Annotated in this window: 51 protein-coding genes (1 of these 51 only partly in view); 33 read left to right on the top strand and 18 right to left on the bottom strand. The window is 69.5% G+C overall.

Going from position 1 to position 55,695, the window contains the following annotated elements; translation table 11 throughout:
* Positions 1-1,113 carry the 3' portion of a hypothetical protein gene (locus tag ACJ8AN_RS24280; RefSeq protein WP_407757828.1) on the top strand. The gene continues 63 nt to the left of window position 1, outside the view, so the window shows 1,113 of its 1,176 coding nt (coding positions 64-1,176); its start codon lies beyond the left edge, outside the window; its stop codon occupies positions 1,111-1,113.
* A 14-nt stretch (positions 1,114-1,127) separates the two neighbouring features.
* Positions 1,128-1,406, top strand: a complete 279-nt coding sequence (locus tag ACJ8AN_RS24275) for a hypothetical protein (RefSeq protein WP_407757827.1) — start codon at positions 1,128-1,130, stop codon at positions 1,404-1,406.
* 10 nt (positions 1,407-1,416) lie between these two features.
* Here the strand turns inward: ACJ8AN_RS24275 and ACJ8AN_RS24270 are convergent, their stop codons facing one another.
* From ACJ8AN_RS24270 to ACJ8AN_RS24240, 7 genes are all read right to left on the bottom strand, one after another.
* Positions 1,417-1,908 (bottom strand): hypothetical protein, encoded by a 492-nt coding sequence (locus tag ACJ8AN_RS24270; RefSeq protein WP_407757826.1) that lies wholly within the window; start codon positions 1,906-1,908, stop codon positions 1,417-1,419.
* A gap of 326 nt (positions 1,909-2,234) precedes the next feature.
* Entirely contained in the window at positions 2,235-4,244 is a 2,010-nt protein-coding gene (locus tag ACJ8AN_RS24265; protein WP_407757825.1) for a hypothetical protein, read from the bottom strand.
* A gap of 78 nt (positions 4,245-4,322) precedes the next feature.
* Positions 4,323-5,171, bottom strand: a complete 849-nt coding sequence (locus ACJ8AN_RS24260) for a hypothetical protein (protein ID WP_407757824.1) — start codon at positions 5,169-5,171, stop codon at positions 4,323-4,325.
* Positions 5,172-5,210: 39 nt separating this feature from the next.
* On the bottom strand, positions 5,211-6,953 hold the full coding sequence (locus ACJ8AN_RS24255) for a serine/threonine-protein kinase (protein WP_407757823.1): 1,743 nt from the start codon (positions 6,951-6,953) through the stop codon (positions 5,211-5,213).
* 181 nt (positions 6,954-7,134) lie between these two features.
* Entirely contained in the window at positions 7,135-9,138 is a 2,004-nt protein-coding gene (locus ACJ8AN_RS24250; protein ID WP_407757822.1) for a WD40/YVTN/BNR-like repeat-containing protein, read from the bottom strand.
* A 123-nt stretch (positions 9,139-9,261) separates the two neighbouring features.
* Positions 9,262-10,272 carry an LLM class flavin-dependent oxidoreductase gene (locus ACJ8AN_RS24245; protein WP_407757821.1) on the bottom strand — a complete coding sequence of 337 codons (1,011 nt, stop codon included), beginning with the start codon at positions 10,270-10,272 and terminating at the stop codon, positions 9,262-9,264.
* Between the two features lie 117 nt (positions 10,273-10,389).
* A complete protein-coding gene (locus ACJ8AN_RS24240) occupies positions 10,390-11,673 on the bottom strand; it encodes a porin (protein ID WP_407757820.1) in 1,284 nt (427 codons plus the stop codon).
* Between the two features lie 290 nt (positions 11,674-11,963).
* Here ACJ8AN_RS24240 and ACJ8AN_RS24235 point away from each other — a divergent pair, with 290 nt between their 5' ends.
* The 3 genes from ACJ8AN_RS24235 to ACJ8AN_RS24225 all read left to right on the top strand — a co-directional run bounded on the left by ACJ8AN_RS24235 (position 11,964) and on the right by ACJ8AN_RS24225 (position 14,025).
* On the top strand, positions 11,964-12,698 hold the full coding sequence (locus ACJ8AN_RS24235; RefSeq protein WP_407757819.1) for a DUF3108 domain-containing protein: 735 nt from the start codon (positions 11,964-11,966) through the stop codon (positions 12,696-12,698).
* Entirely contained in the window at positions 12,695-13,288 is a 594-nt protein-coding gene (locus ACJ8AN_RS24230; RefSeq protein WP_407757818.1) for a YceI family protein, read from the top strand. The genes ACJ8AN_RS24235 and ACJ8AN_RS24230 overlap by 4 nt, the downstream gene beginning before the upstream one ends.
* 152 nt (positions 13,289-13,440) lie before the next feature.
* Entirely contained in the window at positions 13,441-14,025 is a 585-nt protein-coding gene (locus ACJ8AN_RS24225; RefSeq protein WP_407757817.1) for a hypothetical protein, read from the top strand.
* A 29-nt stretch (positions 14,026-14,054) separates the two neighbouring features.
* On the opposite strand, the gene ACJ8AN_RS24220 is transcribed toward ACJ8AN_RS24225, so the two are convergent.
* Positions 14,055-16,046 (bottom strand): TIM44-like domain-containing protein, encoded by a 1,992-nt coding sequence (locus ACJ8AN_RS24220; RefSeq protein ID WP_407757816.1) that lies wholly within the window; start codon positions 16,044-16,046, stop codon positions 14,055-14,057.
* A gap of 102 nt (positions 16,047-16,148) precedes the next feature.
* On the opposite strand from ACJ8AN_RS24220, the gene ACJ8AN_RS24215 reads away from it, so the two are divergent.
* Positions 16,149-16,925 (top strand): enoyl-CoA hydratase-related protein, encoded by a 777-nt coding sequence (locus ACJ8AN_RS24215; protein WP_407757815.1) that lies wholly within the window; start codon positions 16,149-16,151, stop codon positions 16,923-16,925.
* A gap of 102 nt (positions 16,926-17,027) precedes the next feature.
* Positions 17,028-18,698: a hypothetical protein gene (locus ACJ8AN_RS24210; protein WP_407757814.1), complete on the top strand. Its 1,671-nt coding sequence runs from the start codon at positions 17,028-17,030 to the stop codon at positions 18,696-18,698.
* On the opposite strand, the gene ACJ8AN_RS24205 is transcribed toward ACJ8AN_RS24210, so the two are convergent.
* The gene (locus ACJ8AN_RS24205) at positions 18,683-19,519 is read right to left on the bottom strand and encodes an SDR family oxidoreductase (protein WP_407757813.1); all 837 of its coding nucleotides are present in this window, start codon (positions 19,517-19,519) and stop codon (positions 18,683-18,685) included. The genes ACJ8AN_RS24210 and ACJ8AN_RS24205 overlap by 16 nt on opposite strands.
* Before the next feature lie 201 nt (positions 19,520-19,720).
* Here ACJ8AN_RS24205 and ACJ8AN_RS24200 point away from each other — a divergent pair, with 201 nt between their 5' ends.
* A complete protein-coding gene (locus ACJ8AN_RS24200; RefSeq protein WP_407757812.1) occupies positions 19,721-20,626 on the top strand; it encodes a LysR family transcriptional regulator in 906 nt (301 codons plus the stop codon).
* Positions 20,627-20,851: 225 nt separating this feature from the next.
* Positions 20,852-21,625 (top strand): DUF4328 domain-containing protein, encoded by a 774-nt coding sequence (locus ACJ8AN_RS24195; protein WP_407757811.1) that lies wholly within the window; start codon positions 20,852-20,854, stop codon positions 21,623-21,625.
* Between the two features lie 96 nt (positions 21,626-21,721).
* Here ACJ8AN_RS24195 and ACJ8AN_RS24190 read toward each other — a convergent pair whose 3' ends face one another.
* Positions 21,722-22,369: a GDSL-type esterase/lipase family protein gene (locus ACJ8AN_RS24190; protein WP_407757810.1), complete on the bottom strand. Its 648-nt coding sequence runs from the start codon at positions 22,367-22,369 to the stop codon at positions 21,722-21,724.
* Positions 22,370-22,522: 153 nt separating this feature from the next.
* On the opposite strand from ACJ8AN_RS24190, the gene ACJ8AN_RS24185 reads away from it, so the two are divergent.
* The 6 genes from ACJ8AN_RS24185 (at position 22,523) to ACJ8AN_RS24160 (ending at position 27,504) form a co-directional block, all read left to right on the top strand.
* Complete coding sequence (locus tag ACJ8AN_RS24185; protein ID WP_407757809.1) at positions 22,523-22,999, top strand: hemerythrin domain-containing protein; 477 nt, start codon at positions 22,523-22,525, stop codon at positions 22,997-22,999.
* A gap of 60 nt (positions 23,000-23,059) precedes the next feature.
* Positions 23,060-23,836, top strand: a complete 777-nt coding sequence (locus ACJ8AN_RS24180; protein WP_407757808.1) for an ABC transporter ATP-binding protein — start codon at positions 23,060-23,062, stop codon at positions 23,834-23,836.
* A gap of 5 nt (positions 23,837-23,841) precedes the next feature.
* On the top strand, positions 23,842-24,645 hold the full coding sequence (locus ACJ8AN_RS24175; protein WP_407757807.1) for an ABC transporter permease: 804 nt from the start codon (positions 23,842-23,844) through the stop codon (positions 24,643-24,645).
* Positions 24,646-24,951: 306 nt separating this feature from the next.
* On the top strand, positions 24,952-25,545 hold the full coding sequence (locus ACJ8AN_RS24170) for a TetR/AcrR family transcriptional regulator (RefSeq protein WP_407757806.1): 594 nt from the start codon (positions 24,952-24,954) through the stop codon (positions 25,543-25,545).
* 13 nt (positions 25,546-25,558) lie between these two features.
* Positions 25,559-25,996 (top strand): hypothetical protein, encoded by a 438-nt coding sequence (locus ACJ8AN_RS24165; protein WP_407757805.1) that lies wholly within the window; start codon positions 25,559-25,561, stop codon positions 25,994-25,996.
* Entirely contained in the window at positions 25,993-27,504 is a 1,512-nt protein-coding gene (locus tag ACJ8AN_RS24160; RefSeq protein ID WP_407757804.1) for a DUF3943 domain-containing protein, read from the top strand. The genes ACJ8AN_RS24165 and ACJ8AN_RS24160 overlap by 4 nt, the downstream gene beginning before the upstream one ends.
* 27 nt (positions 27,505-27,531) lie before the next feature.
* Here the strand turns inward: ACJ8AN_RS24160 and ACJ8AN_RS24155 are convergent, their stop codons facing one another.
* From ACJ8AN_RS24155 to ACJ8AN_RS24140, 4 genes are all read right to left on the bottom strand, one after another.
* Positions 27,532-29,898, bottom strand: coding sequence for a hypothetical protein (locus ACJ8AN_RS24155; protein WP_407757803.1), 2,367 nt, complete (start codon positions 29,896-29,898; stop codon positions 27,532-27,534).
* A 13-nt stretch (positions 29,899-29,911) separates the two neighbouring features.
* On the bottom strand, positions 29,912-30,574 hold the full coding sequence (locus tag ACJ8AN_RS24150; protein ID WP_407757802.1) for a hypothetical protein: 663 nt from the start codon (positions 30,572-30,574) through the stop codon (positions 29,912-29,914).
* Positions 30,571-31,347 carry a hypothetical protein gene (locus ACJ8AN_RS24145; RefSeq protein WP_407757801.1) on the bottom strand — a complete coding sequence of 259 codons (777 nt, stop codon included), beginning with the start codon at positions 31,345-31,347 and terminating at the stop codon, positions 30,571-30,573. Before ACJ8AN_RS24145 ends, ACJ8AN_RS24150 begins: the two co-directional genes overlap by 4 nt.
* A 92-nt stretch (positions 31,348-31,439) precedes the next feature.
* Positions 31,440-31,742 (bottom strand): mersacidin/lichenicidin family type 2 lantibiotic, encoded by a 303-nt coding sequence (locus ACJ8AN_RS24140; RefSeq protein WP_407757800.1) that lies wholly within the window; start codon positions 31,740-31,742, stop codon positions 31,440-31,442.
* A 142-nt stretch (positions 31,743-31,884) separates the two neighbouring features.
* Between ACJ8AN_RS24140 and ACJ8AN_RS24135 the strand changes: the two genes are divergently transcribed.
* Both ACJ8AN_RS24135 and ACJ8AN_RS24130 read left to right on the top strand, forming a co-directional pair.
* Entirely contained in the window at positions 31,885-32,685 is an 801-nt protein-coding gene (locus ACJ8AN_RS24135) for a hypothetical protein (protein ID WP_407757799.1), read from the top strand.
* A 106-nt stretch (positions 32,686-32,791) separates the two neighbouring features.
* Positions 32,792-34,066, top strand: coding sequence for a hypothetical protein (locus ACJ8AN_RS24130; protein ID WP_407757798.1), 1,275 nt, complete (start codon positions 32,792-32,794; stop codon positions 34,064-34,066).
* A gap of 70 nt (positions 34,067-34,136) precedes the next feature.
* Here the strand turns inward: ACJ8AN_RS24130 and ACJ8AN_RS24125 are convergent, their stop codons facing one another.
* Positions 34,137-34,484 (bottom strand): YtxH domain-containing protein, encoded by a 348-nt coding sequence (locus tag ACJ8AN_RS24125; protein WP_407757797.1) that lies wholly within the window; start codon positions 34,482-34,484, stop codon positions 34,137-34,139.
* 244 nt (positions 34,485-34,728) lie between these two features.
* On the opposite strand from ACJ8AN_RS24125, the gene ACJ8AN_RS24120 reads away from it, so the two are divergent.
* From ACJ8AN_RS24120 to ACJ8AN_RS24060, 13 genes are all read left to right on the top strand, one after another.
* The gene (locus ACJ8AN_RS24120) at positions 34,729-36,258 is read left to right on the top strand and encodes an acyl-CoA carboxylase subunit beta (RefSeq protein ID WP_407757796.1); all 1,530 of its coding nucleotides are present in this window, start codon (positions 34,729-34,731) and stop codon (positions 36,256-36,258) included.
* A gap of 35 nt (positions 36,259-36,293) precedes the next feature.
* Positions 36,294-37,439, top strand: coding sequence for an acyl-CoA dehydrogenase family protein (locus ACJ8AN_RS24115; protein ID WP_407757795.1), 1,146 nt, complete (start codon positions 36,294-36,296; stop codon positions 37,437-37,439).
* Complete coding sequence (locus ACJ8AN_RS24110) at positions 37,439-38,314, top strand: hypothetical protein (RefSeq protein WP_407757794.1); 876 nt, start codon at positions 37,439-37,441, stop codon at positions 38,312-38,314. Before ACJ8AN_RS24115 ends, ACJ8AN_RS24110 begins: the two co-directional genes overlap by 1 nt.
* Before the next feature lie 5 nt (positions 38,315-38,319).
* Entirely contained in the window at positions 38,320-39,357 is a 1,038-nt protein-coding gene (meaB, locus tag ACJ8AN_RS24105; protein ID WP_407757793.1) for a methylmalonyl Co-A mutase-associated GTPase MeaB, read from the top strand.
* A 3-nt stretch (positions 39,358-39,360) separates the two neighbouring features.
* Positions 39,361-40,137 (top strand): ribonuclease III, encoded by a 777-nt coding sequence (gene rnc / locus ACJ8AN_RS24100; RefSeq protein WP_407757792.1) that lies wholly within the window; start codon positions 39,361-39,363, stop codon positions 40,135-40,137.
* Between the two features lie 72 nt (positions 40,138-40,209).
* Positions 40,210-40,767, top strand: coding sequence for a peptidylprolyl isomerase (locus ACJ8AN_RS24095; RefSeq protein WP_407757791.1), 558 nt, complete (start codon positions 40,210-40,212; stop codon positions 40,765-40,767).
* A 159-nt stretch (positions 40,768-40,926) separates the two neighbouring features.
* Positions 40,927-41,871 (top strand): GTPase Era, encoded by a 945-nt coding sequence (era, locus tag ACJ8AN_RS24090; protein ID WP_407757790.1) that lies wholly within the window; start codon positions 40,927-40,929, stop codon positions 41,869-41,871.
* 11 nt (positions 41,872-41,882) lie between these two features.
* Complete coding sequence (gene der / locus ACJ8AN_RS24085; RefSeq protein ID WP_407757789.1) at positions 41,883-43,346, top strand: ribosome biogenesis GTPase Der; 1,464 nt, start codon at positions 41,883-41,885, stop codon at positions 43,344-43,346.
* An 85-nt stretch (positions 43,347-43,431) separates the two neighbouring features.
* Positions 43,432-44,259 carry a tetratricopeptide repeat protein gene (locus tag ACJ8AN_RS24080; RefSeq protein ID WP_407757788.1) on the top strand — a complete coding sequence of 276 codons (828 nt, stop codon included), beginning with the start codon at positions 43,432-43,434 and terminating at the stop codon, positions 44,257-44,259.
* A gap of 18 nt (positions 44,260-44,277) precedes the next feature.
* Positions 44,278-45,444: a PQQ-binding-like beta-propeller repeat protein gene (locus tag ACJ8AN_RS24075; protein ID WP_407757787.1), complete on the top strand. Its 1,167-nt coding sequence runs from the start codon at positions 44,278-44,280 to the stop codon at positions 45,442-45,444.
* Between the two features lie 29 nt (positions 45,445-45,473).
* Entirely contained in the window at positions 45,474-45,872 is a 399-nt protein-coding gene (locus ACJ8AN_RS24070; RefSeq protein ID WP_407757786.1) for a (deoxy)nucleoside triphosphate pyrophosphohydrolase, read from the top strand.
* A complete protein-coding gene (locus ACJ8AN_RS24065) occupies positions 45,872-46,756 on the top strand; it encodes a ribonuclease H-like domain-containing protein (protein WP_407757785.1) in 885 nt (294 codons plus the stop codon). Before ACJ8AN_RS24070 ends, ACJ8AN_RS24065 begins: the two co-directional genes overlap by 1 nt.
* A gap of 140 nt (positions 46,757-46,896) precedes the next feature.
* A complete protein-coding gene (locus ACJ8AN_RS24060) occupies positions 46,897-48,018 on the top strand; it encodes a serine/threonine-protein kinase (protein ID WP_407757784.1) in 1,122 nt (373 codons plus the stop codon).
* A 101-nt stretch (positions 48,019-48,119) separates the two neighbouring features.
* Here ACJ8AN_RS24060 and ACJ8AN_RS24055 read toward each other — a convergent pair whose 3' ends face one another.
* A complete protein-coding gene (locus ACJ8AN_RS24055; RefSeq protein ID WP_407757783.1) occupies positions 48,120-48,665 on the bottom strand; it encodes a hypothetical protein in 546 nt (181 codons plus the stop codon).
* A gap of 439 nt (positions 48,666-49,104) precedes the next feature.
* Between ACJ8AN_RS24055 and ACJ8AN_RS24050 the strand changes: the two genes are divergently transcribed.
* Complete coding sequence (locus tag ACJ8AN_RS24050; protein WP_407757782.1) at positions 49,105-51,186, top strand: S46 family peptidase; 2,082 nt, start codon at positions 49,105-49,107, stop codon at positions 51,184-51,186.
* A gap of 146 nt (positions 51,187-51,332) precedes the next feature.
* Here ACJ8AN_RS24050 and guaA read toward each other — a convergent pair whose 3' ends face one another.
* Positions 51,333-52,898, bottom strand: coding sequence for a glutamine-hydrolyzing GMP synthase (gene guaA, locus ACJ8AN_RS24045; protein WP_407757781.1), 1,566 nt, complete (start codon positions 52,896-52,898; stop codon positions 51,333-51,335).
* 85 nt (positions 52,899-52,983) lie between these two features.
* Between guaA and ACJ8AN_RS24040 the strand changes: the two genes are divergently transcribed.
* Entirely contained in the window at positions 52,984-53,613 is a 630-nt protein-coding gene (locus ACJ8AN_RS24040) for a hypothetical protein (RefSeq protein WP_407757780.1), read from the top strand.
* 25 nt (positions 53,614-53,638) lie between these two features.
* Here the strand turns inward: ACJ8AN_RS24040 and guaB are convergent, their stop codons facing one another.
* Positions 53,639-55,096, bottom strand: a complete 1,458-nt coding sequence (gene guaB, locus ACJ8AN_RS24035; RefSeq protein ID WP_407757779.1) for an IMP dehydrogenase — start codon at positions 55,094-55,096, stop codon at positions 53,639-53,641.
* A gap of 174 nt (positions 55,097-55,270) precedes the next feature.
* Between guaB and ACJ8AN_RS24030 the strand changes: the two genes are divergently transcribed.
* A partial coding sequence (locus ACJ8AN_RS24030) for a TIGR02266 family protein (protein WP_407757778.1) occupies positions 55,271-55,695 on the top strand: 425 nt, incomplete at its 3' end.

Genomic DNA, 55,695 nt, shown 5'->3' with positions numbered 1-55,695 from the left:
GCCCCCGCGCCGGTGATGAAGGACAACCTGGGAGTCGACTTCTCGAGCGTCCGCGGTCTCGCGATTGGCACGTCCTCCGCCTCGCAGGAGCGGCAGCTCCTCACGCTCGATTCGAGCAACCAGCTCCAGCCCGTGGATCTCACCACCGTTGGCTCGGGCAACCCCCGGGAGCTCTACGATACCCCCCGATTCGTTCTCCTCGTCGTCTCCGACGTGACGTACAAGGACCAGACCTGCGCGTCCGTCCTGGTTCGCAAATCCGACTCGGCCCAGTTCTGTGTGCCCGTCGCTCCCGCCAGTTACCGCCTGAACAACTCGGCCCGGGTTCAATGGGGTGACTCGGGAAACCTCCTGACCCTCGATGGCGGGAACAGTGTGTATCGCATCGACGCGAGCACCGAGCCCCTCCAGCTCACGACGCTCGGGTTCGACGGCGCCGAGCTCGTCAACTTCGCCGTGAACGCCGTCGATGACGTGATGGTGACCCTGCGCCAGGACAATGGCACCGTCATCCGCGTCTATCCCCGGAGTGGTGCGCCCCAGTTCATCACGGCCCGGAACGAGACCTGCGTGCTCCCGGGGCTGGCCGGCAGCCGGGACTACTACCTCGCCCTGGGCTGGTCGGATAAATCGACCGTCGACCACGTAATGGGACTCGCGGATGGGACGTATTCGGCGCCCACGAACGTCTGGACGAGTGGGCCCTCGGTCTGGAACGACTGCGGCGTCGTCTATCGCGATCAGTCCCGGCTCATCGTCCTGGCCTCGACCACCCTGCTCGAGCTGGTGAACCCGTCCGGCACTCCCCGGGTGCTCTCCGTGCCGATGAAGGTGGCTCGGGGTGGCTCCTTCTTCAACTGGGGGCAGGACTCGGACGGGTTCGCTTTCGTGACCCGGTATGATCTCCCGGATCTGGCGCCCGTGGAGCTGCTGAAGGCGGCGCCCTACAGGCTCGGCAAGGTGGATGTCAGCCCCAGTGGCGAGGTGACCTTCGTCGCGACACGGCTCTCCGATGGCCTCCGCGTGGTGGGCACCCTCCGCGGCGGTACGCTCTCGGTCTCCGAGCTGACTCAGTCCCAGCCGGAGATCCTCACCTTGGTGCGAATCAACTGACAGGCGAGCTGCGGATGGCGGATCTGCTCGCCCTCCAGCCCAACCTCAACATCCGGCTGTTCCTGGTGGCCCCCGACGAGCGCCGGAGCAAGGTGGAGCAGGAGATCCGCCGCCCCACGTTTTCCTTGAGGGAGCGCCCGCTCAACGCGCTTTGCGGATTCATTCCGTTCAACCGGCTGGCCGAGCGCATCGCGGTCATCCGCGAGAACAACCTGGCCTCCTCGCTCAATCCCGACTTCCTGTCGAAGTCCGTCGCCGAGTATTTCAAGCGAGAGGACACGACGACGCCCTGAGTCATCCGGCTCAGTGAAGGGGCTGGCCGAGCGAATCCAGGACGGGCCTGCGGGTGGGGAGGGTGTGGTGCTCGTGGTCGTAGAAGCACTCGGGGCCGAGCAGGGAGATGAGCTCGCGCTCGTGCGCCATGCCCGCCTCGGTGCCCGCCTCGGTGGGCAGCTCGTACGGCTGGACGAGGACGAGATCCTCTCCAAGCGTCTGGCGGCACTCGGGGGGGAGCGCGTCGAGCCGCTCGCCGAACATTCGCACGAAGGGCGGGCCGTAGAAGTTGCGCCAGACGAGTCCCGCCAGTCCCTGGCTGTAGTCGGGCACGGTGGCCACCTGTTCCGAGTAGGTGAACTCCGTTCCATCATCCTGGGGGATGCTCTTGCGGACGTCCCGCCAGTGTTTGGCATGAAGATCCGTCTCCAACCCTGCCATCGCCAGCGGGACTTGAAACAGGAGCATGACCTCGAGCACCTGCCGGGTATGTGCCGCGCGCCGGGAGGCTTTCGCGGCCATGCTCGCGGACGTCGTCCAGGAAATAGCACCCGTGTAGGGCGGAGCGCCGGTGGAAGTAGGATGAATAAAGATGAAGTCCCGATCCGTGCGAGCTGCCACGAACAAGGTTCCATGCTCTTCGTAATGCGCCACGATCGCCCCCAGATCGATGCGGCGCGGATCGATGGGTTTGTCCAAGGCCACGGACCCATAGCGTCTGGGTTCGAACCAACGGAACTCGCGAAGCACAAGGTCGAGAAACCTCCCCACCACTGCGCAAGATGGCCGTCCGGGAGGAAGATCGAAAACCGTATCGATGTATTTGATGGGCATGTTGTGAATGGGAATCATGGATAACGCCGGATGGCTGCCTTGCCCTCACTTGATAAGCGGTTCAGTTCTTTCAGGAGAGGTCTGGACAGCTGCGTAGCCCCATCGGGATGTTGAGCGGAGCGGACCCACAGCTCGAGGTGTCCACCGTATTTGTCCACGTAGGCAATCATCTCCTTGAGGTTGCCGGAGAGGGAGAGTTCCTTGCGGGCCTTGGACTCGACGAAGTTGTAGGGCTGACCCCATATCAGTTCCATCGGGTTGCTCTTCACCGCGTCGGGGATGAAACCCTGGGCGCCGCCGCCCGGTGGCGGCATCATCATCGCGGCGTTGCGCTCGTACTTGTTGGCCTGGAGGATGGCGTCCTCGAAGGCGTTGCCCGCTGGCCGGTTCTTCAGAATGGTCTCGTACATCCGCTCCCAGTCCGCGTCCGGCTGGAAGGAGAAGCGGCGGTACTTCTCCGGGTGGCGGAACTGGTAGTCCACCCAGCGCTGGGCCTTGTGGGCCCGGGTCCCGGGCAGCAATCGGCTGCCGTCCGGCAACGTGCGAACTCCCAGCAGCGGCACCTTCTGGCCCGCCCGCAGCGCCCCGGCCGCCTCCCGCAACGGCGCCTCCAGCCCATGCGCCACCCGCTCGAGAAAGCGCAACTCCTCCTCGGTGAAGGTGTGGCCTCGCGAGGCCGCCGCCAGCAGGCGCTCCACTTCCTTCGCATCCCCCGGTGACAGGTGCGAGGCCACGCGCGAGAGCACCTCCACCTCGTTCAGGCCCCGGCCGGTGAGCAAAGCCAGCCGCTCGGCGTCCTCTCCGGCCTTCATCAGCACGGTTCCGGTCACGAAGGGCAGCAGCACCCCGAGGGCACACAGCACGCGCTCGTTGCGTGTGAGGACATGGCCCGTGAGGCTGTAGCCGGTGACGACCGCCCGCGCGTCCGTCACCTCGCCCGCCCCCGGCGTCAGGCCCACCAGCAGCTCCAGCACCAGCTCCTCGGCGGGCCAGGCCTCCGGGTCGAAGGCTTCGTTGTAGTCCAGTTGCACCGGCGCCAATCGGCCCAGCTGCACCGCGCTGGCCAGGGCCGAGCGGCTCGCCAGCAGGTAGAGGGCCACTTCCTCGGGGGTGCGCCGGAGGAAGTCCGGGTCCTCCGTGTGCGCGTAGGCCCAGGCCAGCGTGGCGTTGCCCAGGGCTCGCAGTGATTGCTCGCGCAAGGGTGACTCGCTCAGGGAATAGCCCGGTGCCAGGCGGCGAGGGGGCGGGGCATAGGTGTCCAGCAGCCTTCTTCCCCAGGCCTCGTACTCGGCCAGCTTGCGCTGCACCGCCCGCCAGCGCTCCTCACGCTGCCGCTCCTCCCGCAGCAGGGCCACGTACCGCGCCAGGGGGGAGGGCGCTTTCTCCAGCACCTCCTCCGCTTGCAACAGCACCTCGCCCTCCAGTTTCTTCAGCGCAGCCTGGCCCTCGCGGCGCGCCGGCTCGGAGAGTGCCTGCAGCGCCTCGCCCTGGTGGCGCAGGAAGGCCTCGTAGGGCGCCTGGAGCCGCGTGGCCGAGAGCACCGGGCCCGTGGACTCCACCTCCTCCCGCCACGCGCCTTCACCGCGGCGCAGCGTCAGCACCACCTCGCCCCGCTGGCCTTGCACGTACCGGTACAGCGCCCACTCCACCAGGCCGCGGAAGCTCGCCGCCTCCACCGCTCCCATCTCGAGGCCCGTTCCTTCGTGCGCGCGAACGCCGAGCAGCCGGACACGCTCACCCTCCACCCGCAACCCCAGGGCCAGCCACGCCCCCGCGCGCTTCAGTCCGCGCGCCGCCGCCCACGCCTGGGCACGCACGTCCTCCGTTCCCTCCAGCATCCCGTCGCCGGTATCCGCCGGGGCCCTCATGTCCCGGTCTCCACCAGCTCCGGCCTGGGAGGCCAGCGCCAGCTCCGGTGACTCCAGGGTGAGCGCCAGGCGCGCGCCAGGGCCGCTGTCCAGGGGGCTCTGGCACGCGGCCACCGCCAGCAACACGAGGGGGAGAAGAGCCGGGGGCGTTCTCATGGACGTGTCGAGGGGGCGCGCAGTCTACCCCGGCCTCCCGGAAGGAGGCGCTCCACGGTCGGGAGATTGTCCCCAACCCTACTTCGCCGGGGAGGGCTCCGACGGCAGCAGGAAGCTCGTGACGAGCAGCGTGCCCGAAATCCCGGCGAAGAGGCCCGAGAGCGCGAAGCGCGTATTGGCGCTGCTCTGGAGCCGCTGCGCCTCCTCGTAGGTCCAGGCGGAGACTCCCGGGGAGCGCTCCTGCTGGAGCTTCGAGGACTGGGCCAACCCCAGCACCAGGAAGGTGACGGCCGTCACGGCGGCCGCTCCGGCGCCAATCCGGGTCACGGTCACGGGCAGCGGCGCGGACGGGGTGAACGCGGCGTTCTCAGCGGCGGGCATCGAGGGCGACAGGTTCGTCGCCCGGGGCGCATCCGAGGGCCGGAGCGCGTCCCCGACGGCGGGGTCCTCGCTCTCCGTGAGCGTCCTCGCGAGCTCCTGGCTGGCGCGCTGGAAGGCCGCGTCCAGCTCCGTGGGCCGCAGGGCGGACGCGGTGTAGCTGCGCTTGAAGAGGGCCCGGCCCTCGCGTGTCTCGAGCAGGGTGATTCGCATGGGCAGGTCGTCGAAGACCTTGCTCGAGTCGATCGTCACCACCGCCGCCACCCCCAGGTCACGCCCCAGCTTCGCGAAGCACTCGGGCTTGCCCTGGCAGGACTCCGGGGGGCGCTGCCCACTCAGCCGTGAGAGTGCCTCGCCCGGCTCCATCGCCACCGGCAGGTTCGCCTCCCGCAGGGCCCGCGAGAGCCGATCCGCCAGCGCGACGGACTCGATGGGCGTGAGGCCCTCGCTGCGCGAGACCATCACCACCATCCCCTTCGCATCGGTCCTGTCCGCGGGGGCGGGGGTGGGGGACTGCGCGACGAGCAACGTCAACACCAGGGAGAACATGGGCGCGCAATGTACACGCCGGGCCCCGGGGCGAGAACGTCAATTGCCCAGGTATTGCCTCTCCCAGATGTCCAGGTTGCGCTTCACCTGCTTGCGCTCGTCCGCCGTCGACGCGCTCGCCGCCCGGGCCCGCACCTTCTGCAGCAGCTTGCGCGCGCCTTCCTTCTCGTCCGGGGACATCGAGCTCGCACGCAGCTTGCGCTCCAGGCGCTCGATGCGCGTGAGCAGGGGCGGCTTGCGCTCGGTGTTCGCCTTGGGGGACGGCTCGCGCGGCCCCACGTTCTGGGTAAGCGCCGGGGCGGGCGCGGGGTCCGCGGCCACCGGTTCGGGGGCGGGCTGGGGGGCGGGCTCGGTGAGCGGAGCGGCCACGGCGGGCTGCACCGGAGTCTCGGCCACGGGAACCGCGACGGGGGGGGCCACTGGCGCCGGAGCCGGATCGGGCGCGCGCAGCCACAGCACCACCGCCACACCCGCGGCGAGCAGGAGCGCTCCGGCGCCCACGCCCACCTTCACGAGGACGCGGGACCTCGCCGGCGGCGTGCCACGCGGGCCGGCATTCACCACGGGCGGCGGCGCGGCTTCCCGGACGGGGAGCGCTTCCCGCCCGGCGGTGGGCACCGCCTCCATGTCGAGCATCGACATGCGCACCTCGCGCGAGGCGCGTGCGCCACTGGGCAGCGGGAGCGTGTCCGCGATGTCCTGGAGCACGGTCCGCACCTCATCCACGGGGGGGCGTGCCTCCGGGGCCTTCGCCAGCAGCCTCAGCACGAGCTTCGCGAGCGTGGGGGGCAGGTCCGGCCGCAGCTCGAGCGGATCGGGCGGCGAGTGCTCCAGGTGGTGGACGAGGTACTCCGCCGGGACGCGGGCCGAGAAGGGCAGCTGCCCGGTCAGCAGCTGGAAGAGGATGATGCCGAACGAGTAGAGATCCGTCCGGGCGCTCACGGGATCTCCGCGCACCTGCTCGGGCGCCATGTACTCCGGCGTGCCGATGATGAGCCCGTTGAGGGTCTGCTGCGCCGGGCCGCTCGAAATCTGCTTGGCCAGTCCGAAGTCCAGCACCTTCACGTACGAGCCGCCGCCGGGCTGGCGCACCAGGAAGATGTTGCTGGGCTTGAGATCGCGATGGATGACGCCCGCCCGGTGCGCGGCGGCGAGCGCGTCCAGCAGCTCGTCGGCGAGCCGGATGGCGTCCTGGGCGGAGAGGGCGCCCTTGCCACCGAGCCAGACGTCGAGCGGCGTGCCCTCCAGGTACTCCATGACGAAGTACTGCCGGCCATCCGGCATCTGGTCGAAGCTGAAGATGTCGATGATGCCCCGGTGGCGGATGGCATTGACCGCGCGGGCCTCGGCCAGCAGCCGCTCCACGTACACGGACTGATCTCCCACCTCGGGCCGCAGGACCTTGATGGCCACCTGCTTGCCGATCAGCGGCTGCTCGCCCCGGTAGACGATGCCCATGCCGCCGATGCCGATCTGCTCCTGGATGACGTACTCGCCCAGCTGCATCCCGATGAGGGGATCCGTCTTGGGAGGGCCCTTGGGCGCCGCGGCCGCCCGGGCCGCGGCGTTGGCGAGGCCCGGCATGGTGGGCGCATGGCTCGGCACGGGGCCCGGGCCCCCGGGCGCGGCGGCGGGTGCGGCAACGGGAGCGGCGGCGGAAGCGGGATCGAGGTCCGGCCGCGTGGGCGACTGGCTCGGCACCGGACCCCCGGGCGAGGTGCCCTCGGGGCCCGGCTGGGGCTTGAGCTGCGGGCGCCTGGAGGCGGCGTCATCACCGAGCACCGTGCCGTCGTGAGGGCACTTTTCGGTACCCTGGGCAACGCGCAGGCCGCAGGTGGGACACTCTAGGGAGAGGGGCGGGGCCATCGAAACAGGGCGGGACCTTATCAGAGAACCCACCCTCAGGCGGCGGAGACATGGGCCCCCCCTGCCTGCCCGGCGGCCGGCCTGGGGCCGGCACCTCCTACGGTTGGAGCCGGAGGACCGTCCCGTTGGCGCCGCCCACCCAGACATTGCCCGGGGTGACCCACACCGTCCGGAGGTTGTCGCTCACCCCGCTCACCTGCGCCGTCCAGTTCTGCCCGTTCCAGAAGGTGAGGCTGCCATTGTCGCCCACGGCCCACACGGCGTTGGAGGCCTGCCCGGCGATGGCTCGTAGGGTCTGGGCCACCCCCGTGGAGAACGAGGTCCAGGACGTCCCATCATAGTGGTAGGCGACACCCCCCACGCCCACCACCCACACGTCGCGCGGTCCCGAGTTCCATACCCCGAGGAGATCGGCCGACGCGGACGGCGGCTTCTGGCTGGTCCAGTTCCCGGTGATGTCCCGGTGGAAGACCGTGCCGCCGTTGCCCACCGCCCAGACATCGGTAGCGGAAGAGCCCCAGACGGCGTTCAGCTGCGTGCTCCCCATGGGAGTCAGGGTGCCCCCCTCGTTGACCCAGGAGCCGGTGTCATCGCGGCGCCGGAGGAAGCCGCTGTTGCCCACCGCCCACACCGGGGCCGCCCCCGTTCCCCAGAGGCCGTTCACGACGCTGGTGAACGTGGAGCTCGGGGTCACCCACTGGCCATTCTGGAGCACGTGGATCTTCGAGCCGCTGCCGCCCGTCGCCACGTTGTTCTCCGCCACGAGCAGCAGCGCTCCACTGCCCCAGAGGGCGGTGAAGGAGCCCGCCTCCGGAGGTGCCACGGGCGACCAGCCGAGGTTCTGGCGGCCCATGATCAGGTCGTTGTCCCCGGCCGCCCAGAGGTTGAGCGCATCGGTGCCCCAGAGGGCGTTGACGTTGCGCGTCACGCCGCCGGGGACCTCGGCCCACTGGGTGGCCCCGCGCCGCACGATGGTGCCCGAGGCCCCGACGGCCCAGAGCGCCGCGTCACTGTTGCCCCAAATGGAGTTGAGCCCCTGGGGTGTTCCACTGGCCTCGGCCGTCTTGCCCAGGACGTAGAGGGTCGAGCCGGGCCCGACGATGCGCGTGGTGCCGGCGGTGGTCCACACGCCATTGAGCGGCGTGGAGGTCGTCGCCCCCGCCGGCAAGGAGGACACCGTCCATGCCGAGTTGGCATAGGTGAACAGCGTGCCCTTGCCCACGGCGTAGGCGGTGCCGGCATCCGCTCCGGCGGCGACGGCCACCAGGTCCACGGAGCCCGACTTGTTGACGGTGACCCAGCCCCCATCCACGCCATGCACGAGGGTGGCGTTGCGGCCCACCGCCCAGGCCTCGGTGTTCGACACGGGCCACACGGCCAGGAGATCCGGCGCGGGGTTGGTGCCGGCGTCCCAGGACGGCGGGCTCCACTGCGTGCCATTGAAGGCGTAGAGGGCGCCCGTCTGGCCCACGGCAACAGCCGACGTGCCCGAGGCCCCCTCGATGTCGTAGAGCGTCGACGACTCGGCGAGCGTCTGGGACATCCAGGCCGAGCCGTCCCAGCGGTGCAGCATCCCGCCCCCGCCGCCGAACCACCACGTCCTGCCGGCGGCGGGCCAGGCGGCGCGCAGCGGCTGGGTGCTCGAGGGCGGATTGCGGGCCCAGCAGGTGCCATCCCAGTGCAGCGCGACGCCCCGCTCGCCCACGGCCCAGACGTCCGTCTCGGAGCGGCCGCGGACGGTGAACAGCGCGAGGCCCTCGGAGAGCGGGTTGTCCCAGCACCAGTTGGAGGTGGAGCAGGTGGGCGCCACCGAGGGCTGCGTGCAGCCGCCGTCCGAGCCCGTGTTGCTCCCCCCGTCCGTGCCCGCATCGGTGCCCGCATCTTGCGAGTCCCCGCCGTCGGAGGACCCGGGCACCTCACAAAAGCCCTCGCTCACGCAGACGTACGGCTCGCCTCCGGGGCCCCGCAGCTCCGAGCAGTCCTCGTCCGTCGAGCAGGAGAAGGACTTCTTGGGCAGGTCGATGCAGTGCAGGGACGACAGGGCCCCCACGGTCAAGGCCAGCAAGGGCCCCCAGCGCCACGTACGCGAGTTCGTCGTCACTCCGAGTTCCTGTTGAAGAGGCGGGGCGGACCATAGCGCGAGGCGCCCGCTTCGACACGAGGCGCGAGCCCCCTGCTCGGGATTTCTTCAATTCACCCGACACATTTCCGCGCTGGCGAGGAGCTACGGCGAGCCGGGGCCCCCCGCGAGCGCGGCGCGGGCCTCGGCCACGAGCTCGAACGAGCGCAGGCGCGCCGCGTGGTCGTAGATCTGCCCCGTCACCATCAGCTCGTCGGGGGCGGTCTGCTCGAGGATGGCCGCCAGGCCGCGGCGCACGGTCTCGGGCGAGCCGAGGACCGAATAGCTCAGCGCGTGCTCGACGCCCGCCTTCTCCATCGGGGACCAGCGCCCCTCCAGGCTGTCCACCGGCGGCTGGAGGGGACCGGGTTGGCCCCGGCGCAGGTTGATGAACTGCTGCTGCAGCGAGGTCACCAGCCGCTGGGCTTCCGCATCCGTGTCCGCCGCGAAGGCGTTGACGCAGACCATGGCGTAGGGCCGCTCGAGCGCCTCCGAGGGTTTGAACTGGGCGCGGTAGATGCGCAGGGCGGCCATGAGGTGGTCGGGCGCGAAGTGCGAGGCGAAGGCGAACGGCAGGCCGAGCACCGCCGCGAGCTGGGCGCTGAACAGGCTCGAGCCGAGCAGCCAGAGGGGCACGTTCAACCCCGCGCCCGGCACGGCGCGGATCGTCTGGTGGGGCGCCGCGGGCCGGAAGTAGGACTGAAGCTCGAGCACGTCCTGCGGGAACGAGTCGGCGTTGCTGTCCAGGTCGCGGCGCAGGGCGCGAGCGGTGGCCTGATCGGTGCCCGGTGCGCGTCCGAGCCCCAGATCGATGCGGCCGGGGAAGAGGGCCTCGAGCGTGCCGAACTGCTCGGCGATGACCAGCGGCGCGTGGTTGGGGAGCATGACGCCGCCCGAGCCGACGCGAATGGTCGAGGTGCCTCCCGCGACGTGGCCGATGACCACCGAGGTCGCCGCGCTGGCGATGCCGGGCATGTTGTGGTGCTCGGCGAGCCAGTAGCGCTTGTAGCCCCAGCGCTCGGCGTGCCGCGCCAGGTCCAGGGTGTTGCGGAAGGCCTGGGTGGCGTCGCTTCCCTGGAGGATGGGGGAGAGATCGAGAACGGAGAACGGAATCATGGTCTGGAGGAGAACCTGACGGGCGCGTCCGCCGCTTACAACGTCCACCGGCCAGGCGCTAGCTCGAGCGCCTGGCCGGAGTGTCGAAGCCCCCTCGAACTGGAGAGGGCAGGGTGCTCAGAAGCTCGCCTGCACCATCAGCCGCGCTTCCACCACGGTCTGCCGTGTAATGGGCGCGCTCTTCTTCAGCAGGGCCGTCTGGTCCGGCTGCTCCGTGAGGAGGTACGAGCCCACCGTGTCCTCGAAGATGACCGGCGTGCCGAGCTGGATGGGCAGGTCCGCGACGATCTTCGCGGGGAAGTGGGGGAACGAGTACGTCAGCGCGGGCGTGAGCTCCTGGATGGCGCCCGTGCCGGTGATCTGCGCGTCGCCCACCGCGAAGTTCTGATCCGGCAGGATGAACGAGTAGCGCAGCGCCACGTCCACCGGCTTCCAATTGTAGGCCACCTGCGCGCGGCCGCCCGGCACGCGGAGGTCTCCGTAGGTGTTCTGGTAGACGCCGAAGTTGCCCTCCACCTCGGCCGACACCACACCCGGGCCCGCGGGAGCGCGGAACGCGGCGTCCGCGCCGATCTGCCACAGCCTGCCGAGGTCGAACGGCGACTGGCTGAGGTACGGGTTCCAGTTCGTGTTCGTCAGCAGCGACCGCTCCGCGGCCCGGACGTTGAACACCGTCGAGTGGCCCACGCGCGAGTCCTTCACGTAGAGGCCGTTGACGAAGAAGGCCACCTGGGCCTTGTCGGGCGGCGTGACCGGAGCGGTGGGCGTGGCGAAGACGTCCTCACCGAGCCCGCCGTCGTAGCCCACGCGCAACACCACCATGGGGCTGCCGAGCGTCTGGGGCAGGTAGCGCTCGGGGATGTCGCGGCCGCCGCCCGTGAAGATGCCCAGGCCACCCACCACCGGGCCCGCCTGCGTGAAGAAGGTCGCGCCCACGTCGCGGCCCATGCGGAAGGCCTGATTCTGCACCGAGCGGTCCGCGAAGAGCAGGCTGCCCGAGTCCATCAGGCGCTCGCGGCTGTAGGGCACCTTGAACTGGCCCACGCGCACGTAGCTCTTGCCGAGCACGGGGATGGGAACGTCCACGTACATGTCCAGCAGGCCCAGCGAGATGCCCGACGTGGCCTTCACCTCGTCCTCGCCACCGAAGGCCAGCTGCACCTTGTAGCGCCAGTCATCCACGTTGCCCGAGACGCTGAGCCGGCCCTGCTTGAGGAACAGATAGAACCGCTGGTTGCTCTGGCTGCCGTCCTCGAGGCTCTGGCCGAAGCCCAGCACTTGCAGCCGGCCCCCGACGTCCATCGTCGCGCGATCCGTCTTCAGGACCTCGGCGCCGTGGGCAATGCCCGACGCTCCCAGAAGCATCGCGGTGAGGGTGGCGGCCAGGTTGTGGTTTCTCATGAGGGTGTTGTCCTTTCGTATTGCGCCGACCCCAGAGCAAGGCCCGCGCCAAGGACCATTCCCCTCGGGAGCCCTCGATGGGCCGGTTGCCCGGCGCGCACCATCTGCGCGAACGCGAGGTCCCACGCAGGACTTGCACCCGCGGCGCCGCGCGGCGTCGGGGAATCGCGGGGCATGTGGATTGAAAGGAGGGGAGCCGTACCCAAGTGGAGCCCCCGATGCCCTTCCTCACCCGCCTTCCATGGAGCCGCCGCCCCGCCTTCTCACCGAGGGTGGCGCTTCTTCTACTGATGGCGTGGGGGGCCGTGCCGGTGACGGCTCGCGCCGAGGACTTCAACGGAGAGCGGCCCTTCGTGGCGGGCGAGCAGCTCGCCTATCAGGTGTCGCTGGGGAAGGGGCGGGGCGGGACGGGGTGGCTGCGCGTGGAGTCCACACCGCCCGTGCGCGAGGAGCCCGCCGTCCTGCTGCGCTTCGACTTCGAGACGTCGGTGGGGCCCGTGCACGTGCGCCACCACTCGCGCTCGTGGCTGAGCACCCGGCGCATGGCGGCACTCCGCTATGAGGTGGACGAGCGCGTCCCCTTCAACTCCGTGAACCAACGGGTGGACATCTTCCCCGACACACAGCACTGGGAGACGGGGAAGACGCAGGGGCAGAGCACCTGCCAGGAGCCGCTGGACGAGCTGTCCTTCCTCTATGCGCTGCGGACGCTGCCGCTCACGCCCGGGCAGGTGTACCGGATGGACCGGCACTTCGATGCGCGGCGCAACCCGGTGGTGGTGCGTGTGCTGCGGCGCGAGACCCTGCACGTGCCGGCCGGAGAATTTCCCACCGTGCTGGTGGAGATGGAGGTCCGCGACCCCGAGCGCTTCGGGGGCCGGGGCCTGCTCCGCCTGCACCTCACGGATGACGCACGCCGGCTGCCGGTGCGCATCGAGTCGAAGGTCCCTGTCGCCGGTCAACTGGTGCTCGAGCTCTTGCCGGGCCCCACGCCGGAGAATTCCTCGAGGAGAGTCGAACCATGAAACGCCATGTTCCCTTCATCCTGACGCTGTTCACCTGGGCGGGTGTGGCCTCCGCGCAGCCCGCCGTGGAGCTCCAGCCCGGAGCGCAGCTCGCCATCGACGGCACGTCCACGGTGCGTTCCTTCACCTGCAAGGCGGGCGTGGTGAAGGCCCGGCTCACCCCGGGCGAGGCCGGAGGCAGCCTCGTGCCCGAGCAGCTCGCCACGGCCCTGCGCGAGGTGCGGCTGGAGGTTCCCGCCGGACAGCTCGACTGCGCCAACGAGACGATGAACGAGCACATGCTCAAGGCCCTGAAGGCACCGGAGAACCCCACCATCCTCTTCCAGATGAGCGGCTACGAGGCGGGCGCCGGCAAGGACGGCCTGGTGCCGCTGCACATCCGCGGCGCGCTCTCGATGGCTGGCGCCTCGCGGCCCATCGAGCTGGAGGCCCGCGCCACGCCCACGCCCGAGGGCGGCCTGCGGGTGCGGGGCCAGTACGCGCTGCGCATGACGGACTGGGGCGTGCGTCCGCCCACCCTCATGCTGGGGGCCATGAAGGTGGGGGACTCGGTGGTCATCCGCTTCGACTTCACCCTGGCGCGCAAGTAACCTCGCACCCCATGAGAGTGAGCGGCCCACCCGTCGTTCGTCTCATTCCCCTCCGGCCGGGCAGGCGAGTCACAAAGCATCCACCGCACCTTCCAATCATGAAACGTGAGGGGCTCGGTTCGCCGCGCGCCCTCCTTGGAGGGACAAGCGTCATGATGGACTCGCATATTGATCAGCGCATCAAGCGGACCTGGGACTTCTTCCTGGCCAACGTGGGTGGGCTTCTGCTCGGGAGCCTGGTGGTGCTCGTTGGCTGGCTCGTGGTCATCCCCGGGCCGTGGTTCTCGCTCAACCTGCTGCAGGAGACGATCGAGAGTGCCCGCGACGGGCGTCCCGTCCGCTGGCAGGCCACGTACGAGCGGCAGGGCAACTTCGCGAAGAGCTGGGGACTCACCCTGGCCATGGGGATTCCCATCGTCATCGGCTTCATGCTGCTCATCGTGCCGGGCGTGCTCCTGTCGCTCTACTGGTTCCATGCGCCGATGCTCGCCGCCGATGGCCGCAAGCCGCTCGACGCCATGGCCGAGAGCGGCCGCATCTTCCGGCGCCGCCACGACTGGGCGGCATTCCTCCTCAACTGGCTCGTGCTGGTGGTGCTCTCGGCCCTGAGCAGCGCCTTCGGCCCGCTCATCGTCCTCTCGCTGCCCCTCACCCTGGCGTACCTCGCCTTCTGCTACACCGACGAGGTGGGCCCGGTGTCGACGGTCGCGCTGCCGCGGCGCGAGGTCATCGTCTAGCCATCACCGCGTGCGCGGCCGGGGAATCCCTACCGGTCGCGCAGCAGCTCCGGCAGCTTGTCCACGAGGCCCAGGTGGCCGGCGGCGAACTCGAGCATCCGCCGCTCCTTGCGGTCGATCCGCCCATCCACGAGCGCCAGCTCGACGAGGTTGCGCAGGAAGACCTCGGCCTCGGGGGTGCTGCGCTGGACGAGCCGCGTGAAGAGGTTGGGGCCCGCCTTGAGGGCCATCTCCACGTTGCTCCAGGGCACGCTCCAGCGGCGCGCGCACAGCTCGAGCAGCTTGCGCTCGGAGCGATCCACCTCGCCGTCCGAGGCGGCGAGCGCGGCCATCATGTAGAGCAGGCGCTGGCGCTCCTGGGGATCCGCGATGAGGTCATCCCCCGGCCCCCCCTGGGTGGCCACGGGCGCCTCGTCCTCCATGGGGGGCGTGCGCACGGGAGGCCTCTGGGCGGGAGGCCGCACCACGTTCCTCCGGCGGCTCGCGGCGGAGGCATCGAAGCGCCGCTGCTCGCGGGCGTCCCACGACTCGAAGGGATCGGCCGAGGCCAGCACCCAGTCCCGCTCGCCGCTGCCGAGCGAGGCGCCGCAGTAGTCGCAGGTGGTGGCCGCCGAGTCCGTGAGGGGGGCGTTGCACTGGGGGCACCGGTTGGTGGACATGCCGTTGTCGGTGTTCGTCTGGGCACCGTGCTTGCGCAGCAGCGTGAAGACCCAGCGCTGGGGCACGGTCGGCAGGGCGGGGGGACGCTCGTTCGCCGGGCCGATCCCCTGGCGGGCACTCCAGCGCACCTCGACGTGGGCCCGGTCGAAACCGTCCGGGTTCAGCTCGAAGCCTCGGGTGATGACGCCGCCCACGGCGCACTCCAGGAACACCTTGCGCCGGCCCTGCTCGCGCAGATGGGAGAGCTCCTCGTCGAGCCGGCCAATGGCGTCGGGCGCGGCCACCTTGTGCAGGGCCTGCGTGGTGCCGCGGCTCTGGGCGTCCACCCACTTCCAGAACAGCAGCGAGGCGCGGTCCTCGAGGATCTCCAGGTTGAGCGCGGGGTCGGCCTCGCGCGCCTCGCGCAGGTTGTCCACCTGGGCGTAGTGGCGCACGTGCTCAATCCCCTGGGTGATCTCCGAGAGCGTCCAGTCGTAGTTGCCCGAGTTCACGATGGCGCCGCAGTACTCGCAGCGGTTGGCGGCACCGCCCTTGTAGGGAGCCCCGCAGTGGGGGCACTTGCCCTGGAAGAGGTCCTCGCCGATGCGCGTCTGGACGCCGGGCTTGCGCACGAAGGACCAGACCTCGGTGAAGGCCTCGAGCGGGGCGCGCTTCGCGGCGGCGACGGCCTCGGCCTGGGAGGCGGAGGCGGCCACGTCGCTGTCGCGCATGCGGGCGCGCACGCGCATGTGGACGGTGTCGAACCACTGGCTCTGGTCGAGCCCGATGAGCTGCACGTCCAGCACCTCGATGTCGGTGATGGCATCGCGCACGCCCTGGGAGGCCATGAGCTGGAGCTGCACCTCGAAGCGCTGGTACGTGGCGTCCGAAAGGAAGGGCCGCACGGGGGACATGTCCCGGTCGAACCACGCGTCCTGCAGGGCCAGGAAGAGCTGGCGCGTGCGGTCGAGCAGCGGCTGGAGCTCGAACTGGGCATCCTTCAGGCGCAGGGCATTGATCCAGCCCTGGACGTCGCGGGTGGAGACGGTGGTGCGCTGCTCGGCCTCGCGCTGCTGGAAGGCGCGCTGGGTGGCGCCGGTGGGGTGGAGGTTGCGCTGGTAGAAGTACCAGCCGGCCACCCCGAGCCCGATGAGCGGCAGCATGATGTGCGGGTACCGGAAGGTGAGCCGCACGAGCCAGTAGATGAGCTGGATGGGAATGCCGCCGCCCCCGCCGCCATCACCGCCGCGGTCATTGGAGGGAGCCTGGTAGTGCTCGCCTCCGCCGCCACGGGCGAGGGACACGAGGGGGACGACGAGCGCGAGGCCCGGAAGCAGCCAGGGCGCCCAACGGGCGAGGGAGCGTGTCGACGCGGTGCGCATCGTACGAAACACTAACCGTTTCCGCCTTGTCAGGCCCGAAGACTCGCCGCAGGCTGTGCGGCCGATTGGTGGCCCGGTGTAGGGCCCGGTAAGGGAGGGAACATGGCGGAATTCAAGGTCGATGCACGAGGACCCATCGAGATCTGGACCATCGACGGCGAGGGGCGGCGCAACGCCATCAGCCGGGCGATGCTGAAGGAGTTCGAGGAGATGGTGGGCCGGGTCTCGCGGGGGCATGACACTCGGGCGGTGGTGATTACCGGGGCGGGGGACAAGGCGTTCTGCGCGGGGGCGGACCTCAAGGAGCGCGGCACGATGAGCGAGCCCGAGGTGCGCGACTTCCTGAACGGGCTGCGGCGCACGCTGCGCTCGCTGGAGAAGAGCGACTGCGTGTTCATCGCGGCGATCAACGGGGCGGCGTTCGGCGGCGGGACGGAGCTGGCGCTCTCGTGCGACCTGCGGGTGGCGGCGCCGGCGGCCGAGCTGGGGCTGACGGAGGTGAAGCTGGGCATCATCCCCGGCGGAGGCGGGACGCAGCGGCTGGCGCGGCTGGTGGGCCCGGGGCGGGCGAAGGATCTGATCCTCACGGGGCGGCGGCTCAACGCGGCCGAGGCCTTCAGCATCGGACTGGTGAACCGGCTGGCGCCCGAGGGGCACCTGCTGGACACGGCGTACTCGATGGCGGAGAGCATCGTGGAGAACGCGCCGATCGCGGTGGCGACGGCGAAGCACGCCATCGACGAGGGCCTGTCGCTGGACCTGGACGACGCGCTCGCGCTGGAGCTGAAGCATTACGAGAAGGTGCTGGCGACCGAGGATCGGCTGGAGGGCCTCAAGGCCTTCGCCGAGAAGCGCAAGCCCGTCTACAAGGGCCGCTGACGCAGCGGGGCAGGGGAGACGGGTTCAAATCCTGTCTCCCTGGCGCGGGCAGGCGGACAGGCGAGCTGCGAGCCTGCGCCCGGCTCGTGGTAGATGGGGGCCATGGCCGACACCTCCACGGACATCGAGGCCCTCCAAGCGGCGCACGACGCGGTCGCGGAGCAGGCTTCCCTCACCCTCCGGTGGCGCCTGGCAGTCCTGCTCCTGCTCACGGTCTCGCTCACCGCTGCCTGGAACGGGATCCGCACGGGAGAGGTGGCCGCGGCGCGCAAGAGGATCCAGACCCTGGACCCCCGCGGAGACTGGGACGGCTCGCGGACGCTTGCGCTTTATCATCTCGATCCGATCCGGGACGCGTTCGCTGGCGAGGAGCTGGAGAACCATCCGATCATCACCCGGCTCGTCGCGGGTGACACCTCGGGACACCTCGCCGCCCTCGTCCAGGGAGCGCCGCCCGCCCGGCCGATCTGGGAGGAGGGGCGGCAGCTCCACGAGGCGTACCGGAAGACCTTCGTGATCACGCCCAAGGTCCTGGACGTCGCCATCCCCTTCGACCTGCGGCTCTGGCTGCTGGTCCTGCCCGTGATCGTGATCGCTTCGGAGGTGCACGTGCGCATCCTCCGCCGCAAGCGCGCAATCCTCCAGGAGCTCATCGGCCGGCTGGCGGCGAAGGCGGGCGACAGCGCCTGGGCTACCACCTACCTGTTCGTGGAGCCGGGCAGCGGGCGAAGGACCGCCTTCGCCCGGCACCCCTCGCAGGCGGAGGAGGGGTTCTCCGCGCTCGTCACGCTGGTCATCGCGGGTTACGTCCTCTGGAGCTCGCTCCCCTACTGGAACGAGCTGCACGATTTCATCTCCGGCGAGTATCTCCCTCTGCTCGCGCTGCTGGCGTTCTGGTGCCTGGCCTACGTCTCCTGGGTGGGCGCGCAGCTCGAGGAGCAGCTCGCCGCTGCCACGAATGCACCGGTGCGGCGGGGCCGGCTCGAGCGCTTCCTCCAGAGTGCCGTGGAGCGTGCGCGCCGGCTGGGTGAGCGCATCGGTTCGCGGAGGCTGCTCGCCGCGGGAGGGCTCGCGGTGCTGGCCTCGACCACCGTGGAGTTGGGGGGCCGTGGCGGCTTGCGCGGTTGGGAGCTCCTCACCGGCTCCTACTGGCCGCCGCCGTCCGGCCTCCAACCCACCGAGCAGTTCCTGCCGGCATGGATGAGGCTTTCGTCCCTCGCCTACGCGGCCGCCCTGGCCGCGGCCCTGCTCGTCCTGGCGGAGCTGATCCTTCGGGAGCGGGCTCCCGCGGGGATGCGCCGGGCCGCCGCACCGGCCACCCTGCTCGCTTTCTCCTGGTTCCTGGTGATGGACGCGCGCATCGATCTCCTCAAGGGCCTCCAGCCGCTGTCCGGCCTCTTGTTCCTCATGCCCGCCATTGCACGCGTGGTCGTCTCGCCCGGCCCTGAGCAGGCGCGCATGTGGAGGAGCGCCCTGGCTGCCTTCTACGCTCCGTTCTTCCTTCTGACCTGGCTCGACGCCCTGGAGGGCGTCACGACGACCGGCTACTACCCCGACACCGGCGTCTCGGAGTGGATCGGCGCGAGGTTCCTCGGCGGGTTCCTCCTCCTCAACGGTACGCTCGCCATGCTGGCCGGACTGGCGCTTCGTCCGCATGCGCCACTGGTTTCCCCGGCCGTGGACGCGCGCCCCGTCGCCGACGCACGCGGGGGCACCGCACCGCGGAGGCGGCGTGGCGGGCGGCGCGAATCGCGAGGTCAGGAGTCGCTGTAGGCCAGGGAGCCAGACAGGGAACGGTGGGCGTCGACCTGCCTCAGCAGTTCCTTCGCCTTCTCCTCGACAGCGGCAACCGCATCGGCGCCAGCGACCCAGCGCAGCGGCGGCTCGGGCTGGTCGATGACGGTGAGCAGCGCCTTGGCGAGCCTGGCCGGGTCACCCGCCTGCTTGCCGTTCATGCTCTTCCAGGCGGTCTGGGTCCGTGCCGTCCGCTCGGCGTAGTCGTCGATCGACAGCGCGGGCCACGTCGTCGAGGTGTCCTCCAGCAGGTCGGTGCGGAAGAAGCCGGGCTCGACGATGGTGGTGCGGATGCCGTACGGCGCGACGTCGAACCGGAGCGACTCCATCCAGCCCTCGAGGCCGAACTTCGAGGCGGCGTAGGCGGCGACGAACTCCTGCCCAATCAGGCCGGCCACCGAGGAGAGGGTGACGACGTGTCCGGAGCGCTGCTTGCGCATCACCGGGAGGACCGCGCGGGTGACGTTCAGCGGACCAAACAGGTTCGTCTCCATCTGCGCACGGAACTGCTCCGGGCTGATCTCCTCGAAGTAGCCCGCCTGGAAGGTGGCCGCGTTGTTGATGAGCACGTCGATGCGGCCGAACCGGTCCACGGCGGCTGCGACGGCGGCCTCGGCATCGGCCGGCTGGGTGACGTCCAGCCGGGCCACCAGCAGGTTCTCGTGGGCGCCGACCGCCTGCTCGACCGCCTGGGGACGGCGGCCGGTGGCGACCACCTGGTGGCCGGCGGCGAGGGCGGCGCGGGCGATATCGACGCCCATACCTCGGCTGGCGCCCGTGATGAAAAAGACCTGGGTCATGGGGACTCTCCGACTCAGCCCGGGTGGCGGCGAGAGGCCGCGGGGCGAGTGATTTGCTCTGACGGGAAAAAAGATACGTGCCGGACTCGCTCGGAACTAGACGGCGGCAAGGGAATGGGCTCTTAACGATTGGTTAAGAATGCACGTCGGCGGCCGGAGAGCTCCGGCCGAGCATGCGGCCTGCCGCAGGGACCCCTCACCATGAAGACCGCGCTCCTCCCGCATCTGCAGGTGTTCCTCGTGGTGGCGCGCCTGCGCAGCTTCAGCGGGTCGGCGCGCGAGCTGGGCGTCTCCGTGCCCGCCATCAGTAAGTCCGTGCGCCTTCTCGAGGAGCAGCTGAACGTCGTGCTGCTCACCCGCACGACGCGCAGCGTGGCGCTGACGGAGGCGGGACGGCGTCTCGTGGAGGAGGCAGGTCCGGGGCTGGGTCAAGCGCTGGCCGCCCTCACCACCGTCTCCGCCCAGCCCGGGGAGGCGGTGGGGCGACTGCGGCTGTCGGCCCCACGCATGGCGGTGCCCTTCGTCATCAACCCGGTGCTGCCCACCTTCCGCGCACGCTATCCGCGGGTGGAGGTGGAGGTCGTGGTCGACGACCGCTTCGTGGACATCGTGGCGGAGGGCTACGACGCGGGCGTGCGTCTGACCGAGGCCATCGAGCGCGACATGGTGCAGGTGCGCCTCACCGGCGCCTTTCGCTTTGTCGTGGTGGGCGCCCCGAGCTACCTCGAGCGTCACGGCATGCCCCAGAAGCCCGAGGATCTCCTGCGCCACGAGTGCATCACCTTCCGCGCGCAGTCGAGCGGGACGCTCTACCCCTGGGAGCTGGAGCGCGGCCGTAAGACATGGCGCGTGCCGGTGCGCGGGGGCGTCGTCACCAACGACGACCAGGTGATGCTGTCCCTCGCCGAGGCAGGCGCCGGGCTCATATACGCCTGCGAGCCGACGGTGAAAGAGCTGCTACGGGCCGGACGGCTGAAGGTGGTGCTCGAGGCGTACGCGCCCAGCGTGCCTGGCTTCTTCCTCTACTTCCCCAGTCGGGCGCAGCGCTCAGGCCCCTTGCGCCTCTTCGTCGAGGCGGCCAGGGAGCTCGCGGCGAAGAGGATGTGATGCCGCATGGGAGGAGCGGCGCCACCGCTACTACCGCAATCCGGACAGGGCGGGTATCAAACAGAGACCAGGTACCGCGAGGCCAACTCGAATCCTCTGACAGACAGTCCAGCGCGGGTGTCGCCTCGAGAGAGCGGGGCGGCTCAGGTATCTGGGTAGAGTACCGGCAGGCCGATGCTCCGAGCACTGGAGTGGCGCACGGCCTGTACCCAGGGGGGAGCCGCCATGTCGATGGATGCCGGGCTCGGGGGGCCGGTCTGTCTGGAACACAGCGACCGTGTCGCGATGTGGACGTGCAGCCGGTGCGGCCGGTTCGCCTGCGAGGCCTGCGTCGACGCGCAGCGCATCTGCACACAGTGTGTCGGGCGTCAGGTCCTGAGCCTTTCCTCATCCACGCCGCGCGCACGGTGGGCGGGCTGCTTCCTCCTGGCGCACGCGGTCACCGACGCGCTCACCGCCCTGCTCATCACCTGGGCCCTGCTATCCGGGCCCTCGGTGCCGCGGAAGATTGCCGAGGGACTCGTCGGGCTCGGGGCGTCCTGTCTCGCCATTGCCACGCCGATTGCCTTCCTGATGTGGCTCCACCTCGCCGTGCGCCAGACCCGGGCCCTGGGGATTGACGTGGGGGCGTCCCCCCGGTGGGCCGTGGGATGCTGGTTCATTCCGTTCGTGAACCTGGTGAAGCCCTACCGCATCGTCCGCGCTCTCGTGAACGGTCTTGGAGGCAAGAAAGCATTGGTCAGCGCGGGTCACCTGGGCCTGTGGTGGGGCCTGTGGCTCCTTGGCAACTTGCAATGGCGAAGTCAGACGGAGGTGTCGACGCGGGATCATGTCGAGGTATCGATTTCGAGCGATACCTATATCGTGGCCATCCTCAGGCAACTGGCGAGCGTCTCGAGCGCGATTCTCTGCGTTGGGATTGTCCGGGCTGCTCAGCGGGCGCTCGACGCCTGGCGGGTGCGCCGCGCCCTCGGCCTCGCTCAGCTTCCCACGGAGTAGCTCGTCTTGATTTCACAGCAGAGCGGGAACGGTTCCTCCAACGCGGAAAGCCATGAGGAGAAATCACCCCCGCGCGAGGGCCGGGGAGGCGCGGCGCTACGCGTTACCGGGTTGGAGGAAGACCTCGGAGCGGTGCCGGGAGAAGTCGTGCTCGCGGACGAGCCGGGCGATGGCCGCGGCGATCTTCGCCCCGCCACGCACGGAGGGCTCAATCGGGTTGGCGTAGTCCTCGGGCTGGCCGCAGATGAGGCGGAGGTCGAGCAGCGGCAGGCCGCGGGCGAAGGCCTCGCGGGTGATGCAGTCATTGAAGAGGGTGAGCGCGGTGACGACGAGCCGGTGCCGCCGGGCATCCGGTTGGTGGGAGTCGTAGATGGTGCAGACCGCCGTGGGCAGTCCCCGGGCGAGCACCTGCTCGAGCATCGCCCGGTAGTTGCGCCCGAAGTGCTCGCGGATGGCGGCGAGCCGGGTGAGGGCCTCGGCCACGGAGTCCGCGTCCTGCTCGAGGATGCCGGCCTCGCCCAGGGCATCGTTTCCGCCGACGCTGAGCACCAGATGGCTCGCGTCCGGAGGAAGCCGGTGGAGCTGTGCCTTGACGCTGCCCGTCACGCTGCCGTCCACGGCCTTCAACGTCGCCCGCCAGCCCGAGGGAAGGAGCTCGCGCAGCTGGTGGATGACGTCGGGCCCACCCCTCACGTACGCGGCGTTATCGAAGATGGAATCACCCAGCAGGACGACATGACTCACGCGCGGCCTCGACTTTGATGAGGACCCGTCAAGCTATGCACCTGTCGCGCGGAGGGCACTTGTACCCCGGACGTGCTCGGTGGGCAGGAAGCGGGCGAGGGCAGGGGGGATGCGCGGCTTGCCCGTGACCGCGCCAATGCCGAGCGTCCCCATATGGATCCGATCGAACTGCTGACGCAGCAGCACGTGGAAGCCGAGGACCTCTTCCAGCAGGTGGCCGTGGTGGCGGGAGCGGAGCGGTTGCAGCTGTTCCGCCGGCTCGCCTGGCTGCTCACCCTGCATACCCAGTTGGAGGAGCGGTACTTCTACCCGGCGGTGAAGCTGGCCGAGACGAGCGAGCTGGTCCAGCACTCGTTCGAGGACCATGCCGAGGCCAAGGCGCTGATCACCCAGATGCTGCAACTGGACGTCAGCGACATGCAGTTCGAGCCGGCCCTGGTGAGCCTGCGCACCTCGGTGGAGGCGCACGTGGCCGAGGAGCGCTCCATGCTCTTCCCCCTGGTGCGGCGGCTGCTGACGGCCGGGCAGCTCGAGCGGCTGGGCGATGAGCTGACGCGGCGGGTGCACGAGCTGGCGCAGCCGGGGGCGCTTCCGACCGTTGCACCCGAGGCCGATCTCGGGGCGTACTAGCCCAGGCACCGGCCGGGCACTCCAGGGGATGGACTCCTGCATGGCCCCCGGGTCACCTTGATGATGGAGCCCTCGTCCACACAGCGGCTGGCGCCGCCGAAGGTCCTCTCCGTCCAGGCGCTGCGCAAGCAGTACGGCGCCACCGTCGCCGTGGACGGCATCTCGTTCGACGTGGGCCGCAAGGAGATCGTCGGGCTGCTGGGACCCAACGGCGCCGGAAAGACGACCACCCTCAACATGGTGCTCGGCGTCCTCGAGCCCACCTCGGGGAGCATCCACATCGAGGGTGTGAACCTCGCGAAGCGCCGCGCCCAGGCGCTCGAGCGCACCAACTTCGCCGCCGTCTACGCGCCGCTGCCCGGCAACCTCACCGTGACGCAGAACCTGCGCGTCTTCGGTCTCATCTACGGCGTGAAGGGGCTCTCCGAGCGCATCGAGGCGCTGCTCACCCAATACGATCTCCAGCGGTTCCGTGACGTGAAGTGCGGCGTGCTCTCCTCGGGCGAGCAGACGCGCGTGGCCCTGGCCAAGGCCATGCTCAACCAGCCCCAGCTCCTGCTGCTCGACGAGCCGACGGCCTCGTTGGATCCCGCCACGGCGCGAGACATCCGCGCGCGGATCCGCGACTTCGCCGCGCGGGGAAGCAGCGGCGTGCTCTGGACCTCGCACAACATGTACGAGGTCGAGGAGGTGTGCGACCGCGTGCTCTTCGTCTCGCGGGGGAAGGTCCTGCTCGAGGGAGACCCCCGGAAGCTGCCGCACGAGCACGGCAAGGCGACGCTCGAGGAGCTGTTCATCACCGTGGCGCGGGAGCCGCTCGCGCTGGAGCGAATCTGACCGCCATGTCCCCGCGCCGAGCCTTCGCCGTCGTCCTGCGCCAGTACTATCTGATTCGCGGAAGCCCCTCGCGCGTCTTCCCGCTGTTCGTCTGGGTCGCCATCGACATGGTGCTGTGGGGCTTCATCACCCGGTACCTCAACTCGGTGAGCACCCCCGGCCACGACTTCGTCCCCTCGCTGCTGGGCGCGGTGCTCCTCTGGGACTTCCTCACCCGGGTGATGCAGGGCGTGACGATGGCGTTCTTCGAGGACGTCTGGTCGCGCAACTTCCTCAACGTCTTCGCGACGCCCATGTCCATCCCGGAGTACCTCGGGGGCCTGGTGTTCTCGAGCATCGCCACGAGCTCGATCGGGCTCATCGTGATGCTCGTCGTGGCGGGCGCGGCGTTCGGCCTGTCCCTGTTCTCCTACGGCCTGCTGCTCGTGCCGTTCCTGCTCGTGCTCTTCCTCTTCGGGATTTCGCTCGGCATCTTCGGCACCGCCGTGGTGCTGCGGCTCGGGCCGTCCGCAGAGTGGTTCGTCTGGCCCATCCCCGCCGTCATCTCCCCGTTCGCCGGCGTCTTCTATCCGCTCTCGACGCTCCCCCCGTGGATGCAGCTCCTCTCGCACCTGCTGCCACCGTCCTATGTGTTCGAGGGCATGCGGACGATCGTCGCGGGCGGGGACTTCTCGGCGGCCACGCTGCTGTGGGGCGTGGGACTCGCGGTGCTCTACATCCTGCTGGCGTGCTGGGTCTTCACGCGCGTGTACCGGCATGCCGTGCGCACCGGCCTCATCGCCCGGTACAGCGCCGAGAGTGTGAGTTAGCGCGGCCTCCTCCTCGAGGGGATGGCGGCATGCCACCTCCGCCGGGCGCGGATGCTGGCGGGTGAGCATTTCCGGGCCGCGGGCGCCCCCGAGTTGTTCACTGGATGCGTGAGCCGGTAGCCCGGGAGGACGGCACTCCCCACCCTTAGCCGGGTGGTGCCGTGCCATGAGCAGGGGAGAGGGGAGGGCGAGGAGTGCACGCTGCCCGACAGGTTGCACCCCGGGTTCACGAGTTCTATATCCAGACTCAAGAAAATGAACCCGCGTTCAACATCTCGAACCAGGCCTCAATCGCTCCGGGTTCGCATGAAGGAGGAGGCGCGCGCCGCCATCCTCGACGGCGCGGAGCAGGTGCTGGTCAAGCAGGGCCTCCAGGCCGTGCGCATGGACGACATCGCCGGGCATGTGGGCGTGTCGGTCGGGACGCTCTACAACTACTTCGAGGATCGGCAGCAGCTCCTTCAGGTGCTGCTCGAGGTGCGCGCGCGGGAGTTGCTGGCCACGCTCGACGCGGAGCTGGAGCGCAGCCAGGGCTCGCCCTACCGCACCCGGCTGCACGGCTTGCTCCGCGCCATCCTCGAGCACTCCCAGTCCCACTTCCGGCTGTTCAGCCTCCTCGTGGAGGAGGTGATGCGCAACGGCCGCTCCAGTGACCCGGGCCGGCGCCGTCTCCAGGAGATGACGCGCGAGCTCACCCGCCGCGTCGAGCTCCTCGACCAGGAGGGCATGAAGCAGGGCGCCCTACGGCCCGAGGACGCCCGGTACTACCCCACGCTGTTGCTGGGCATGGTCCGCGGCCTCCTTCTACAGCAACTCCTCTTGAAGCAGCCGCTCGCGGTCGATGAGGCCATCGCCCCGCTGTTGCGCTGCTTCCTGGAGGGCGCGGCCCCGCGCCCGTGAGAACACCGAGCCCATGCTGACACCTCTTCTGTACGCGGCCTTGCTGAGCGCGGCCCCGGTCTCCAGCACCTCCTCGGAGGAGCCCCAATCCGCTCCGGCCGTCGAGGCCACACCGGCCTCCTCCCTGCGGGCCAAGGCTCCCATCATCGCGGGTGTGGGCGCGACCCTCGCGCTCTCCGGCGCGGCGCTGTGGATCGCCGGCACCGTTCAGCAGGGCGACACGGCCTCGAGCCAGACGACCGAGCAGAGCCTCGCCGACCTCCCAAAGGAAGAGCGGCGCGCCCGTCAGAACATGCTGGGCGGGGCGGCGTTGACGCTCGTCGGGGCCTGCGCGGTGGGCGTCTCGGTGGTGATGTGGAGCTGGGCTCCCGAGCAGCCACGCGCGGTATCCGCGTCCGTCAGGGTCTCCCCGCACGGGGGCGTCCTGTCCCTGACAGGCAAGTTCCCATGAGATGGGGCGGGCTGCTCGCGGTCCTGTGCGTCTGGGGAACGCTCGCGCGTGCCGACGCCCCGCCGCCTTCGTCCGAGTCTCCCACCGAGCCGGTGTCCGAGGCGGCGTTCCTGCCGCCCATTCCCCCCTTCGCCGTTCCGAAGAAGCCCAAACAGAAGCCCAGACCGCTGCCCGCGGATGCTCCCCTGCGCCGGAGCTACCTCGTACCGGCCGTCGAGGTGGCGGGGTTGAATCTCGGCATCTTCGCCTTCCACAACCTCGTCTCGCGGGAGCAGTTCGCCCTGATTTCGTGGGACACGGTGCGCGGCCATTTCGACGGCTCGCAGGGCTGGACGTTCGACGTCGACAAGTTCGTCACCAACCAGTTCGCGCACCCGTACCACGGCTCGATGGCCTTCAGCGCGGCGCGCTCGTCCGGGGTGCCCTTCTGGCAGGCGGGGCTCTACACCTTCTTCTCCAGCCTGGCGTGGGAGTACCTCGGCGAGAACGAGCCCCCCGCCATCAATGATCAGATCACCACGACCCTTGGCGGCATCTTCCTGGGCGAGGTCCTCCACCGCACGTACCGGCTCGTGGTGGAGGGGGGTGGGAGGAACGTGAGCCTGACCCGGAGGCTCGCGGGCATACTCATCAGCCCGCCTTCGTCCCTGAACGACTGGCTCTTCGACGGGCAGTTGTCCCCGGGTGACATCGATCGGGCTCCGCCGCTCTACGCGGAGTTCAGCCCCGGCGCGAGCGTGATGACCCGCCTCGAGGACACGACGAGCGGCAATCCCTTTCCCGTGCTGCGCCAGGGGCCCCAGGTCTCCCTGGCGGGAGAGCTCGTCTACGGCGCACCGGGGGATCCCCATTGGCGCTACCGCCACCCCTTCTCCTACTTCGACGCGACCGCGAGCGTGACCTTCCCCGGGGTCTCGATGGCGAACCTCCACATCCGGGGGCTCGCGGTGGGAGCGCAGTACGGCGGCGAGACGAGTGCGCTGCGCGGAATCTGGGGGCTGTACGGCCTCTACGACTTCGGAGCGAACAACATCGTGCGGGTGTCGTCCGTGGGCGTGGGCTTCGGGACGACGCTCCAACTGCGCCTGAGCGACGCGGCGTTCCTGCAGGGCACCGCCATCCTGGGAGGCCTGGGCTTCGCCGCGGCGGGGAGCCTCGGCCTGGATTCGGCGCTCGTGCGCGACTACCACATCGGTCCGGGAGTGCAGGGGCAGCTGGAGGCGAAGCTCGTGCGCCGGGGGCTGGGCATGCTCCGCGTGCGCGCCAATGACTGGTGGGTGACGGGCGTGTACACGGAGCCCCACGAGGGCTTCGAGTCCATCACCTACCTCACCTGGGATGGCCGCGTTCGCATCGCTCCGCACCTGGCGGTGGGCTTCGAGGTGCCCATGGCCTGGCGCGTCTATGACTTCGGCCCGGCCAACAACCATCGGGTCATCAGCGGCGGTGGCCTGCGCTTCACCGTGAGCTACATGTCCGACGACGTCTTCGGGACGGCCGGGCCCTGAGAGACCCGGCCGCCCCGGGAGCACGCCTCAGTTGCGGTACAGGATGAACAGCGGCGTATCGATCGAAACGCCCGCGCTGAAGCGCCAGGACGGGCTCGGCGTCACACCGCCCGCGTCGATGTCATAGGCCGCGCCCACCGAGAGCGCGACGGGCGTGCTCGGAATCAATCCCTTGAGCCACAGGCCGGGGCTGACCGCCTCCATCACCCGGGGCGACTTGCGACCCTCCACGCCGACGAAGTGGGTGTAGCCCGCGAGATCCAGCACCTGGAAGAACGCGCTCCAGGTGAGCCCGGCCCTGCCGAGCTGGTAGTCGAGGCCGACGGGCACCAGCAGCCGGGGCGTGACGCGGTCCGCGCGGGGGCCGTCCAGCGAGTACGCGGCGCCGAAGCCCAGCATGCCGCCCACGGACACGAAGTGGTGCACGTCCGCATCGCTCCGCCACCGCCAGCTCCCCACCGGCGTGGCCGAGGCGAGCACCACGGCCTTCACCTCCTGCGCGTCCTTCGCGTTGGCGAGCGCCACCAGCAGGCCGCCATACTTCGCGAAATCGGAGGGCAGGCAGATGCAGGGCCTCCGCTCGCAGCGCCACTTGGAGGCTGCCGCCTCGGGATCCGTCGCCGCCGGGGCCTTCCACGCCGCCTCCTTCATGCACAGGCTCGCGTCCTCCTCGCTGTACCGGCTGGACGTGCTGGCGACCGCCTGGTGCTCGAGCAGCAGCTGGTACACGGTGGAGAGATCTCGCGCGATCGCCGCCACCACCATGCGCAACATGTCCCGGGAGGCGAGCAGGAAGGTCCTCGCCTCGAGCAGGGCCTTCTGGTTGTCCGCCACCTGGGGGCCCGCTTCCGGCTTCAAACCGCCCAGCAGCCGGTTGAAGCGGATGAGCCCATCCAGCGCCACGTCCGCCGCGTCGAGCGCCGACACGCCCTCCTGCGCCAGCAGCCGGGTGGCCTCGGCGACCTCCCCGGCCCCTTCCGTGCGAGACGTCTCGCCGAGCCCCCGCGCCCGCACCACCAGGTGCCGCAGGTCCGCGGAGACGTTGGCGACGCCCTCGGCCGACTCGGAGAGGGGCGGCGCGAGCGCGGTCCAGACCTTCAACCGCGACTGTGACGCGACGGGCGCGTACACCCAGCCGCAGCTCTCCCGCTGGAGCGAGAGCAGCATCACGGCCAGCCCCCGGGCCCGCGAGTCCATCTGCGGAACGAGGCCCCGGTTCGCGTCCTCCACCAGCTCGGCGTAGCGCGTGAAGGAGGCGGGCAGGCCGCTGACGCACGCGAGCCGCGTGTAGAGCCGCGCCACGTCCTCGGGGGTCTCCTGCTCCAGGGGGAGCGCCTCGAGCCGGCGGGACAGCGTGTCCAGCGCGCGCACCGGGTGCACGCCGCTCACCATGCCGTCGACCATCTCCCGGACGGGGGGCGCGGCGCGGGCGTATTTGCCTCCCTCCGCCTGGGCCACCACCTCGAAGGCCATGTGTGAGGGGATGCCCCGGAGGTCCTCCTCCACCGTCTTGCGCAGCAGGGCGAGCGTCGCCGAGCCCCCCGTCCCGAGCGAGGACGCGAACACGTTGTTGTGCGCCGCGGTGCAGGTGCTCGGCAGCCAGTCGCGGATGTGGCCCTGAGGCTGGCCCCAGGTGTCCTTCACCTCTCGTGAGCAGATCTTCTCATCGAACTCGAGGAGCACGTACAGCACGGCCTCGGCCTCGGCGCGCGCCTGGAGCGCCTGGGCCAGCCCCTGGAAGAGCGTGTCCAGGAACGCGCTCAGCTCGAGGCCCGGCAGCGCGCCCGTGAGGCTCGCGGTGGTCTCCACTCCCGAGTTCAGCGCGAGCTTGGATCTCGCGAGGTCCAACACGCCCTGGGTGGCGGCCAGCGCGTCCTGCTGTCCCAGGGGGGTGGACTTCGACAGCCGCACGGCGTTCAGGGCGGACGCCAGCTCGTCCAGCGCCTGGATGAGCGGCTGGCGCGTGGTGAAGTACGTGGCCAGCACCAGGGCGTCCGAGTCCAGCAGGGACTCCACGTCGAAGCTCGTGGCCTCGGGTCCGTGGTAGCGCGCGCACCAGGCGGCGAGCTCCTGGGTGCCCTGGAGGGTGGTGCACACCCCGCGGATGCGCTCGGGGAGATTGCCCCGGAGCGGACCCCACCACTGCGCGAAGGCACTCATCGTCTCGCCGGCGGGAGTGGTACCCGCGCTCGGAATGGAGCCCGGTGCGCTGCCGCCCGCGGACGCGCCGGGATCGGCCCCCGTGCCAGCGGGGAGAAGGGGAGTGGAGCCACCACCGGCCACCGGGGTTCCGGGAGCGGGGCCGGCCACCTGGGGAATCGGCCGGGCCGCGAGCGCGGCGGTGGAGAGCAGCAGCATGGCCAGGGCCGCGCCGGTTCGAGCATGCGGATGCATCCAGAAGTCCTTTCTAGACAGCGAAACCCAGCGCCTGCATGGCCTCGACCACGTCATCGCTGGAGAACGGAATGGCCTCACCCTGTTGGGTGTCGGAGTGAAAGGCGCGGTGCAGGCCGATGACCTCTTCCGGCTGCTCCGGGCCCGGGTTGCGCAGCAGAGGGCCGCCGCTGAAGGCCGGCAGGTCGGTGGCGGGGTAGTGCAGGAGCCCGTCCTCGCCCACGGAGACGGTGACGGGGATGGACACCTGCGAGCGCGGCCGCATCAGCGTCCAGCCCGACAGCGTGGCGGTCCCATCCTTCGGCGACTCGGCGACCACGGGCGGTTGCAGCGGTCCGCTGACCTCCCAGGGCATGCGCAGCACCGCCAGGTCCGTGGAGGCCACGAAGCCGCCATTCTCGAGGTAGCGCGAGGGCACCACGACGGCATCCGCCCACGCCCGCACGTTGCCCAGCTCCACCTGCACCTGGGCGGCGGCGAAGAGCTGGGACCCGGCCCGGAACATCACCGCGTGGGCCACCGTCACCACCAGCCGGGGGTGGACCAGCAGCCCACTGGCCGCCTGCGAGCGGTTCCACGCCGTGGCCTCCAGACAGGCCACCGGGGTGAAGCTCCCCGCGAGCGGCTGGTTCTGAAAGAAGCGGCCGAGCTTCGCCGCCGACCAGCCCCCGATCATTTCGTCACCGGGATGGAGTGCTCGACTCCACCGACGCTGACCTTGATTTCCCGCGGCGGCGGCGGCGCCCCGGGCTCCTGCTCCACGCGGAACTCCAGGCAGGGGTGGGTGGGCCACCGGCGGGGCGCATCCACCAGCCGCACCTGCTTCACGCCCTCGAGCTTCTGGAGCTCGGGAAGCAGGCGCTGCGCCGCGGCGCGCAGTTGCTCGAGCTGGCCCGGGGCGGGGGTGGCCTCCAGGGTGAGCGGAGCCGGAGCCATCACCGGAGTGCCGGGCAGGAGCGGAGCCGGGCTCGTGGACGGGCTGTCCGAGCGCGTCGCGAGCGCGTGCCGCGCCTCGGTCAGCAGGTTGAGCAGCTCGTGCCAGAAGGAGGCGCCCACGGCGGAGGCCGCACCGGTGAGCAGCACCTGTGCCACGAAGGCGAACCGGAGCCCGGAGACGTCGGGCCAGCCGCACGAGCCCAGGAACGCATTGGCCCCCGTCAGCAGCGCGAGCAGCAGCCCGATGAACAGCGTGTTCTCGGCGTTGGCGGCCCGCGACAGCCGATCGGCCTCGGTGCCGCCGAGCGCCACCGGCAGCATGGGCTTGGAATCGACGTAGGCCTCGCCGGTCCTCAGGTCGATCTGGATGTTCCCGGCCCGCTTCCTCCGCTTGCCGAACACCAGCCGGGGCCGCAAGGGCTGCCAGTCCCGGCGCTTGAAGACAGCCGCGAGGCGCTCGGCTCCGAGCGAGAGCACGAACAACACCAGGACGCCTCGCAGCAGGGATTCCATCGTCTCTTCCCGTGTCGGTTCGCCAGCGGCGCGACTATAGCGCCCGGCACGGGTCGAGAGGACACGGATGTGAAGCGCCACCGCCAGGACGGCTAGAAGGCCACGATGGTGCCGAGCTCCTGGATGGAGAGGGTCGTGCAGCCCAGGGCGCTGGGGCAGGCGTCAATCGCGCTGCCGCGGGTCCCGGTGATGCACCAGCCGCCACGGGTGAGGACGATGGGGGGCGTGGGCCGGATGATGCTCCTTCCACCGGTGACGTCCGTCAGCTCGTCATCGCCGAGCTCCGTCATGGGCTTGCCGGAGGGGTTCTCGGGAAGTGCTTGCAGCTGCTCCGAGGAGAGGCTCGCGCGGAATGCCGGATCCTTCCACGCGCGGATGAGTGTCTCTGGGTTCATGGTCTTCCTCCTGATCGGGGGCCCTCGCTGAAGAGAGTCCCATCAGGAGGAGTCGGCTCGGCTCGAATGTGACGGGGCGGCGCGTGGTGGCCGGGCCCTTCCGCGGCCGGGCCGGACGCCGCACGGAGTAAGCTCTCCGCTCATGGGACGAATCGCACTCGGGCTCGCCGTGCTGCTGCCGCTGATCACCACTGCGTGTGCCACCTCGGCGGCCTACCATCCCCAGAAGGACTGCGCGGCGGGCAGCGCGGGCGCCTGCGTGGATTGGGGTGACGCGCTGGCCGCACAGGGAGACACGCAGCAGGCCGAGTCCGCCTACGGGCAGGCCTGCCAGGGCGGCATCGCGACGAGCTGCATCACGCAGGGCCGGCTCTTGATAGAGCGTGGCGAGCTGGACGCCGCCGAGCTTCCGCTGCGCAAGGCGTACCTGGAGGAGTTCCCGGAGGCGTACGAGGCCCTGGCGAACCTGCATCAGGCGCGGGGAGGCCCTGAGAATCTGGCGATCGCCAGGGGTCTGCGCTTCGAGGCGCCCGCCATCGACAAGCCGGCCGCCGAGTTCGTCTACCACTACCGGGTGGACTTGAGGGGAGGGCAGGGAGCGGCGATGACGCTGAACCTGCAGCCGATGGTCTTCCTGTCACGCCGGTTGGATATTGGGTTCAACATCGCCTACGGCTCGAGTCCGCTGGAGCTCAATGGCTTCATCGGCTACCAGCACTTCACCTCCGCGTGGGCCGTGCCGTATGCGCGGGTGATGCTCGGGGGGCTTCCGGGTGAGCCCCCGGGCATGGGGTTCAATTACGGCGGGGAGCTTGGGTTGAAGCTGTGCCTGGGGCCGATCGGGCACCTGGAATTCGCCGTCGGCTCCTCACGGGGCAGTCCCCTCCATGCGTCGGTGGGACTGGGCCTGAACGCGATCTTCCTGCTGCTCGCCGCGCACTGAGGTCAGCCCTTCGAGAGGTTCCCCGCTCGGTTGCATACAGGGCGGCGTGCTCGCCCCCCTTCCGGGTTTGTGCGCGGGGCGCATCTCTGCCAGCGTGGCCTCTTCTATGCGGCGCTCCCGCCTGCTGCTGGCCCTGCTGCTCTCGCTGGCCCTCCACCTGGGTCTGGGGCTCCTGCTGTACCTGGCGCCGCCATCGAAGCTCGGAGCTTCCTCGGAGCCGTCTCGGGAGCCCATCCAGTTCGAGGTGGTCGAGCGCACGCCGCCGCCGGGCACGGAGCCTCCCCAGCCCACGCCTCCCGCGCCGCGGCCCCCCCGGCCACCGAGGAACACTCCTCGGCCTCCGCCTCGCGCCACGGCGCCTCCCGCTACGCCGCCCCCGAGTGCCACGGCCGCCGCGCCGCCTCCCGCGGAGCCTCCACCCGCCACGTCTCCGGACTCTCCTCCGCCCGCGGTCGCGGATGCCCCGCATTCCGTGCGGCTGTACCCCGGACCTGGGGGAATCGCCGTGGGCCCGTCCCCCGGAAACACCCCGGGATTCTCCACGGGCCACACGTTGCGGCCGGGTGACGGGCCCTCGCCCGAGCAGCTCCGCGCCGAGGAGGGCGCGCGGGTCCATGGCCGGGTACAGGGAATGCTCGACGACGGCATGGCGACGCTGCGCGTGCGCAACGGCCTCGTGGACCCCTACTTCGGCGACATGGACAGGGCGATGGAGAAGGGGCTCTCGGGCGCGCCGCTCTTCGCGTACGACGGCGTGCTCAAGCACTTCTTCAAGGCCGATCCCAGGCGGACCCAGGGCATACAAGAGCTCCTCGCGAGCGCCGGGCGCTATGGCGCGACGGGCAGTCCGGACGCGGTGGGCGAGCCCTCGGGGACGGATCGGCTGGAGGACGTGGCGCGCGCGGGGACGGCGGGCTCACGGGCCCGCTCGAGGCCGTCGACCGTGGACATGCTCGAGGCCTACAACAAGAGCGCCGGCGCGCTACACGCGGAGATCGATCTCGAGCAATCCGCCTCGGGGCAGGTGCTGTCGGTGAAGCTGAGCCGCGGCTCGGGCAATCCGCTCTTCGACGCGTACGTCGTGGAGCACGTCCCCGAGTCGCTGGCGAAGCTGGGCCCGGCCTCCGGGCACTTCTCCGCGCGCGCCAAGGCGACAGCGGTGCGCAGTGTGTGGAGCGTCGATGGGCGGGTGAGCTTCTCGCGCACGCTCAAGTTCACGAAGCTCGACGAGCTCAATGCCTCGGACGCGGCGTACCTCTCGGCGCTGATGCCGTTCGGGCTGTTGTCGGGCAACTTCGAGGAGACGCGGGGCGAGGTCATCATCCCGGACTTCCGCCGGCCGCACTTCGACATCCACACCGAGCTGCTGCGCGTGTACTGACGGCCCAGGAGGGCAGGGGAGCACAACCTGTCGCACCCCTACCCACCTGGAGGACAGCCCCGAGCGACGACTAGGCGCTGGCGGTCTTCTCCGCGCCCACGTTGATGCCCTGCTTGCCGAGGTAGCCCATCGTCTTGTCCTTTACGGTGGTGCGCAGCTCGGTGCCCGTCTTGGGCGCGAGCAGCAGGGCGGCGATGCCACCCACGGCGCAGCCGATGACGAAGGCGCCGATGCCGCCGATGGAGCTGCCGACGGGCTTGTAGGTGGTGAGGCCCACGTAGCGCAGCACGTCATCGGCGTCGAAGTCGTCCCACTGATTCTTGGCCGCCTTGGGCAGCTCCTTGAGGATCTTCCTGGCGAGGAACTTCCGGTACAGGTCGCTCTTCAACGCAAACTTGGCCTTCTTCGCGAACAACATTCCGTTCTCCTCCTTGGCCACAGCCAACGAGGGGTGGACTTCCCCCACGGCAGCCCACCCCTACGGCCAAGAAGCTAGGGAGGGGCAGGCGGGGTGACACCCCCTGGGCCACGAGCTTGTGACTTGGGGGAGGGGGCGGACGTCGTCTGGATGGCAGAGGGGGCCTTGACGCGCCGTGCCCAAGGTTGACGGCGAACGGAGACAGCAGCCAGGCGAGCACCTTTCTGGTATGCCCCCCCGCGCCATGTCATTCGACCAGAAGCTGCTCGAGAAGATCGCCCAGGTGGAGAAGGGCGGAGCCGAGAAGTACCACGCGAAGAACCGGGAGGCGGGCAAGCTGTTCGCCCGTGAGCGCATCCGGCTGTTGGTGGATGAGGGCTCGTTCGTCGAGGACGCGAAGCTCGCCAACAACCTGGACGCGGAGCTGCCCTCGGACGGCGTCGTCACTGGCGTGGGCAGGGTAGCGGGCCGCCCGGTGGCGATCATGGCCAACGACTCCACGGTGAAGGCCGGGAGCTGGGGCGCGCGCACGGTGGAGAAGATCCTCCGCATCCAGGAGACGGCGAAGCAGCTGCGCTGTCCGCTGCTGTACCTGGTGGACTCGGCGGGCGCTCGCATCACGGACCAGGTGGAGATGTTCCCCGGGCGCCGGGGCGCGGGCCGCATCTTCTACAACGAGGTGCACATGTCCGGCGAGGTGCCGCAGGTGTGCCTGCTCTTCGGGCCCTCGGCGGCCGGTGGCGCCTACATTCCGGCGTTCTGCGACATCGTCATCATGGTGGATGGCAACGCCTCCATGTACCTGGGCAGCCCGCGCATGGCCGAGATGGTCATTGGCGAGAAGGTGACGCTCGAGGAGATGGGCGGCGCGAAGATGCACTGCTCGGTGTCGGGCGTGGGCGACGTGCTGGTGAAGACGGAGCAGGAGGCCATCGAGGCCGCCAAGAAGTACATCTCCTTCTTCCCGGAGAACTTCACCCAGGCGCCGCCCCGCATCGAGCCCAAGGCTCCCAAGGCCAGCGGCAAGCGGGTGGATGAGATCATCCCGGCGGACCAGAACAAGCCCTTCGACATGCATGCGCTCATCAACGAGCTCATCGACGAGGGCAGCTGGTTCGAGGTGAAGAAGCTCTTCGCCCAGGAGCTGATCACGGGCCTGGCGCGCATCGACGGCCGGCCGGTGGGCATCGTCGCCAACCAGCCCAAGTACAAGGGCGGCGTGCTCTTCGTGGACTCGGCGGACAAGGCGGCGCGCTTCATCTGGCTGTGCGACGCCTTCAACATCCCGCTCTTGTACCTGGCGGACGTGCCGGGCTTCATGATCGGCACCAAGGTGGAGCGCGCGGGCATCATCCGCGCGGGCGCGAAGATGATCTCCGCGGTGTCCGAGGCCAGCGTGCCGAAGATCTGCGTGGTGGTGCGCAAGGCGTACGGCGCGGGCCTGTACGCCATGAGCGGCCCGGGCTTCGCTCCGGACGCCACCCTGGCGCTGCCCCAGTCGATGATCGCCGTGATGGGCCCCGAGGCCGCGGTGAACGCCGTCTACTTCAACAAGATTCAAGAGAAGCCCGAGGCCGAGCGGGCCGCCTACGTCCAGCAGCTGCGCGACGAGTACCGTCAGGACGTGGACATCTACAAGCTGGCGAGCGAGCTGGTGGTGGATGAGATCGTCCCCGGCGACCGGCTTCGCAACGAGCTGCGGCAGCGTTATGAGCTGTATTCCCGGCGCTACCAGCCGCGGGAGACGAAGAAGCACGGCGTCTACCCGGTTTGATGGTCCTCCCACCCCCCTCTGCTATACATCCCGACATGGACTTCGAACTTCCCGAAAGCCATCGAGCCCTTCAGTCCTCCCTGCGTGACTTCTGCGAGCGCAAGGTGAAGCCCTACGCGCGCGAGTGGGACAAGGACGAGAAGTTCCCGATGGAGGTGGTGCGGGAGCTGGGTGAGCTCGGCGTGCTGGGCATGCTGGTGACCGAGGAGTATGGCGGCGCCGCCATGGACTCGCTCGCGGTGGCGGTGGCGGTCGAGGAGATCGCCCGCTACGACGGCTCGCTGGCCCTCACCGTGGCCTCGCACAACGGCCTGGGCACCAGCCACCTGCGCGTCTTCGGCAACGACGCCCAGCGGCGCAAGTACCTGCCCAGGCTGGCCACCGGCGAGTACCTCGGCGCCTGGGGCCTCACCGAGCCCGGCAGTGGCTCGGACGCCGCGGGCATGAAGACCACCGCCGTGCGCAAGGGCGACAAGTGGGTGCTCAACGGCGCCAAGATGTTCATCACCCAGGGCACCGTGGGCAGCGTCTTCGTGGTGCTGGCCGTCACGTCGCCGGAGAAGAAGCAGAAGGGGATTACGGCCTTCCTCCTCGAGAAGGGGATGCCGGGCTTCAGCCAGCGCTCCATCCACGGCAAGCTGGGCATGCGCTCCTCGGACACGGCGGAGCTGGTGATGGAGGGCGTGGAGGTGCCCGACTGGAACCGCCTGGGCGAGGTGGATCACGGCTTCATCGACACGATGAAGATCCTCGACAAGGGCCGCATCACCATCGGCGCGCTGGCGGTGGGCCTGGCCCGCGGGGCGCTCGAGGAGTCGGTGCGCTACGCCCGCGAGCGCACGGCCTTCGGCCAGCCCATCTCCGAGTTCCAGGGTCTGCGCTGGATGTTCGCGGACATGAAGACGGAGACGGACGCGGCGCGCCTGCTGGTGCACCGCGCGGCGTACCTGGCCGACCAGGGCCAGCCCTACAGCCAGGAGGCCTCCATGGCGAAGCTGTTCGCCTCCGAGGTCGCCACGCGCGCCTGCGGCAAGGCGGTGCAGATCCACGGCGGCTACGGCTACACCCGCGAGTTCCCCGTGGAGCGCTACCTGCGCGACGCCAAGCTGTGTGAGATCGGCGAGGGCACGAGCGAGATCCAGCGCGGCATCATCGCGCGAGAGGTCTTCAAGAAGGCGTGATGGACTCTGCGCGGCTGCGACAGCTCGGACTGGAGGTACGGGGCGAGGGAGAAGGCCAGCAGGCCACCCTCGTCCTGTCCGAGCCCCTGCGGAATCCGGTGGGCGGCCGCGAGGTGCGGCGCGTCACCTTCCACGTGCGGGGGGAGCAGCTGGTGCCCGCGGACCCGCCGGAGGTGGTGGGCCTGCGTCCCATCCCGCTGGGCCCGGTGCGGGGGCCCCGAGAGGTGGAGGCGGAGGTGGCGGAGGCCTTCAACGAGTCGCTCTTCCACGTGCAGCGGCGCTCGGCGGAGCTGCGGGCGCTGGGGCTGAACCCCCAGGTGGATCCGGTGTCGTTGGGGCTGTCCACGCACCTGGCCGAGCACGGGCTGACGCTGACGCTGGTGGCGGATCGTCAGGGCAACTTCCAGGTGTCGGGCGCGGCGCGCGACGGGCACCGCCTGCCCATGCCGCACGGGCACCCCTTCGAGCTGTCCGAGTTCCACGAGCGCGGCGCGCTGGCGGGCTATCTGGCGGCGCTGTTCGGCGAGCATGGGCCGGCCGCGGAGGCGGCTCGGACGAAGCCCGAGGTGGCGGGGGAGGGCGTGCTTCGCTTCTCGGAGGTCCTCCGGGCCTTCGGGGAGGGAGCACTCGTGCCCCCGCGCAGTGGGCTGGAGCTGCTGGTGGTGCTCGAAGTGGAGGGGCGACCCTACCGTTTCGCAGCGGCACGCGTGGCCGGCCGGACCTTCCGGGGTCTGCTGGCGGGGGCTCAGGGCAAGGTGTGGGCGGAACGTTTCGAATTGGATGATTTCCCCGGAGTCGTCCCTCTGGTGGCGGGCCTGCTGAAGGTCCCCGCCGAGGCCGTGAAGCTGGTCGGCGCGGGCGCTCCACAGGAGTAAGGGTTTTGGCAACGACGGCGAGTCTGTCCCAGCGGGTTCTACAGGGCGATGTGCGGGCCGCTTCGCGCCTGATGCGCAAAATCGACGACGGCGAGGCGCAGGCCACCGAGGCCCTGCGCGAGCTGTTCCCCAAGACGGGGCGGGCCTACATCATCGGCATCACCGGCTCGCCGGGGGCGGGCAAGTCCACGCTGACCGACCGGTTGATCGCCCAGTACCGCAAGGCAGGCAAGACGGTGGGCGTCATCGCGGTGGACCCCACGAGCCCCTTCACCGGTGGCGCCATCCTCGGCGATCGCATCCGCATGCAGGACCACGCGACGGATCCGGGCGTGTTCATCCGCTCGCTGGCCACGCGTGGGAACCTGGGCGGCCTGTCGCGCGCCACGGGCGATTGCATCCGGGTGATGGATGCCATGGGCCGCGACGTCATCATCGTGGAGACGGTGGGCGTGGGGCAGGACGAGATCGACATCGCCCAGATGGCGCACACCACGCTCGTGGTGACGGTGCCCGGCATGGGCGACGACATCCAGGCGATCAAGGCCGGCATCCTCGAGGTGGCGGACCTCTTCGTGGTGAACAAGTCCGACCTGGACGGGGCGGACCGGGTGGTGCGCGAGCTGCGGATGATGCTGGAGCTGCGCCACGCGGTGAAGGCGCCGCCCATGGACCATGACGCGCACCACCGGATGGTGCTCGCCAAGGCCGAGGGCAAGCACGTGGAAGAGACGGGCCCGCGCGAGTGGGAGCCGCCCATCCTCAAGGTGGTGGCGGCGAGGGATCAGGGCGTGAGCGAACTGGTGAAGGGAATCGAGGAGCACCACGCCTTCCTCCTGGAGACGGGGCAGCTGAAGGTGAAGGAGCGCACCCGGGCGGCGGCGCAGTTCGTGGCCCTGTTGCGCGAGCGGCTGCTGAGCAGCGCGCTGATGCGGCTGGAGCGAGAGCGGGGCCAGTTGGACGAGGTGGCCGGGCGCATCGCGGAACGTCAAGCGGACCCCTACGCGCTCGCCGAGGAGCTCGCGAGCCAGCTCGCGGAGTAGCCCGTGGCGACCCTGCACCCCGTCGAGCGCGTGAAGCTCCTGGAGGAACGGCTCGGGACGACGTTCCCCCGTTCCGAGCTGGCGCTCACCGCGCTGACGCACAAGAGCTGGATCAACGAGCACCGGGGCGAAGGCTTTCAGGACAACGAGCGGCTGGAGTTCCTCGGGGACGCGGTGTTGAACCTGGCCGTGGGCCACCGGTTGATGGAGCGCTTTCCCCAGATGAAGGAGGGGGAGCTCACGCCGCTGCGCGCGCGCATCGTCAACGAGGACGGCCTCTCGCGCATCGCCCGCCGGCTGGGGCTGGGCGAGCTGCTGCAACTGGGCCGGGGCGAGGAGCTGAGCGGCGGCCGGGAGAAGAGCTCGCTGCTGGCCAATGCGCTGGAGGCGGTGTTCGCCGCCGTGTACCTGGGCTCGGGGCTGGAGCCGGTGATGGCGCTGGTGGACCGGCACTTCGCCGAGCCACTCGAGGGCGTGGCGCAGGCGCTCAGCCGCCAGGACTACAAGACGAAGCTGCAGGAGGCGGCGCAGGACCGGCTCAAGCTGACGCCCCGCTACCAGATCGTCTCCGAGGCGGGTCCCGACCACGAGAAGATTTTCGAGGTGGAGGTGATGCTGGGCGCGGACGTGTACGCCCGGGCCACCGGCCGCAGCAAGAAGGACGCGGAGCAGACGGCCGCCCATGCCGCCCTGGAGTTGCTCGACCGGGGACAGAAGCCGGGGGCTCCGGACCCGGCTCCCGCGCCCGCTCCGGGTCCGAAGGACGACACCCCGGCCTGAAACTGCTTGGCCGCCCAGGGGGTGGGGAATAAGGTCCGCCGCCCTAGTGGGTTTGGACCCAAGGAGGCAGCCATGGGAATGATGGACGAGGCGCGTGCGGGCAAGGATCTCTACGCCACCTTCGATACCTCGGAGGGGCAGATCGTCGTGAAGCTCTTCACGAAGGACGCGCCGGAGACGGTGCAGAACTTCGTGGGGCTGGCCACCGGCGAGAAGGAGTGGACGCACCCGGGCACGCGCGAGCGCATGACGGGCAAGCCGCTCTACGACGGCACCATCTTCCACCGGTGCCTGCCGGACTTCATGGTTCAGGGCGGCGATCCGCTCGGCCAGGGCATTGGAGGCCCGGGCTACAAGTTCAAGGATGAGTTCCAGAGCGGCCGCCGGTTCGACAAGAAGGGCCTGCTGGCCATGGCGAACTCCGGCCCCAACACCAACGGCAGCCAGTTCTTCATCACCGTGGTGCCCACCCCGCACCTCAACAACCGCCACACCATCTTCGGCGAGGTCGTGAAGGGCCAGGACATCGCCGACCGGATCGCCAACGAGATTCCCAAGGACCGGAGCGGCCGGCCGAACAAGGACGTGAGCCTCAACAAGCTGACCATCTCCACCTCCGCACCGGCCTAGAGCGCCGGCCTGGCGCCGTCCACGCCGCCCTGGAGGCGGTTGCCCGCCTGTCCGCCCGGATTCACGGCGGGTCCGTTGTTGTATGTCGTTCCGTGCAGTTCCTGGGGCGCCCCCGCTTGAGGGGGCTCCCTGATCACCTTCGACCTTCGAAGCACCTAGATGCCTCCTCAGCAGACACACCGCAGCGGGTTCGCCGCGCTCATTGGCCGTCCCAACGTGGGCAAGAGCACGCTGCTCAATCAACTCACTGGCGAGAAGCTCGCCATCGTCTCCCCCAAACCGCAGACCACCCGGAACCGGATTCTGGGCGTGGTGACGCGGCCGGAGGGGCAGGTGGCCTTCCTCGACACCCCCGGCATCCACCAGGCCAAGGGGGAGCTCAACCGCTACATGGTGGACATCGCCCTGCAGGCCGTGGAGGAGGTGGACCTCGTCCTCTTCGTCGTCGAGCCGACGGGTGGAGACAAGCCCGAGGTGGGGCCGGGCAACCGGTTCATCCTCGAGCGGCTGCAGAAGGCGGGCAAGCCCACCTTCCTGATCATCAACAAGATCGACACGGTGCCCAGGCCGGTGCTGCTGCCGCTCATCGACCTGTACCGCAGGGAATTTCCCTTCGCCGAGGTGGTCCCCATCTCCGCGAAGGAGGACGATGGGGTGGAGGGTCTCTTCCAGGCGGTGCTCCAGCACCTGCCCGAGGGCGAGGCGCTCTACCCCGAGGACGTGCTGACGGATCAAGCGGAGAAGACGCTGGTGGCGGAGTACGTCCGCGAGCAGGTGCTGCGGCACTGCCGGCAGGAGATTCCGTACTCCACCGCGGTGCTGGTGGACTTCTTCGACGAATCCGAGCGCGAGCCGCCCCCCGGGACACCCCCTGGAAAGCTCGCCGGCCTCATCCGGATTGCCGCCTCCATCTACGTGGAGCGCGACAGCCAGAAGGCCATCATCATCGGCAAGCAGGGGCAGATGCTGAAGACGATCGGGACGGACGCGCGCAAGGCCATCCAGCGGTTGCTGGGGGCGCACGTGTACCTCTCGCTACGGGTCCGCGTGGAGCCTCGCTGGAGCGAGCGTCCCGAGGGCCTCAAGAAGCTCGGTTACGAGTAGGAAGTACGTCAATGAAGCCTTTGGTCGCCATCGTGGGTCGCCCCAACGTGGGCAAGTCCACGCTCTTCAATCGCCTCGCCCGGCGCCGCATCGCGCTGGTGGAGGACGTCCCCGGTGTCACCCGCGATCGCCATTACTGGGACGTGGAGTACGAGGGCCGGGAGCTCACCATCATCGACACGGGCGGTTTCGTGCCCGGGGAGAAGGACTCCCTGCTGAAGCAGGTGCGCGAGCAGGCGCAGCTGGCGGTGGAGGAGTGTGACGTCATCGTCTTCGTGACGGACGCACGCGCCGGCCTCACCACGGCGGATCAGGAGGTCGCCACCTACCTGCGCCAGAGCGGCAAGCCGGTGGTGGTGGCCGCCAACAAGCTGGACAGCGAGTCGCAGCTGCTCCAGGCGCAGTCGGCCGAGTTCTTCAGGCTGGGCCTGGGCGACGTGTTCTCCATCTCGGCCGAGCACGGCCTGGGCGTGGGCACGATGATGGAGACGGTGGTGGGCAAGCTGCCGCCCCTGTCCCCGGAGGAGCTCGAGGCCCTCAAGAAGGCCCAGGAGCGCGAGGCCGCCGCGGAGGAGTGGGGCGAGGAAGCGGGGGAGGGCGCCGAGGAGCAGGCTCCCGCCGAGCCGGAGGAGGCGCGTCCCATCCGGGTGGCCATCATCGGCCGGCCCAACGTGGGCAAGAGCACCCTGGTCAACGCGCTGCTCAAGGAGAAGCGCGTGGTGGCCAGCGAGGTGCCGGGCACCACGCGAGACCCCATCGACTCCGAGCTGACGTACAAGGAGCGCAAGATCATCCTCACGGACACGGCGGGCATCCGGCGCAAGAAGACGATCGCCCACCGGGTGGAGCAGTTCTCGGTGGTGGCGGCGCTCAAGGCCATGGAGCGCAGCGACGTGGCGGTGCTGCTGATGGACGCCACGGAGCCCGCGGTGGATCAGGACGCCAAGCTGGCCGGCATCGCCGAGGAGAAGGGCCGCGCGCTCGTCATCGTGGTGAACAAGTGGGACCTGATCAGCGAGGACAAGCGCAAGCAGGAGCTCTTCCGCGAGGATCTCAAGCACTCGCTGAAGTTCGTGGGGTACGCGCCCATCGTGTTCACCTCGGCGCTGACGGGCTCGAAGGTGGAGAAGGTGCTGGAGCTGGCGGTGGAGCTGGCCGACCAGTTCCGCTACCGGGCGCCCACGCCGCAGCTCAACCGGTTGATGGAGCACATCGAGGACAGCCACCCACCCCCGATTGTCGGCCGAGGGCCGCTCCGGGTGTACTACATGGCCCAGGTGGGCACGGCGCCGCCGAGCTTCGCCCTCACGTGCAACCGGCCGGATGCGGTGCCGGACATGTACAAGCGGTACATCACCAACCAGCTGCGCAAGACGTTCGACCTGCGAGTCCCCATCCGCCTGTTCTTCCGCGAGCGGCCGGGCCAGGCCAAGCGTGCGGCCCGCAAGAGGCCGAAGCTGGACCGGAAGCATTGATTGTCAGGGCTGTCCGCGTTGACACTGCCGGTGCGCGCTCTTTAGATTGCGCGCCCTTCGACCCCCGAGCGAGGTACGAACCACCGTGGCCGAGAAGTCCCAGAAGATGACGAAGCAGGAGCTGCGTGCTCCGGATGCCTTCCAGTTGTATGGCGCCGAGGCGAGCGACTGGCTGATGAAGCGCAGCCAGTACATCGGCGCCGCGGTGGTCGTGCTCATCGTGGGTGGCCTCGTGGCCGCCCTGGTGCACTACTTCTCCAACCGGGCCGAGGAGAAGGCCTCCAAGCAGCTCGGTCATGCGCTGCAGGTGCTGGACCGGCCGGTGATCGCCACCACGGAGAACCTGCAGGCGCCTCCGGGTGAGGAGCCGCCCTTCAAGTCCGACAAGGAGAAGGACGAGGCGATCGTGAAGTCGCTCGGCGACTTCCGCGCGGCCAACAAGGGCACGGAGGCGGCCGTGACGGCGACGCTGCCCATGGGCAAGGCCCAGTACCGGCTGGGTGACTTCGACGGGGCGCTGGCGTCCTTCACCGAGTTCACCAAGGAGGCCGACAAGAAGGATCCCCTGATGGCCTCGGCCTACGAGGGCCTGGGCTACTCGAACGAGGCCAAGGGCCAGCTGGAGCAGGCACTGGCGGCCTTCCAGGAGATGTCCAAGGTGGACTCGGGCGAGTTCCTCCAGGGCATGGGCCAGTACCACCAGGCGCGTATCCTGGTGGCCCAGGGCAAGAAGGACGAGGCGGCGCAGCTCCTCTCGGATCTGAAGGCCTCGCAGGCGAACACGGCGGCGGGACGTCAGGCCACCGAGCGGCTGGCGGTGCTGGCGGCGCAGGGCGTGAAGGTGCCCGAGCCGAAGACGGCTCCTCCCCCGGCCCCGGCTCCGGCCAATGCCCCGGCGCCGGAAGCGAAGTGACCCTCTGAGCATATGATCATGCGAGCCGCGAGCCGGTGGAAGCGTTGGGTGGTGGGTGGGTTCGCGGCGGCGAGCCTGCTCGGTGGATGCCGCATGGTGCCGGTGTTCGGCAACCCGGCCGTCACCACCCCGGTGCAGCCGCCGCACCATTTCTTCACGGTGGATTGGTGGACGCAGCTCGTCAGCCCCACGCTGCTCGAGTACGCGCCGCGGGAGCAGGCGCAGCCGGCGTATGACGCGCAGAACGAGCGGGTCATCACGCTCACCCGCGACGGTCTGGTGCGCAGCCTCGGCGCCGAGAACCACGTGGAGGCCTGGCGCTACGAGGTGGGCAGCCGCTTCTACGCGGGTGCCACGGTGGACGCGGGCACCCTCTACGTGCCGGGCACCGACGGCGTGCTGTACGCGCTGGACGGGAAGACGGGCACGGTGAAGTGGAAGTACGCGGCCGGTGAGGCGCTGGCGACGGTGCCGGTGCTCGCGGGCGATCTGGTGCTGGTGGCCTCGCAGAGCGACACGCTGTTCGCGGTGAAGCGGGCGTCGGGCGAGCTGGCGTGGCTGTACCGGAGGGATCCGCCCTCGGGCTTCACCATCCACCGGTCCTCCGCGCCCGCGGTGCGGGGTCAGACGGCCTGGGTGGGCTTCTCCGACGGCACGCTGGTGTCGTTGGATCTGACGGACGGTGGCGTGCGCTGGGAGAAGTCGCTGGCGCCGAGCGGCGGCGGACAGTTCGTGGACGTGGACACCACGCCCGCGCTGGACGAGTCGGGCCACGTCTACGCCGCCTCGTACGCCGGGGGCCTGTACGCGCTCGACGCCGAGACGGGCGACGTGGTGTGGAACACGGTGGCCCAGGGGATTACCTCGGTGCTGTTCCACGGGGGCGTGCTGGTGGCCACGGGGGACAACCGCCTGGATGCCTACCTGGCGGACGGCGGAAAGCTCCTCTGGTCGCAAACCCTCCAGGAACGGGCCGGATTCGAGCCGGTGTTGGTCAAGGGGATGCTCCTGGTACCGGCACAGCGCTCGTTGCTCTTCGTGGATCCGCGCACGGGCCAGTCGCGGCTGGCGTGGGATCCGAGCGAGGGCGTCTCGGCGTCGCCGCGGGTGGTGGGCGGGAAGGCGTACGTGCTGTCCAACAACGGCTACCTGTACGCGCTGCGGCTGGACGGGAGGAGCGGTTGACGCAGGGGGCGGCGAAGAGGACGGTCCGTGTGGTGGCCGCCCTCATCCCCCAGCCCGGGGATGACTCGCGGTTCCTGGTGCAGCAGCGGCTGCCGGGAGGGAGCCGGGGGTTGCTCTGGGAGTTCCCGGGCGGGAAGGTGGAGCCCGGGGAGTCCGAGCCACAGGCGCTGGCTCGGGAGTGCCGGGAGGAGCTGGATGTGGAGCTCCTCGTGGGGAGGCGGCTATGGGCGGGGAGACACGAGTATCCGGACCTGACGGTGGAGCTGGCGCTGTACGCGGCGCGGCTGGAGTCGGGGGAACCGAAGACGCTGGGAGCGCACGCCCTGGCGTACCTGACGCCGGCGGAGATGCGGGTGCTGCCGTTCTGCGAGGCGGACATCCCGCCCCTGGAGGACCTGGTGGCGGGCAGGCTGGGTCCGCTGGGTTGATGCTGCGGCGCACCTTCCAGCTCATTCCAGGCGTGGGTCCCTGGAAGGAGAAGGATCTGTGGGCCCGGGGCATCCAGACCTGGGACGACTTCCCGGAGAGCGGCGTGGTGCTCGGCCAGAAGCTGGATGGCCCGGCCCGCCAACGGCTGCACCTGGCGCGCGAGGCCCTGGAGCGGCGGGATTTGAAGGGCCTGGCGGCCATGGTGCCGCCGCGCGAGCACTGGCGGCTGTATCCCGAGTTCGCGCGCGACGCGCTCTACTTCGACATCGAGACGGACGGAAAGCAGGAGCAGGCGCCCACGGTGGTGGGCCTGTTCGATGACGCGGGGCTGCGCGTCTTCATCCAGGGCCGCAACATGGACGAGCTGCCGGAGGCCATGGCGGAGCGGCGGCTGTGGGTGACGTTCAACGGCTCGTGCTTCGACGTGCCGGTGCTGCGCGACTACTTCGGCAAGCGCTTCCCGACGCCGGACGCGCACATTGATTTGCGCTTCGTGTGCCGGCGGCTGGGCATGGGCGGGGGTCTGAAGGAGCTCGAGGACAAGCTGGGCCTGGGACGCCCCCCGCACATGAAGGGCGTGAACGGGTGGGACGCGGTGCTGCTGTGGCGCGCGTACCTCGCGCGCGGGGACGTGGAGGCCCTGCGCTTCCTGGTGGAGTACAACCTCTATGACTCGTTCCAGCTCCGCTCGCTGATGGACAAGGCGTACAACCGCGCCTTGGACGACCTGAACCTGGAGGCCGAGCCCCGCGTGCCGGTGTTCGATCGGGGCGAGGTCCTCTACGACGTGAGCCGGCTCATCCTGGAGCTGGGGCCCACGGAGAGGGACGTGCGGGTGCTCGAGCGGGTGCGCGCCCAGGACAGGGAGCTGCATCAGGACTGACGCCCCTCGAACCCGAGGGGAGAGGTCGGGCGGGCGTGTCAGCCCGGTCTGGTAGGGTGCCTGACGCTGGAGGTTCGGCGCTTGAGCCCTACCTCCGGTATTTCATTGGCGCGGCGTTGGCGTCGCGAAGGAGAGCCCGAGTGTCCATTGACAGGCCCGAGTCCTCGAACCACCCCCGGCTTTTGTTTTCCGTGGATGGGACCCGTTACGAGCTCGTCCGCAAGTTGGGGCGGCGAAACAATGGCGAGCTGATGCTCGCCCGGCGCCGCTACGCGAAGGGGCCCGCGGGCTCCGTCATCATCAAACGGCTGGCACGGCCGGTCAGCGAGAAGCAGAAGCAGCGGCTGAAGGAAGAGGTGCAGTTGGCGTACCGGCTCGACCATCCGGGCATCGCCAAGGTGTACCAACTGGTGCTGCACGGGGGCCTGCCCTACGTGGTGATGGAGTACGTGGAGGGCCGCTCGCTGGAGACGGTGTTGAGCGTCGCGGCCATGCGGCAACGTCCCATGTCCGAGGCCTTCGTCTGCCACGTGGCCTCCGAGGTCGCCGAGGCGCTTCACCATGCGCACACGTGCACGGACGAACACGGGCGGCCCCTGGGAATCGTCCACCGGGACGTCAACCCGGAGAACATCCGGGTGGGCTCCAACGGGGAGGTGAAGCTGGTGGATTTCGGCGTGGCGTACTCGCTGCTGCCCGGGCGGGAGGCCACCACGGCCTCCGTGCTGCGTGGCGACATCGCCTATGCGTCCCCCGAGCGCATGCGTCTGGAGAAGGTGGATCACCGCTCGGATCTGTTCTCGCTGGGACTGGTGATGCTGGAGCTGCTCACGGGCCGGCACCTGTTCGACCTGGAAGACGTGGAGCAGGCCGCACAGGGGGCCGCTCCGGTGGCTCCCATGCTGGCCGAGGTCCACTGCGAGGAGCCGAGCTGGGTTCCCGTCGCGGAGATGGCGGCCCGCATCCAGAAGTTCGGACCGGAGGACGTGGAGTGGGCCACCCAGGGGCTCTCCGAGCCGCTGCGGGCCGTGGTGCGCCGGGCGCTCCGGAGGAATCCGGCCGAGCGCTACCAGTCCGGACTGGAGCTGCGTGACGCGCTCCGGGAGCTCCTGGTGGTCCAGGGGCGCACGTACGGGCGGCCGGAGGCGGCGCGGGAGGTGCTCGTGGCCGTGAAGGAGGCGGAACTGCTGCGCGAGTCCGCGGACGTGCTCGAGCCGGACGTCTTCCTGGAAGCGCCGCCTCGGAAGACCACCGAGCATTGAGCGGGGGCACTGGTGGGATTCCGCGGGCCGGGCTTCCAGGTTCTGGAGCCTGGGCCCGCGGAGCCGTTCCGGGTGGAGAAGACCCGGAGGCCGGCCGGGATTCAGTGCCGGCGCTGTTTTTGTTTCTTCGGGGGCTGCGGCGGCACGGGCTTTTCCTTTTCGCCGGAGACCTGGAAGGGAATCCGGACGTCGGGAACCTCGCGGCCCTGGGAATCGGTCATCGACGTGCCGGTCTGCGCGTCGATGACCAGCGTGTATTTGTGGCCGGACTTGAGAGGCGTGGGCAGGGAGATCCGGTACAGCAGCCCGTTGGGGGATTCCTCAGCGGTATCGTCCGTGACCATGGCGCGGTCGGACTCATCGAACAGGCGGATGCGGTAGTTGTGGAGTGCCAGCGTGCTGCGCACCTCGAGCACCAACGAGGGATCGATGAGCGGACGTCCTTCTTCCTCGCCAACGAGGGGAATGGATTCCATCCCGGCATCCGCGAGCGCGTACTGGAGCGTGAAGGACGCGGGGCCAGGTCCGGCGTCGACGCCCGCGTCCGGTTCGGGCTCGGCGGTGGTCACGCCCGCGTCGGCGGTGGGGGCGGAGGGCTTGGGACATCCGGCCACGACGAGCGCGGCCGCGCAGACGGCGAAGCTCAAACGGAGGAGTCGCATAGGAGCCGCAGACCCTATGTCCCAATGCCCCGGGCGGAGAAGCGCGAAAGCCGGTGACCAGGTGCTCTGGGAGACGCCGTTCCGGAGGCCCGAGCGGCAGTCCTGGGAGGTTGGGAAATGAGCCCGAGGACACCCCGTTTCCCTCTGACGTTGGGTCTGATAATGTGCGTTATGTAAACTCAGCCCACAGGCTCTCAAGGGGGTCTCCGGCCCCGGTCCTGGCGGCCCGCTGGCGCGCCCATTTCCCGTCCCCACCCGGGCCCTCCGGTTCGCGACGAGCCGCGTCATCGCCACCTCCTCCAGAATTTGGAAATCAAAGCCCCGCTCATGAGTTCAGGGGCCGGGAATTTTCCCCCCGCTTGACCGGGACCGTCGGTTCCCAGGACAACCCCGCCACACCTCCGGATCTCCGGAAAGGAATCTCATGAAGCGTCTGCTCCTCGTCGCGTCCCTGATCGGCGCAGCCCCCGCGCTCGCCGATGAGGGCATGTGGACGTACAACAACTTCCCCGCCTCCAAGCTCAAGGCGAAGTACGGCTTCGAGCCTTCCCAGGAGTGGCTCGACAAGACCCGGCTGTCCTCGGGCAAGTTCGGCTTCGGCTGCTCGTCGAGCTTCGTCTCGCCCGACGGCCTGGTGATGACCAACCACCACTGTGCCCGCGGCTGCATCCAGCAGCTGTCCACCGCCGAGAAGGACTTCATCGCCAACGGGTTCTACGCCAAGACCCAGGCCGAGGAGCTCCAGTGCCCGGCCCTCGAGGTCAGCCAGCTCGTCCAGATCACCGACGTCACCGACAAGCTCAACGCCGCCACCAAGGGCCTCACCGGCAAGGCGTACGCCGACACCCTCAAGGCCGAGATGGCGAAGCTCGAGAAGGACTGCACCACCGGCGCCGACGTGCGCTGTGACGTGGTGACGCTCTACCAGGGCGGCAAGTACAACCTCTACGAGTACCAGCGCTTCCAGGACGTGCGGCTCGTGTTCGCCCCCGAGCACGCCATCGCCTTCTTCGGCGGTGATCCGGACAACTTCGAGTTCCCCCGGTACGATCTGGATGTGACCTTCGTGCGCGTCTACAAGGACGGCAAGCCCGCGAAGATCGACAACTACTTCAAGTGGTCCGACAAGGGCGCCAAGGACGGCGAACTCACCTTCGTCTCCGGCCACCCGGGCCGCACCTCGCGCGGCCTCACCGTGGCGCAGCTCGAGTACCTCCGGGACGTGGCGCTGCCCAAGCAGCTCTTCAAGATGTCCGAGATCCGCGGCATGGTCACCGAGTTCCAGAACCGGGGCCCCGAGCAGAAGCGCATCTCCAACAACCTGCTCTTCGGCGTGGAGAACGGCCTGAAGTCCACCAAGGGCAAGCACGAGCAGCTGGTGGACAAGAACTTCTTCGCCCAGAAGGTCGCCGCCGAGCAGGAGCTGCGCAAGAAGATCAACGCCAACCCGAAGATGAAGGCGAAGTACGGCGCCGCCTGGGATGAGATCGCCCGCGCCCAGGACACCCTGCGCAACATCCGCAAGGAGTACGAGGGCATGGAGGCCGGTGGCATCGGCTCGCAGCTCTTCGGCCTGGCCCGGACCCTGGTGCGCGCCAGCGACGAGCTCGCCAGGCCGGACACGGAGCGCCTGCGCGGGTTCAACGAGGCCAACCTGCCCCAGCTCAAGAACCAGCTGATGAGCAAGGCCCCCATCTATCCGGAGCTGGAGATCGCCCAGCTGACGTTCTCGCTCACCAAGCTGCGTGAGGAGCTGGGGCCGGATCACCCGTTCGTGAAGAAGGTGCTCGGCAACGAGTCCCCGGCGTCCCTGGCCGCCCGCGTCGTCAAGGGCTCCACGCTGGCCGATCCCAAGGCCCGCGAGCAGCTCTTCACCGGCGGCAAGGCGGCCATCACCGCCTCCACGGATCCGATGATCCAGCTCGCCGCCCTGGTCGATCCGGACGCCCGTGCCATCCGCAAGGTGTACGAGGAGCAGGTAGAGGCCGTGGTGCGCAAGAACAGCGAGCTGATCGCCCAGGCGAAGTTCGAGGTCTACGGCACCGGCATCTACCCGGACGCCACGGGCACCCTGCGCCTGTCGTTCGGCGCGGTGAAGGGCTACACGGAGGACGGCAAGCAGGTGGAGCCCATCACCGCCATGGGCGGCACCTTCGAGCGCCACACCGGTGAGGAGCCGTTCGCCCTGCCCAAGACGTGGCTCGCCGCGCAGAAGGACCTGACGGCCACCACCCCGATGAACTTCGTCACCACCAACGACATCATCGGCGGCAACTCGGGCTCGCCCGTCATCAACAAGAACCGGGAGATCGTCGGCCTGGTGTTCGACGGCAACATCCAGTCGCTCGGCGGCGACTACGGCTACGACGAGAGCGTCAACCGCACCGTCGCCGTCCACAGCGAGGCCCTCATCGAGGCGCTCAAGAAGGTCTACAAGGCCGACCGCGTCCTCGAGGAGCTGCGCCCCGGCTCCACGCCCACCGTGAAGGTCACCCCGGGCCTGTAATCCGGAGCCTGTAGCACCCCGCTGGTGTCAGCCTGTAGCACCCCGCTGACGCCCGCGGAAAGACGAAGGGGCTGCCCGGTCCATCCGAGCAGCCCCTTTTGTTTTGTCCGGTGTTTTGTCCGGTGTTTTGTTTTGTCCGGCGGCGGCTACTCCCACTCGATGGTGGCCGGCGGCTTGGACGAGACGTCGTAGACGACGCGGTTGATGCCGCGCACCTCGTTGGTGATGCGCGTGGAGATGCGCTCGAGCACCGGGTACGGCAGCCGCGCCCAGTCCGCCGTCATGCCGTCCACGCTCGTCACCGCGCGCAGCACGCAGGTGGACTCGTAGGTGCGCTCGTCCCCCATCACGCCCACGCTCTGCACCGGCAGCAGCACCGCGAAGGCCTGCCACAGCTCCTTGTACAGCCCCGCGTCGCGGATCTCCTGCTGGACGATCGCGTCCGCGCGCCGCACCAGCTCCAGCCGCGGCTCGGTGATCTCCCCCAGCACCCGGATGGCCAGGCCCGGCCCCGGGAACGGCTGCCGCGACACCATCTCGTCCGGCAGGCCCAGCTCGCGGCCCAGCGCGCGCACCTCGTCCTTGAAGAGCTCGCGCAGCGGCTCCACCAGCTTGAGGTTCATCTTCTCCGGCAGCCCGCCCACGTTGTGGTGGCTCTTGATGGTGACGGACGGGCCCTTGTACGACACGGACTCGATCACGTCCGGGTACAGCGTGCCCTGCGCCAGGAACTCCGCGCCCTGCACCTCGCGCGCGGCCTCCTCGAAGACGGCGATGAACTCGCGGCCGATGATTTTGCGCTTCTTCTCCGGATCCGTGATGCCCGCGAGCTTGTCCAGGAAGCGCGCCCGCGCCTCCACCGTCTTCAGCGGCACGTGGAAGCGGTCCACGAAGAGCGCCTCCACCTGGGCGCGCTCGCCCTGCCGCAACAGACCGTTGTCCACGAAGATGCACTGCAGCCGGGCGCCAAGGGCCCGGTGCAGCAGCAGCGCCGCCACCGAGCTGTCCACGCCCCCCGACAGGCCGCAGATGACCCGGCCGTGCTCACCTACCTGGCGGCGGATGGCCTCCTCGGCCTCCTGGATGAAGCCCTTCATCGTCCAGCTCCCGCTCACCTTGCAGTCGGTGAACAGGAAGGCGCGCAGCATCTCCTTGCCCATGGGCGTGTGCACCACCTCGGGGTGGAACTGCAGGCCATAAATGGGCTTGCTCTTGTGCGCCGCCGCCGCGAAGGGCGAGTTGCCGCTGCGGCCAATGGACTCGAAGTCCGGAGGCAGCGCGTCCACCCGGTCGCCATGGCTCATCCACACCTTCACCCGGTCTCCCAGCTGGAACGCGGCCAGGGGGCCTCGGGTGGCCAGCACCTCCACCTCGGCGGCCCCATACTCGCGGTGCGCGGAACGGTCCACACGCCCGCCCAGCAGCTTGGAGAGCAGCTGGAGGCCGTAGCAGATGCCCAGCACCGGCAGCCCCGAGCTGAAGACGAAGGGATCGCACCGCGGCGAGCCCTCGGCCTCCACTGACGCCGGGCCTCCGGAGAGGATGATGCCGCGCGGGGCGAAACGGCGGATGTCCTCCGCGGGCAGGTCTGGACGGTGGATCTCACAGTACACGCCGAGCTCTCGCACCCGGCGGGCGATCAGCTGCGTGTACTGGCTCCCGAAATCGAGGATCAGGATCTTCTCAGCGTGAATATCCACCACACTCTCCATGGGGGGCGCGCGTTGACGGATGCGGGCCTTATCGCTACAAACTTTCGGAAATCAACCATTAAGTCCCGCTCGGAAGAGGTCCTGGATGCGCCTGCCCGCCGTTGCAACCGTTCTGCTGCTGTCCGCCACCGGTTGCGTGAAGGAGATCTCCTCGGAGGAGCGACTGGAGCGCGATTCGCCCTCGCTGGCGGCCCGGGACAACACCCCGGACGCGGCGGCGCTGGGCCGCGTGCACTGCGACGACACGAGCGACGCGCTCGTCCAGGCGCGCAACGTCAACCGCCCGGAGACCGACCGGGTGATGAGCTACATCGACCTCTACACCTCGCTGATGAAGCGCAACGCCACCTTCGAGGAGGCGATGAGCCGCAACCCGGACCTCAACTACACCGAGGGCAGCGCGAAGCTGGTGGCGGCCCGGGAGAACTGCATCCAGCAGACCGCGGACGTGAAGGTGGAGTTCGAGACGTACGTGCGCGAGCTCGTGGACGTGCCCACCGTGCAGGAGGTCAAGGGCGGCAACACCATCACCGTGGCGCGGCTGGACTTCAACACCCTGCGCCAGGCCATCGAAACGCTCAACCTGGATGACAAGGACACGCTGATGGGCCGCGTGGCCACCGCCGAGAAGCGCGTGGCGCCCGCCAAGAGCGAGGAAGAGGCGCCCGCCGCCACTCCGGCGAGCTCCGGCTCCGGCCGCAAGCGCGGCCGGTAGTGCACGCAGCCCCTTCCCAGGCGCCCTACTCCACCCGGTAGTTGGGCGCCTCCTCGGTGATGATGACGTCGTGCACGTGGCTCTCCTTGAGCCCGGCCGAGGTGATGCGCACGAACTGGGCCTTGGTGCGCAGGTCCTCGATGGTGGCGCAGCCCACGTAGCCCATGCCGCTGCGCAGCCCACCCAGCATCTGGTGGATGTTCATCCCCAGGCTGCCCTTGTAGGGCACGCGGCCCTCAATCCCCTCGGGCACGAGCTTCACCGCGTCCACGTCCGACTGGAAGTAGCGGTCCTTGGCGCCCTGCTTCATCGCGCCCATGGAGCCCATGCCGCGGTAGCTCTTGTAGCTGCGGCCCTGGTAGAGAATCACTTCGCCCGGGGCCTCCTCGGTGCCGGCGAAGAGCGAGCCGATCATCACCGTGCTCGCCCCGGCGGCCAGCGCCTTGACGATGTCGCCCGAGTACTTGATGCCGCCGTCCGCGATGATGGGCACGCCGTGCTTGTCCGCCTCGCGCGAGCAGTCGTCGATGGCGGTGAGCTGGGGCACGCCCACACCGGCCACCACGCGCGTGGTGCAGATGGAGCCGGGGCCGATGCCCACCTTCACCGCGTCCACGCCCGCCTCGATGAGCGCCCGGGTCGCCGCGGCCGTGGCCACGTTGCCGGCGATCAGCTCGAAGCCGCGGAAGTTCTTCCTCGTGTCACGCACGGCCTCGATGACGCCCTTGGAGTGACCGTGGGCGGTGTCGATGACGATCACGTCCACGCCGGCCTTCACCAGCGCGTCGATGCGGGCCTCCCGGTCCGCCGAGGCCCCCACGGCCGCCGCGCACAGCAGCCGGCCCTTGGCATCCTTGGCCGCGTTGGGACGCGTGCGGCGCTTCTCCATGTCCTTGATGGTGATGAGGCCGCGCAGCTCGAACTGCTCGTCCACGACGAGCAGCTTCTCAATCCGGTGCTCGTGCAGGAGCTGCTGGGCCTCGGTCTGGCTGATGCCCTCGCGGCCGGTGACGAGCTTGCGCGTCATCACCGCCTCCACCTTCTGCCCGAGGTCCGTGACGAAGCGCACGTCGCGGCTGGTGACGATGCCCACCAGCTTGCGGCCCTGCACCACGGGGATGCCGGAGATGTTGTTCTGGCGCATCAGCTCGATGGCCCGCGCCAGCGGCACCTGCGGCTCCACGGTGATGGGGTCCACCACCATGCCGCTCTCGAACTTCTTCACCTTGGTGACCTCGAGCGCCTGCTGCTCGGGGGTCATGTTCTTGTGGATGACGCCGATGCCGCCCTCCTGGGCCATGGCGATGGCGGTCCGGGCCTCGGTGACGGTGTCCATGGCCGCCGACAGCAGCGGCATGTTCAGGCGCAGGGTGCGCGTCAGCCGGGTGGACAGGTCGGCGTCTCGAGGCAGCACATCACTCTCGGCCGGCTGGAGGAGGACATCGTCGAAGGTCAGCGCGAGCCGGACGTCGGAGGTCAGCATGGGGGCTCCCGGGAGCAGCGGGTCATGCCCGCGGTAAAGCCGCTTCCATAAGGGGGGAAAGCCAGGGGCGCAACGATCAAAACCGCCATCTGACAGCCCGTCCGCCTGCCCCACGGGCGAATGATGCTAGGATTGCTCCCCACCCCCCTGGTCTCACCACAGGTAGGATCCCCTTTGACGCAGTCATCCCCCACAACCCCCATCGGGTTGGTCGTCAAGCTGCCCTTCGCGACCCCCGAGGAGTTCCTGGCGAAGTACGGCGCCAACGTCACCCGTGGAGGCATCTACCTCCGCTCGAAGACGGTAAAGCCTCCCGGGACGGCCGTCACCCTGGAGCTCAAGCTGGCCGAGGGCTCGCGCCTCCTCTACGCCTCGGCCGTCGTCCACTTCGTCACCGGACAGGCCGGCCAGGGCGTCTCCGGCATGGGGTTCCGCTTCCTCACCGTGGACCCCGCCACCCAGCAATTCCTCGACGCCTCGGTGGCCGCCCTGCCCCACGGGCGAATGATGCTAGGATTGCTCCCCACCCCCCTGGTCTCACCACAGGTAGGATCCCCTTTGACGCAGTCATCCCCCACAACCCCCATCGGGTTGGTCGT

Origin of the sequence: Archangium sp. (assembly GCF_045802675.1) — a bacterium.
GTDB lineage: Bacteria > Myxococcota > Myxococcia > Myxococcales > Myxococcaceae > Archangium.
The sequence above is the reverse complement of the archived record's forward strand: the minus strand, read 5'-3'. Positions and strand labels throughout refer to the sequence as shown.

Excerpts from the sequence above, each read along its gene's own strand:
- ACJ8AN_RS24275 (WP_407757827.1), top strand. The coding sequence starts at position 1,128 with ATGGCGGATCTGCTCGCCCTCCAGCCCAACCTCAACATCCGGCTGTTC.
- ACJ8AN_RS24270 (WP_407757826.1), bottom strand. The coding sequence starts at position 1,908 with ATGGCCGCGAAAGCCTCCCGGCGCGCGGCACATACCCGGCAGGTGCTC.
- ACJ8AN_RS24265 (WP_407757825.1), bottom strand. The coding sequence starts at position 4,244 with ATGAGAACGCCCCCGGCTCTTCTCCCCCTCGTGTTGCTGGCGGTGGCC.
- ACJ8AN_RS24260 (WP_407757824.1), bottom strand. The coding sequence starts at position 5,171 with ATGTTCTCCCTGGTGTTGACGTTGCTCGTCGCGCAGTCCCCCACCCCC.
- ACJ8AN_RS24245 (WP_407757821.1), bottom strand. The coding sequence starts at position 10,272 with ATGATTCCGTTCTCCGTTCTCGATCTCTCCCCCATCCTCCAGGGAAGC.
- ACJ8AN_RS24240 (WP_407757820.1), bottom strand. The coding sequence starts at position 11,673 with ATGAGAAACCACAACCTGGCCGCCACCCTCACCGCGATGCTTCTGGGA.
- ACJ8AN_RS24235 (WP_407757819.1), top strand. The coding sequence starts at position 11,964 with ATGGCGTGGGGGGCCGTGCCGGTGACGGCTCGCGCCGAGGACTTCAAC.
- ACJ8AN_RS24230 (WP_407757818.1), top strand. The coding sequence starts at position 12,695 with ATGAAACGCCATGTTCCCTTCATCCTGACGCTGTTCACCTGGGCGGGT.
- ACJ8AN_RS24225 (WP_407757817.1), top strand. The coding sequence starts at position 13,441 with ATGATGGACTCGCATATTGATCAGCGCATCAAGCGGACCTGGGACTTC.
- ACJ8AN_RS24220 (WP_407757816.1), bottom strand. The coding sequence starts at position 16,046 with ATGCGCACCGCGTCGACACGCTCCCTCGCCCGTTGGGCGCCCTGGCTG.
- ACJ8AN_RS24215 (WP_407757815.1), top strand. The coding sequence starts at position 16,149 with ATGGCGGAATTCAAGGTCGATGCACGAGGACCCATCGAGATCTGGACC.
- ACJ8AN_RS24210 (WP_407757814.1), top strand. The coding sequence starts at position 17,028 with ATGGCCGACACCTCCACGGACATCGAGGCCCTCCAAGCGGCGCACGAC.
- ACJ8AN_RS24205 (WP_407757813.1), bottom strand. The coding sequence starts at position 19,519 with ATGACCCAGGTCTTTTTCATCACGGGCGCCAGCCGAGGTATGGGCGTC.
- ACJ8AN_RS24200 (WP_407757812.1), top strand. The coding sequence starts at position 19,721 with ATGAAGACCGCGCTCCTCCCGCATCTGCAGGTGTTCCTCGTGGTGGCG.
- ACJ8AN_RS24195 (WP_407757811.1), top strand. The coding sequence starts at position 20,852 with ATGTCGATGGATGCCGGGCTCGGGGGGCCGGTCTGTCTGGAACACAGC.
- ACJ8AN_RS24185 (WP_407757809.1), top strand. The coding sequence starts at position 22,523 with ATGGATCCGATCGAACTGCTGACGCAGCAGCACGTGGAAGCCGAGGAC.
- ACJ8AN_RS24180 (WP_407757808.1), top strand. The coding sequence starts at position 23,060 with ATGATGGAGCCCTCGTCCACACAGCGGCTGGCGCCGCCGAAGGTCCTC.
- ACJ8AN_RS24175 (WP_407757807.1), top strand. The coding sequence starts at position 23,842 with ATGTCCCCGCGCCGAGCCTTCGCCGTCGTCCTGCGCCAGTACTATCTG.
- ACJ8AN_RS24170 (WP_407757806.1), top strand. The coding sequence starts at position 24,952 with ATGAAGGAGGAGGCGCGCGCCGCCATCCTCGACGGCGCGGAGCAGGTG.
- ACJ8AN_RS24165 (WP_407757805.1), top strand. The coding sequence starts at position 25,559 with ATGCTGACACCTCTTCTGTACGCGGCCTTGCTGAGCGCGGCCCCGGTC.
- ACJ8AN_RS24160 (WP_407757804.1), top strand. The coding sequence starts at position 25,993 with ATGAGATGGGGCGGGCTGCTCGCGGTCCTGTGCGTCTGGGGAACGCTC.
- ACJ8AN_RS24155 (WP_407757803.1), bottom strand. The coding sequence starts at position 29,898 with ATGCATCCGCATGCTCGAACCGGCGCGGCCCTGGCCATGCTGCTGCTC.
- ACJ8AN_RS24150 (WP_407757802.1), bottom strand. The coding sequence starts at position 30,574 with ATGATCGGGGGCTGGTCGGCGGCGAAGCTCGGCCGCTTCTTTCAGAAC.
- ACJ8AN_RS24145 (WP_407757801.1), bottom strand. The coding sequence starts at position 31,347 with ATGGAATCCCTGCTGCGAGGCGTCCTGGTGTTGTTCGTGCTCTCGCTC.
- ACJ8AN_RS24140 (WP_407757800.1), bottom strand. The coding sequence starts at position 31,742 with ATGAACCCAGAGACACTCATCCGCGCGTGGAAGGATCCGGCATTCCGC.
- ACJ8AN_RS24135 (WP_407757799.1), top strand. The coding sequence starts at position 31,885 with ATGGGACGAATCGCACTCGGGCTCGCCGTGCTGCTGCCGCTGATCACC.
- ACJ8AN_RS24130 (WP_407757798.1), top strand. The coding sequence starts at position 32,792 with ATGCGGCGCTCCCGCCTGCTGCTGGCCCTGCTGCTCTCGCTGGCCCTC.
- ACJ8AN_RS24125 (WP_407757797.1), bottom strand. The coding sequence starts at position 34,484 with ATGTTGTTCGCGAAGAAGGCCAAGTTTGCGTTGAAGAGCGACCTGTAC.
- ACJ8AN_RS24120 (WP_407757796.1), top strand. The coding sequence starts at position 34,729 with ATGTCATTCGACCAGAAGCTGCTCGAGAAGATCGCCCAGGTGGAGAAG.
- ACJ8AN_RS24115 (WP_407757795.1), top strand. The coding sequence starts at position 36,294 with ATGGACTTCGAACTTCCCGAAAGCCATCGAGCCCTTCAGTCCTCCCTG.
- ACJ8AN_RS24110 (WP_407757794.1), top strand. The coding sequence starts at position 37,439 with ATGGACTCTGCGCGGCTGCGACAGCTCGGACTGGAGGTACGGGGCGAG.
- ACJ8AN_RS24095 (WP_407757791.1), top strand. The coding sequence starts at position 40,210 with ATGGGAATGATGGACGAGGCGCGTGCGGGCAAGGATCTCTACGCCACC.
- era (WP_407757790.1), top strand. The coding sequence starts at position 40,927 with ATGCCTCCTCAGCAGACACACCGCAGCGGGTTCGCCGCGCTCATTGGC.
- der (WP_407757789.1), top strand. The coding sequence starts at position 41,883 with ATGAAGCCTTTGGTCGCCATCGTGGGTCGCCCCAACGTGGGCAAGTCC.
- ACJ8AN_RS24075 (WP_407757787.1), top strand. The coding sequence starts at position 44,278 with ATGCGAGCCGCGAGCCGGTGGAAGCGTTGGGTGGTGGGTGGGTTCGCG.
- ACJ8AN_RS24065 (WP_407757785.1), top strand. The coding sequence starts at position 45,872 with ATGCTGCGGCGCACCTTCCAGCTCATTCCAGGCGTGGGTCCCTGGAAG.
- ACJ8AN_RS24050 (WP_407757782.1), top strand. The coding sequence starts at position 49,105 with ATGAAGCGTCTGCTCCTCGTCGCGTCCCTGATCGGCGCAGCCCCCGCG.
- guaA (WP_407757781.1), bottom strand. The coding sequence starts at position 52,898 with ATGGAGAGTGTGGTGGATATTCACGCTGAGAAGATCCTGATCCTCGAT.
- ACJ8AN_RS24040 (WP_407757780.1), top strand. The coding sequence starts at position 52,984 with ATGCGCCTGCCCGCCGTTGCAACCGTTCTGCTGCTGTCCGCCACCGGT.
- guaB (WP_407757779.1), bottom strand. The coding sequence starts at position 55,096 with ATGCTGACCTCCGACGTCCGGCTCGCGCTGACCTTCGACGATGTCCTC.